Genomic DNA, 50873 nt, shown 5'->3' on the forward strand with positions numbered 1-50873 from the left:
ACCTCATCACACCCCCCCCCACCCAACCCTCATATATTTTTTTGTGTCGGGGGCCCCGGCGGGGGCGGGGGGGGGGGGGGGGGCCCCCCCCCCGCCGCCCCCCCACCCCGGCGCGTTCGGCTCAGCCGCCGATGAGGGCGGTGTACTCGTCGGCGCTGAGCAGCTCGTCGGTGGACTCCACCCGGACCTTGAACAGCCAGCCGCCCTCGAAGGGGGCGCTGTTGACGAGGGCGTTGTCGTCCAGGACGTCCTGGTTGACCTCGACGACCTCGCCGGTCACCGGGGAGTACAGGTCGCTCACCGACTTGGTGGACTCCAGCTCGCCGCAGGTCTCGCCGGCGGTCACGGTGTCGCCGACCTCGGGCAGCTGCACGTAGACGATGTCACCGAGCGCGTCGGCGGCGTGGGCGGTGATGCCGACCGTCGAGACACCGTCCTCGGCGGCGGTCAGCCACTCGTGCTCCTTGGTGTACTGCAGGTGCTGGGGGTTGCTCATGGCGTCATTCTCCAGGATGGGAAGCGGGTACGGCGAAGCGGGCCGCCGCGCGGACGGCTTCGTCGTGGATCTGTGGTGACAGGGGCCCGGGAAGATCCTCAGCGGGCGCGCTTGTAGAACGGCAGGGCGACGACCTCGACCGGCTCGTGCTTGCCGCGCACGTCCACCGCGACGGCGGTGCCGGGGGCGGCGTGGGCCGCGTCGACGTAGGCGATCGCGATCGGCTTGCCCAGCGTCGGGGACGGCGCGCCCGAGGTGATCCGGCCGATCGGCGCGCCGTCGGCGGAGACCACGGTGTACTCGGCGCGCGGCACGCGCTTGCCCTCGGAGACCAGTCCGACCAGGACGCGCGGCGGGTTCGCGGCGGCCTCGGCCGCGGCCTTCTCCAGCGCCTTGCGGCCGATGAAGGTGCCGTCGTTGGTGGTCTTGTCGAAGCGGACCACCCGGCCGAGGCCGGCGTCGAACGGGGTCAGGTCGGTGGAGAGCTCGTGCCCGTACAGCGGCATGCCCGCCTCCAGGCGCAGGGTGTCGCGGCAGGACAGGCCGCACGGCACCAGGCCATGGCCCTCGCCGGCGGCGGTCAGCGCCTGCCAGATCGCCTCGGCGGCGGCCGGGGCGCAGAAGATCTCGAAGCCGTCCTCGCCGGTGTAGCCGGTGCGGGCGAGCTGCACGTCGTGGCCGGCCACCCGGGCGGGGAGGATCGCGTAGTACTTCAGGCCGGGCAGGTCGGCGTCGGTGGTCTTCGCGAGGATCGCGGTGGACTCCGGGCCCTGGACGGCGATCAGCGCGTAGGTGTCGCGGTCGTCGGTGACGACGGCGTCGAAGCCCTTGGCGCGGGCGATCAGCTCGTCCAGCACCAGCTGGGCGTTGGAGGCGTTGGCGACGACCAGGAAGGCGTCCTCGCGCAGGCGGTAGACGATCAGGTCGTCCAGGATGCCGCCGTCCTCGGCGCAGATCATGGTGTAGCGGGCGCGCAGGACGTCCAGCGCGGAGACGAAGCCGACCAGCGCGTGGTCCAGCATCTCGCCGGCCTGCGGGCCGGTGACGGTGATCTCGCCCATGTGGGAGAGGTCGAACAGACCGGCCTTGGTGCGGACGGCGAGGTGCTCCTCGCGCTCGCTGCCGTAGCGCAGCGGCATGTCCCAGCCGGCGAAGTCGGTCATGGTCGCGCCGAGGGCGCGGTGCAGCGCGTCGAGCGCGGTGAGGCGGAGGGACGACATGGCCTGGAACTCCTCGGTCTGGGCACTCAGGGGTGCACGCGCCGGACCGGACCCGCTCGGGGGCCGACCCTGCGCGCGGGCATGCGGCGGCGTGGGTCTCCCCATCTGTCGTCGAACCTGAGAGCTTCACCGCGCAGTGGCCCGTCGCTGTTTCCAGCTTTCCGGACAGAATGGCGGCTTGCACCGTGGGTGGGCGCACGACCGGGCCGTGCGCCGCTTTCCAGATGTGCCTAACCCGTGCGGTAGGGGGGCCTGAGAGATTCCGGGGAGGACTTGCTCCTTCGGCGCCGGCCGTGCCGCCAGACGGGGCACTCCGGACTCTCCCGCGCGGGTTCGAGCGGCCGGTATGGAGTTGTGGGGCCGACTGCGCACGACGCCGCCGGACGCGCACATCATGGCACGTCCGCGGCGTCGACGGGAGGGGGGACCCGGTCACACGGCACAAGGACGAACACGGGGCCGGACGCGGCCCTAGACTGCTGCGCGTCGGCTCAGCAACGGGCGGCCGACCGGCAGAGGGCGGTACAGCGGCGCATGGGGTACCCGGTGGAGCAGCAGCAGGGGTGGGGCGGCCCGGACACGCCGCCGCCGGGCGGGGCCTGGCCGGCCAACGAGCTGGAGCAGGTGCTCACCGCCGCGCTGGGGGATCCGGGCGCGACGCCCCGGGTGATCGAGGTGCTGGCGCGCAGCCAGGTGTGGATCCCGCTGCCCGCCGGGGGCGACCCGCAGGGGCAGTCGCTGGACCTGCCGACCATCGAACTGGCCGGCGAACCGTACGTGCCGGTGTTCTCCTCGCAGGAGGTGTTCCTCCAGCAGGCGCCGGGGATGGCCTTCGCGATCGCGCCGGCCTGGGAGTTCGCCCGCGGACTGCCGCTGGGTGTCGGCATCGCCGTCAACCCCGAGGCCGCGGTGGGCATCCCGGTGCCGCCGCAGGGCGTGGCCGAGCTGCGCCGCGGGCCGCGCGAGGCCGTCCACTGGGGCCAGGCTGAGGACCCTGCCGCCCCGACCGGGGGCCGGGTCGCGCTGCGCGAGCCGGTGCCGGGCGAGGACCCGGAGCACTTCCTGGCCGCCTGCCGGAACGAACTCTCCGCCCTGCCCGGAGTGTTGACCGCGCGGCGGGCGCTCGCGAGCATCGAGGGCGAGCCCACCGTGATGTTCGTCGGCGTGCAGCTGGACCCGGCCGCCCCGGCCGATCCGGCGGCGGTGAACGAGGCACTGGGCCGCGCGCTGGGAACCGCGCCGCTGCCCGGCGGCGTCCACCTCGTGCTGCTCGACCTCGCGGACGATCCGGTGGTCGAGTGGCTGCTCACCCGGGTGCTGCCGTTCTACGCGCGGGTGTGACGGGGTTCGTTCGTAGGCACGTCGCCGTGGCGTCGACCGGTGCCGCGCCATAGGGTGCGTGCAGACGGCCGACGGGCCGACGGCAGGTGAGGAAAGAGGCGCGGCGAGGTGGGCGCATGAGTGCGGGAGCGGTAGCCGGCGGTGCACCGGGGCCCTGGGGCCAGGCACCGGCCGGGCGCCCCGGCGCGGATCCGGGGGCGCTGGAGCGCGCGCTGCGCGAGGTCGCGCCGGAGCGCTACGAGGCGTACGAGCGGCTGCTCCACGCGCTGGCCGAGGGCCAGGTCTGGATGCTGCTCTGGCACGGCAGCCCGGGCGGCCCGGACGCCCAGTACGGGAACATGGAGATCAGCGGCCACGGCTACGCGCCGGCCGTCACCTCGCCCGAGCAGCTGGCCGCCTCCGGCTGGGCGCGCGCCCACGAGGTCATCTCCGGGCGGGAGATCGCCGCGTCGCTCTACCGCACCCGCTGGGGCCTGTGGCTGAACCCGCACGCCCCGGGCGGCGGGGTGGGCGTGCCGTGGGCGGACCTGCGGCGGATCGCGGCGGGCCTGGACCGGCTGCCGGCCGGGCCGCTGAAGCTCAGCGAGCCGCAGCTGAACGCCCAGCAGTTCTTCGCGTTGCTGGAGCGCCAGGCGGGTGAGGTGCGGGCCGTCCGGGCGCTGCGCCGGGCCTGGGTGCAGCCGGCCGTGGGCGAACCGTACCTGGCCATCGGCCTGGACCTGTACGACAGTTCGCCGCCGTCGGTGGAGGCGGTGCGGGCGCTGATGCAGCGGGCGATCGCGGTGGCCCCGGAGGGGCTGGCGGTGTCCACGGTGGCGCTGGCGGACGAGTACGACCCGGTGGCGCTGTGGATGCGGGCCAACGCGCGGCCGTTCTACGACCGCGAGGCGGCCGGGCTCGGCCGGCCGACCGGCGCCTACCCGCCGGTGCCGCCGCCGGGCTACCAGCCCCAGCCGTACCACCCGCAGCCGACCGGGCCGGGCTGGCACGGGCAGCCGCAGCCGCAGCCGCCCCAGCGGCCGTGGCCCGGATACCCCGGGCGCTGAGCCGCAAAACCTGCCAAAACCCAATTCACGAAGCCGATTTGACGTTGCGTCAGATCGGCTTCGGTGCTTTCCGGGCGACTTTCCGGTCGGTGGTGTCATGAATCTTGACACGGTTGTCGCGCCCGTGTGAAGAGGGATATGCCGAAGATCGTGGAGGTGCATGCGCACAGATCACAGTTGGGCATCTGTCGCCTGGCAGGTCTGGCGCAAGCCAGTTCGGATGGCAGAGAGTTCTGCGCAACGCACCGCGCGTACTTGGAACCCCACAAAGGTGAACGCGCACGCCGACCGCTCGATCCACGCGACGCCCATCCCGCGTGGTGGCAGTGCCTGTGCACGTCGCGCTGCCGCGAACACCTTGCTCCTAGCACCTCCGCACGTCCGCATAGCCGTACCGCCGAAGCCGGCGACCGGCACCCGTGGGCCGGCCACCGTCGGCGAGGGGACCAACTGACATGACCGCATCCGTCACCACCGCCGGGAACGAACCGGAGGCACCCGCCCCCGCGAGCCCGGCCAAGAAGATCGAGGGCCGCTCGCTCGGCCAGATCGCCTGGACCCGTTTCAAACGGGACAAGTTGGCCGTCGTCGGCGGCATCGTCGTGATCCTGCTGATCCTGCTCGCCGTGCTGGCCAAGCCGATCGAAGGACTGTTCGGCCTCGATCCGGACGCCTTCAACCAGGACCTGCTGGACGCCGACCTCGGCGGCCTGCCGTTCGGGGACTGGGGCGGCATGAGCTGGGACCACCCGCTCGGCGTCGACCCCCTCACCGGCCGCGACCTGCTCGCCCGCGTCATCGAGGGCTCCTGGGTCTCCCTGCTGGTCGCCTTCGGCGCGACGCTGCTGTCCAACACCATCGGTACCGTGCTCGGCGTGATGGCCGGCTACTACGGCGGCTGGGTGGACACCGTGATCAGCCGCATCATGGACGTCTTCCTGGCGTTCCCGCTGCTGCTCTTCGCCATCGCGATCTCGACCTCGCTGCAGGGCGGCGCCTTCGGCCTGCACGGCCTCCCGCTGCACATCCTGGTGCTGATCTTCGTGATCGGGTTCTTCAACTGGCCCTACATGGGCCGGATCGTGCGTGGCCAGACGCTCTCGCTGCGCGAACGGGAGTTCGTCCACGCGGCCCGCAGCCTCGGAGCCCGCGGCCCGTTCATCCTGTTCAAGGAACTGCTGCCGAACCTGGTCGGTCCGATCCTGGTCTACTCGACCCTGCTGATCCCGACCAACATCCTCTTCGAGGCGGGCCTCAGCTTCCTCGGCGTCGGCATCCAGCCCCCGCAGGCCTCCTGGGGCGGCATGCTCAACGACGCGATCAAGTACTACCAGGTGGACCCCCAGTTCATGGTGGTCCCCGGTCTGGCGATCTTCCTCACCGTGCTCGCCTTCAACCTGCTCGGCGACGGGCTGCGTGACGCCCTCGATCCCAAGAGCAACTGACCCTGCGTCAGGAACCTTCACCGCCTCCACATCCTCAAGGGGTTGATCTCACCCATGCGTAGGTCCCGTACCGTCGCGCTGACCGCGGTGGCAGCTGCCGCAGTCCTCGTCGTGACCGGATGCACGTCCAGCAAGAGCGGCGGCTCCTCCTCCGCCAGCGGTTCCAGCGCCGCAGGCGGCGGTGGCGCCGACGCGGCAACCAAGGGGGTCGTCAACGCCTCGGACAAGAAGGGCGGGACGGTCACCTACGAGATGAAGGGCACCCCGGACTCCTTCGACCCGGGCAACACCTACTACGCCTACATCTACAACTTCTCGCGCCTGTACGGGCGTCCGCTGACCACCTTCGCCCCGGGCGCCGGCGCGCAGGGCAACAAGCTCGTCCCGGACCTCGCCGAGAGCATGGGCAAGCCCAGCGCGGACGGCCTGACCTGGACGTACAAGCTGCGCGCGGGCCTGAAGTACGACGACGGCACCCCGATCACCTCGAAGGACGTCAAGTACGCCGTCGAGCGCTCCAACTTCGCGCCGGACGTGAACTCCAACGGCCCGACCTACTTCCACGACCTGCTGGTCGACAACCCCACGCCGTACCAGGGCCCGTACAAGGACAAGACCGGCGGCCTGAACTCGATCGAGACGCCGGACGACCTGACCATCGTCTTCCACCTGAAGCAGCCGTTCGCGGACTTCGACTACCTGGTCAGCGCCCCGCAGACGGTCCCCGTCCCGCAGGCCAAGGACGATGGCGCCGGCTACGTGAAGCACGTGGTCTCCTCGGGCACCTACAAGTTCGAGTCTTACGAGGACGGCAAGCAGCTCACCCTGGTGCCGAACACCAACTGGGACCCGAGCACCGACCCGATCCGCAAGCAGCTCGCGGACAAGATCGTGGTCAAGATGGGCATGGAGCAGTCCACCATCGACAAGGACCTGATCGCGGGCAACGCCCAGGTGGACCTGGTCGGCAGCGGCGTCGACCCGCAGACCCAGGCGCAGATCCTGCAGAACCCGAAGCTCAAGGCCAACAGCGACAACGCCTACGGCGGCCGCCTGGTCTACACCGCGATCAACACCAAGGTCGCGCCGTTCGACAACATCGAGTGCCGCAAGGCCGTCCAGTACGCGATCGACAAGGTGTCGGTGCAGACCGTCGAGGGCGGCCCGATCCGCGGCCAGATCGCCAGCACCGTGCTCCCGCCGGACATCCCGGGCCACCAGGACTTCGACACCTGGGCGACCAACGGCAACAAGGGTGACGAGGGCAAGGCCAAGGACGCCCTCAAGGCCTGCGGCAAGCCGGACGGCTTCAGCACCGTGATCTCCGCCCGCACCGAGCGCGACACCGAGGTCCAGGCGGCGACCGCCATCCAGGCCGCGCTGAAGAAGATCGGCATCAACGTCGAGATCCAGAAGTACCCGCAGGGCAAGTACTTCTCGGACAACGCCGGCGCCCCGCAGTTCACGCAGGACCACGGCATCGGCCTCATGATGATGCAGTGGGGCGCCGACTGGCCGACCGGCTACGGCTTCCTGCAGCAGATCTCCGACGGCCGCGCCATCAAGGCCTCCGGCAACAGCAACCTGGCCCAGCTGAACGACCCCGAGATCAACAAGCTGCTCGACGACGCCATCGCCAGCAACGACCAGTCGGCCCGCGAGAAGATCTACGGCCAGATCGACAAGAAGATCATGGACCAGGCGGTCTACGTCCCGCTGACCGACTTCAAGGTCTTCCTGTACCACCCGGACAACGCCACCAACCTGGTCTCCACGTCGGCCTTCTCGGGTGAGTACGACTACCTGAACATCGGCACCAAGTAAAGAGCCTGGCTCCGCATCCCTGAAGGCAGGTGAAGGCAGCGGCGCCCGCCACCGTCCGGAAGATCCCGGACGGTGGCGGGCCGCCGGAGCCGCCCAACTGTGTTTGCCTACATCATCCGCAGGATCTTCGCGGCCGTCGTGCTGCTGCTGGTCGTCAGCGCGGTCACCTTCGCGATCTTCTTCCTGCTCCCGCGCATCGCCGGCGAGACCACCGACCAGCTGGCCGCCCAGTACGTCGGGAAGAACCCGTCGCCCGAAGCGATCGCGGCGGTCAAGCAGAACCTCGGGTTCGACCAGCCGCTGTACACCCAGTACTGGAACTTCCTGAAGGGCCTCGTCGGCGGCGCCGAGTACAAGTTCGGCCCGGACCCGGTCACCTGCCACGTTCCGTGCTTCGGCTACTCCTTCAAGAACCACCTGGAGGTCTGGCCCGAGCTCACCAAGCGCATCCCGATCACGCTCTCGCTGGCCATCGGCGCGGCCGTGCTCTGGCTGGTCTCCGGCGTCACCACCGGCGTCATCTCCGCCCTGCGGCCGCGCTCGATCTTCGACCGCATCGCCATGGGCATCTCCCTCGCCGGCGTCTCGCTGCCGGTCTTCTTCACCGGCGCGCTGCTGCTCACGCTCTTCAGCTACGAGTGGCCGATCCTGGACAACCTCCAGTACGTCGACTTCACCGACGACCCGATCATGTGGGCCCGCAACCTGATCCTCCCGTGGATCTCGCTGGCCTTCCTCTACTCGGCGCTCTACGCCCGGCTCACCCGCGCCGGGATGCTGGAGACGATGAGCGAGGACTACATCCGCACCGCCCGGGCCAAGGGCCTGGTCGAGAGCAAGGTCGTCACCCGGCACGGGCTGCGCGCCGCGCTCACCCCCGTCGTCACCATCTTCGGCATGGACCTCGGCCTGCTCCTCGGCGGTGCGCTCATCACCGAACAGGTCTTCTCGCTGCAGGGCGTCGGCGCCTTCGCCGTCCAGGCGATCGCCGACAACGACCTGCCGAAGATCCTCGGCGTCACCCTGCTCGCCGCCTTCTTCATCGTCGCCTGCAACCTCGTGGTCGACCTCCTGTACGCCCTCGTCGACCCCCGGGTGAGGCTCTCGTGACCGAGCTCCAGAAGACCACGGCGCCCGCCGCGCAGACCCCGGCCGGCGACCCGTTCCTCTCCGTCCGCGACCTGCGGATCCACTTCGACACCGACGACGGCCTGGTCCGCTCGGTGGACGGGGTCAGCTTCGACCTGCACAAGGGCCGCACCCTCGGCATCGTCGGCGAGTCCGGCTCCGGCAAGTCCGTCACCTCGCTCGGCATCATGGGCCTGCACCGCTCCAAGCGGGCCCGGATCAGCGGCGAGATCCGGCTGGGCGGCGAGGAGCTGATCGCCGCCGGCCCCGACCGGGTGCGCCAGCTGCGCGGCCGCGAGATGGCGATGATCTTCCAGGACCCGCTGACCGCGATGCACCCGTACTACTCGGTCGGCGCGCAGATCATCGAGGCCTACCGGGTGCACCACCCGCAGGCGAGCAAGCGCCAGGCCCGCGCCCGGGCCATCGAGATGCTCGACCGCGTGGGCATCCCGCAGCCCGACCGCCGCGTGGACGACTACCCGCACCAGTTCTCCGGCGGCATGCGCCAGCGCGCGATGATCGCCATGGCCCTGGTCAACGACCCCTCCCTGCTGATCGCCGACGAGCCCACCACGGCCCTGGACGTCACCGTCCAGGCACAGATCCTGGACCTCATCCGCGACCTCCAGGAGGAGTTCGGCTCGGCCGTCATCATCATCACCCACGACCTCGGGGTGGTCGCCGAGCTCGCCGACGACATCCTCGTTATGTACGGCGGCAAGTGCGTCGAGCGCGGCCCCGCCGAAACCCTCTTCGACTCGCCCGAACACCCCTACACCTGGGGCCTGCTGGGCTCCATGCCGCGCCTCGACCGGGAGCTCCAGGACCGGCTCGTCCCGGTCAAGGGCACCCCGCCCAGCCTGATCAACGTGCCGAGCGGCTGCGCCTTCCACCCGCGCTGCCCGTACGCCGAACTGACCGGCGGGCGCTCCACGAGCGAGGTCCCGGTGCTGGCCGAGGCCACGCCAGGGCACCACGCGGCCTGCCACCTCGCGGCCGCCGACCGGCACCGCATCTTCACCGAAGAGATCGCGCCCCGGCTGTGAGCCCGGCCTCGTACCACCTTTCTGGAGAGAACCGATGACGGACACTCAGGCGTCCCGGGCGGCGACGATCACCTCGCCCGCGCCCACCCGCGAGCCGCTGCTGAAGGTGACCGGCCTGACCCGGCACTTCCCGATCCGCAGCGGGCTGCTGCGGCGCCAGACCGGCGCGGTGCGGGCCGTCGACGGCATCGACTTCACCGTCAACGCCGGCGAGACGCTGGGCGTCGTCGGCGAGTCCGGCTGCGGCAAGTCGACCATGGGCCGGCTGGTCACCCGGCTCGACGAACCGACCGGCGGCACGATCGAGTTCGAGGGCACCGACATCACCCACCTGGGCGTCGGCGCGATGCGGCCGCTGCGCCGGGACATCCAGATGATCTTCCAGGACCCGTACTCCTCGCTGAACCCGCGGCACACCGTCGGCACCATCGTCGGGGCGCCGTTCAAGCTCCAGAACGCGGTGCCGCAGGGCGGGCTCAAGAAGGCCGTCCAGGAACTGCTGGAGCTGTGCGGGCTCAGCCCCGAGCACTACAACCGCTACCCGCACGAGTTCTCCGGGGGCCAGCGCCAGCGCATCGGCATCGCCCGGGCGCTCGCCCTGCGGCCGAAGATGATCGTCGCGGACGAGCCGGTCTCCGCCCTCGACGTCTCCATCCAGGCCCAGGTGGTCAACCTGCTGGACGACCTCCAGCGCGAGCTCGGCCTGACCTACCTGATCATCGCGCACGACCTCTCGGTGGTCCGCCACGTCTCGGACCGGGTCGCCGTGATGTACCTCGGCAAGGTCGTCGAGATCGCCGACCGGGACTCGCTCTACAGCAGCCCGATGCACCCCTACACCACCGCGCTGATGTCCGCGGTGCCGGTGCCCGACCCGCGCCGCCGCCAGCGCGCCGGCCGCGAGCGCATCCTGCTCAAGGGTGACGTCCCCTCGCCGATCAACCCGCCCAGCGGCTGCCGCTTCCGCACCCGCTGCTGGAAGGCGCAGGAGATCTGCGCCACGCAGGAGCCCCCGCTGGCCGCCATGCTGACCGGGCACCAGGTGGCGTGCCACTTCCCCGAGCAGGGGAGCCCCGAGCAGAGCGCTCCGGCGGACGCGACGCCGTAAGGCCCCTACGACAAAGGCCGCCCGCCCCGACTTCCCGGGGCGGGCGGCCTTTTCGGGTGGCCTTTCGGTCGGCCGGGACGTCAGTCCCGCGCGGACAGCACCGGCACCGGCGCCGTCTCGGCGTCCCCGGCCGGCCGGGTCCGGCCGACGACCACGGGCTGCGGCGCGACGGGCGCCGGGAAGCGGCGGTTGACGGCCTTCATGACCTTGCGGCCGAGGTTCTGGAACGGGATCTCGACCAGACGGTAGCTGGCGTAGCTCAGCACCAGCAGCGCCGCCGCGAACGCGGCGAACTGGATCCCCCGGTCCTTCCAGCTGACGATCGGCGCGTGGCCCTCCAGCAGCCAGTCCATGCTGTGGATCAGCGGGTTGTGCAACAGGTAGACCGAGTAGCTGATCGCGCCGAGCCAGCTGAGCCAGCGCGGGAAGCGGCGCTTGCGCAGCAGCATGCCGGCCGCGAACAGCACCCAGGCGGCCAGGTAGGCGAAGGAGAACGCCATCCAGGAGTCGCTCCACGTGCGCCCCAGCGCCGGGCCGCGGTTGTAGAGGTAGCCGACCGTGAAGCCGCAGACGGCGACGAACGCACAGCACAGGATCGCCGGGACGCGGTCGATCTGGCCGTGCTCCAGGCGGTACAGGACGGTGCCGGCGAACATCGTGGCGAAGATCATCATGCTCTCGAACGCGCTGGAGCGGCTGTTCAGCAGGACGAGCGTGAGGCCGAGGCCGCCGAGCAGCAGTCCGCCCCAGCGGACGAGGTCCGGGCGGGCGGTGGCGATGCACGCCATCGCCATGAGGACGACGATCAGGACCGCGGTGACCAGGTGCCGGGTCGCGGTGAGGTCGGTGGAGATGGTGCCCAGCGCCAGCCAGGAGCCGAGGACGAGGGCGAAGGCCGCGAAGCCGATCGCGATCGGTGCGCTCTTGCGGTGCCAGCCCATGACGAACAGGGCCGTCACGAGGTAGTAGAAGATCATCTCGTAGGTGAGCGTCCACATCACCCCGAGGGCGTTGGGCACGCCCATCATGTCCTGCAGCATCGTCCCGTTGGCGGCGAGCGACAGCAGCGGGTGGTCGAAGGCGAAGCCCTGCACCACGGAGTGGTTGCGCGGGAGGATCAGCACGCTCCCGACCACGGTGAGGATCACCACGGGGAAGATCCGGAAGAACCGCCCGGCCCAGAACCCGCGGACGTCACCGCGCCGTTCCAGCGAGGCCGGGATGATGTACCCGCTCACCAGGAAGAACAGCATCACGCCGAAGATGCCCGGGTCCAGGTAGTGCACCACCTTGGTGCCGTTCGGCACCCAGTAGAACGGCAGCGCGAGGTGGTACACCGCGACGGACAGGGCGGCTATGCCGCGCAGCGCGTCGAGCCAGCCGAGTCTCGACGAGGCGGGGGCGGCGGGGGCACCCTCGGCAACTCGGTTGCCCGTGCGTCGCAGGGATGCGCGTTCTATCGGATTCACAGGCGGAGGCTAGCGGAAGTCCGGGGGAGGAGGACCGTTCGGGGGAGGAGGGAACCGGTCCGGTGAGCGCTTCTTGTCCGGACCGTGACCGTTGCGCGGCCGGTGGTCAGCCGGTGCGGGACGCCGCGGGCTCCCGTTCGCGGCCTGCCACCGGGGCCGGGCCGGCGGGCGCGGGCGCCGGGAAGCGGCGGTCGACCGCCTTCACGACCCTGCGGCCGAGGTTCTGGAACGGGATCTCGACCAGGCGGTAGACGAGGTAGGAGAGCAGCACCAGCCCGGCCAGGAAAGCCACGGTCACGGCGGCCCGCCCCCTCCAGCCGAGCGGGCGGCCCGCCAGCTGCCAGCTGATGAAGAACATCAAGGGGTTGTGCAGCAGGTAGACCGAGAAGCTGATCGTTCCCAGCCCGCTCAGCCAGCGCGGGAACCGGCGCCGGCGCAGTGCCATGCCGCCCACGAACACGGCCCAGGCGGCCAGGTAGGCGAAGGAGAACGACATCCAGGACTCGGTCCACGTCCGCCACAGCGCCGTGCCGTGGTTGTAGAGGCGGCCGGACGCGAAGCCGCACACCACGACGAAGGCGCAGCACAGGACGGCCGGGAGCCGCTCGATCCCGCCGTGCTCCAGGCGGTACAGCACCGTCCCGGCGAACATGGTCGCGAAGATCATCATGGTCTCGAACCCGGCGGCCCGGCTGTTCAGCAGGATCAGGGCGAGGCCCAGGCCGCCGAGCAGCACGCCGCCCCAGCGGACCAGCTCCGGGCGCGCCGTCGCGATGCAGACCAGCGCCATGACGACGACGAGTGCGCAAGCGGCGACCAGGTGCCTGACCGAGGGGAGATCCACGGAGACGGTGCCCAGCGCCAGCCAGGAGCCGAGGACGAGGGCGAAGGCCGCGAAGCCGATCGCGACCGGCGCGCTGCGCCGGTGCCACCCCAGGACGAACAGGGCCGTCACGAAGTAGTAGAAGACCATCTCGTAGGTGAGCGACCACATCACGCCGAGCACGCTGGGCACGCCCGCCAGGTCCTGGAGCATCATCCCGTTGCCCGCGAGTGCCAGCACCGGGTGGGTGAACGCGAAGCCGTCCACGACCGTCAGCGAGCGGGGCAGGACCAGCAGGCTCGCCACCACCGTCAGGGCCACCGCCGGGTGGATCCGGAAGAACCGGCCGACCCAGAACGCCCGGACGTCGCCGCGCCGTTCCAGTGATGCGGGGACGATGTACCCGCTGACCAGGAAGAACAGCATCACGCCGAACAGGCCCAGGTCCAGGTAGTGCGGCTCCTTCGCGGCATGCGGGATCTGGTTGACCAGCCGGAAGTGGTGCATGGCGACGGAGAGTGCGGCGATGCCCCGCAGCGCGTCGAGCCAGCCGAGTCTCGACGGGGCGGGGGCGGCGGATTTGAGCTTCACAGGCGGAGGCTAGCCGAGCCGGACCGGGGCGACCGTACGAGAGCGTCCGGATCATCGGGTACAAAAGGGACGGTGACCTCGCAGATCTTCCCCTCCGACGTGCAGCAGTCGCTGGACCTCGTCGGCATCTTCGTCTTCGCCCTCTCCGGAGGGCTGCTCGCCGTCCGCAAGAACATGGACATCTTCGGGATCTGTGTGCTCGCCGAGGTCACCGCACTCGGCGGCGGCGTGATGCGCGACCTCGTGATCGGGGCGACCCCGGTCGCCGCGTTCACCAACCTCGGCTACTTCCTGACGCCGCTCGCGGCCGGGCTCGTCGTGTTCTTCCTGCACCCGGAGGTCGAGCGGATCAACCGCGCGGTGCAGACCCTCGACGCGCTCGGGCTCGGGCTGTTCTGCGTCACCGGCACCGCCAAGGCGCACGACTACGGGCTCGGCGCCGTCGCAGCCGTCGCGCTCGGCATGGTGACCGCGGCCGGCGGCGGCGTCGTCCGGGACGTCCTCGCCGGGGAGATCCCCTCGCTGCTGCGCTGGGACCGCGAAATCTACGCCGTGCCCGCGCTGGTCGGCGCCGGCCTGGTCGCCGCGCTGATCGGCGCCGACCGGCTCACCGGCGCCACCGGCACCGCCGCCGCGCTCACCGCCTTCATGCTGCGGATGCTCGCCCTCAAGTACGGCTGGCGCGCCCCGCGGGCCTGGCACCGCAACGGTTCTCGCACCAGCGAGGAGTAGGCGAGCCCCCGTACGCGAGCGAGATCGCCTCCACCGTGCAGAGCAGTTCCGGCACCATCCGGGCCAGCTCGCCCGGCGGCACCTCGCTCACCGGGGCGCTCACCGCGCAGGCCGCGACCGTCCGCCCGCCGCTGCCCGACACCGGCGCGGCCACGCAGGTGACCGGTTCCCGGTGTTCGGCCGACTCCGCCGCCCAGCCCCGGCGGCGCACCGCCACCAGCTCGGGCGGCAGGTCCTCCTCGCGGGTGCCGTCCTGCGGCAGTCCGGCCAGCAGCACCCGCCCGATCGCCGTCCCCGCGGTCGGCGCGCGGCGCCCGATCCGCGACGGCCGCCAGGCGCCGTGCCCGGCGACCTCGTCGACGTACAGCACCTCGCCGTCCTCCAGCACGGCCAGCTGGATGGTGAAACCGCAGCGCGCGTTCAGCGCGGCCAGGTACGGCGCGGCCACCTGCCGGACGTCGATCTCCTCCAGCGCCCGGTGGGCCAGCGACAGCAGCCGGCCGCCGAGGCGGTAGCGCCGGTCCGGCTGGCGCCGCGCGAAGCCGTGCTCCTCCAGCGTGCGCAGCAGGCGCAGCGCGGTGGACTTGTGGACGCCGATGCCGGTGGCAGCCTGTTCCAGGGTCACCGGCCCGTCGCCGAGCGAGCCGAGCAGGGTGAGGGCGCGGTCGACCGACTGCGACATGGCGTCCCCCGAGATCCGACGAGAAGTGTCCGTCAGGCTAACCGCTGGGTCGCCCAGTGGTACAAACCAGTGTCGGACGCCGTTGTCCGGATCCGTGCACAGGGCTGGAACAAGGCGGGGAAGCGCCCTCTACAATCGGGGGGTTATGCCATACCTGGACCATGCGGCGACCACGCCGATGCTGCCCGAGGCTTTCGAGGCGATGACGGCGCACCTCGGGGTCGTCGGCAACGCCTCCTCCCTGCACGCGGCCGGCCGCCGGGCCCGCCGCGTCGTCGAGGAGGCCCGCGAGTCGCTGGCCGAGTCGCTGGGCGCCCGGCCGAGTGAGATCGTCCTCACCGGCGGCGGCACCGAGTCCGACAACCTCGCCGTCAAGGGCCTGTACTGGGCCCGGCGGGACGCCGACCCGGCCCGCACCCGGGTGCTGTGCAGCCCGGTCGAGCACCACGCGGTGCTCGACGCGGTGCACTGGCTCTTCGAGCACGAGGGCGCCACCGTCGAGTACCTGCCGGTGGACGGGCTCGGGCGGGTCCACCCGCAGGCGCTGCGCGAGGCGATCGAGCGGGATCCGGGCTCGGTCGCGCTGGTCACCGTGATGTGGGCGAACAACGAGGTCGGCACCGTCCAGCCGGTGCGCGAACTCGCGGCCGTGGCGGCCGAGTTCGGCATCCCGATGCACGCCGACGCGGTGCAGGCGCTCGGTCAGGTGCCGGTGTCGTTCGCCGACTCCGGGCTCACCGCCGTCACCGTCACCGGGCACAAGATCGGCGGCCCGTTCGGCATCGGCGCGCTGCTGCTCTCGCGCGGTGCGACGCCCGTCCCGCTGCTGCACGGCGGCGGCCAGGAGCGCGACGTCCGCTCCGGCACCCTGGACGCGCCCGCCGCCGCCGGCTTCGCCGCCGCCGCGGCGATCGCGGTCGAACGGCGGGCCGAGCACGCGGTGGCGCTGGGCGCGCTGCGGGACGAACTGATCGCCTCCGTGCTGGCCGCCGTGCCGGACGCGGTGCTCAACGGCGACCCGGCCCCCGAGGGGCGGCTGCCCGCCAACGCGCACTTCTCCTTCCCCGGCTGCGAGGGGGACGCGCTGCTGATGCTGCTCGACGCCCAGGGCATCGAGTGCTCGACCGGCTCCGCGTGCTCGGCGGGCGTGCCGCAGCCGAGCCACGTGCTGCTGGCGATGGGGGCCGACCCGCTGCTGGCCCGCGCGTCGCTGCGCTTCTCCCTCGGCCACACCTCCACCCAGGACGACGTGTTGGCCCTGGCCGAGGTGATCGCCCCCGCCGTCCAACGTGCCCGCAACGCAGGGCCGATGGCGGTCCGGCGCTGATCGCTTCCGCGCAGGGGCGAACGCACACGGGCTGCCCCGCGCGCCCGGGTGGACGCCGGACACCGGCGCATGCCGTTGTCCGGCGGGCCCGGCTGTGCGGCGCCGGCATCGGCTCGGGGAACAGGTGCGGCAGCACGTAGGCTTGTTGCCATCATGACTGACTTCCCGGGTGCCCCGACCGCTCCGTCCACTGGCCGTCTGCGTGTGCTCGCGGCGATGTCCGGCGGGGTGGACTCCGCCGTCGCCGCCGCCCGTGCCGCCGAAGCGGGGCACGAGGTGACCGGCGTCCACCTGGCGCTGTCGTCGAACCCGCAGTCCTTCCGGACCGGCGCCCGCGGCTGCTGCACCATCGAGGACTCCCGGGACGCCCGCCGCGCCGCCGACGTCATCGGCATCCCCTTCTACGTGTGGGACCTCGCCGAGCGCTTCCGTGAGGACGTGATCGACGACTTCGTCGCCGAGTACGCCGCCGGCCGCACCCCCAACCCGTGCCTGCGCTGCAACGAGAAGATCAAGTTCGCCGCGCTGCTGGACAAGGCGATCGCGCTCGGCTTCGACGCCGTCTGCACCGGCCACTACGCCCGGATCGTCGACCTGCCGGACGGCCGCCGCGAGCTGCACCGCGCCGTGGACGCCGCCAAGGACCAGTCCTACGTGCTCGGCGTGCTCGACGCCGACCAACTCGCCCACTCCCTCTTCCCGCTCGGCGACACCACCAAGGACGTCATCCGCGAGGAGGCCGAGCGCCGGGGCCTGGCCGTCGCCAAGAAGCCGGACAGCCACGACATCTGCTTCATCGCGGACGGCGACACCCAGGGCTTCCTCGCCAGGCACCTCGGCACCGCGACCGGTGACATCCTCGACGTGGACGGCACCAAGCTCGGCGAGCACGACGGCGCGTACGGCTTCACCATCGGCCAGCGCAAGGGCCTGCGGATCGGCCGCCCGGCGCCGGACGGCAAGCCGCGCTACGTGCTCGACATCTCCCCGGTGAACAACACCGTCACCGTCGGCCCGGCCGAGGGCCTGGACGTGACCGGGCTGAGCGCGATCCGCCCGCGCTGGTGCGGCGGCGAGCCGGCCGCCGACGGCCGCTACACCGCCCAGCTGCGCGCGCACGGCGAGAAGGTGCCGGTCTTCGCCTCCGTCGTCGACGGCGAGCTCCGCGTCCGCCTGGACTCCCCGGCCCGCGGCATCGCCCCCGGCCAGGCCGTGGTGCTGTACGACGGCACCCGGGTGGTCGGCTCGGCCACCATCGCGACGACGGAGCGCCCGGCGGTCAAGGCCTGACCGACTGGGCGGGCCGGTCCAGCCGGGCCGACTGTCCGTGTCTGTTCTCGGTGGGTCCCCCGGGGCGCCGGCCGGGGAGCCCGGCACCCCGGGGGGCGGTTCGGCGCGGTGCGGTTACGGCGCGAGCCGCTCGGCCATGAGCTGAGGGAAGATGGGCCTCCCGGCGCTGTTGGTGAAGAGCACCGAGCTGGCGTTGTTTCCGGTGGTCTGGAAGGCGTCGAGCTCGATCACGTCACCGACTTTCAGGTCGACGATCGTCGAGGTGTCCTGCGACGTGTCGTGGGGGTTGTCGGCGCCCTTCTCGCCCTCGGAGACCCGCACGCCGTTGACCAGGACGGACAGGTCGCGCACGGCGCTCGCGTTCGGGAGGAAGTTCCAGAAGAGCTTCCCCTGGAGGTAGTAGCGCCCGGGCGTGTGGACCACGAGGGTCGAGTTCACCGGGTCGAACATCGCGTCCGTGTCGAACTCGGCCTGGGTGAAGGTGATCTTGGTTTGGGTGTTCGTCGGGATGACCTGCGGGCTGGTGGCGACGATCTTCGCGCCGACGTCGACCCGCTTGCAGTGCTCCTTCCCGTCCGGCCCGGCGGGGTCGTCGGCCGGACCGGGAACCGTCGCGCCCTGCTCGGTCGATCTGCAGGGCGATCCACCGGATACCGCATGGCCCACCGGGGCGCCCGCCTGAGCCGCGCCTGTGGTGACCAGTACGGCCAACCCGGTCGCCGCGAGAAGAGCGGGAATCCGCCGACGCATCGTGATGCCAGCCATGTCGTGCATGTCCTTTCAGTGAAACCGACAGGGGAAGCCCCGGGGCACCGTTTCCGCACGGCGACCCGACAGGGCGTCAAGGACATGACTAGCCCGCCGCGGGGGAGCCCGCCATCGAGCGTCCGCCGCTCCGCTCACCCGGCCGGAGGACTTCCCGGAGCCCGGCCCGGCACGTCTGACCTGGGGATCGAGCGACGGTGCGGTCCGGATGCCGCACCTGACAGGTACGCACGACGGGCGGCGGCCAAACCGGGTGAGTGAGGGCGGTGGGGCGTGATAGACCAATGAGCACTATGAATATCTGCGTCTTCTGCTCCGCGTACTCGCTCGACGACCGATACTCCGCCCCCGCCGCCGAGTTCGCCCGGCTGCTGGGGGAGGGCGGGCACACCCTGGTCTGGGGCGGCTCGAACGCCGGGCTCATGGGTCTGCTCGCCGATGAGGTGAGGGCGGCCGGCGGCAAGCTCGTGGGCGTGCTGGTCGAGATGCTGAAGCACAAGGGGTACGTCGGCGCCGACGAGCTCGTCATGACCCGAGACCTGGCCGAGCGCAAGGCGGAGTTGGCCGCCCGGGCGGACGCCATCGTCGTGCTGGTGGGCGGGCTGGGCACCCTGGACGAGGTCACCGAGGTGCTGGAGCTCAAGAAGCACGGGATGTTCGAGAAGCCGGTGGTGGTCCTCGACACCGAGGGGTTCTACTCGGGGATGCGCACCCAGCTGGAGCGGATGGACACCGAGGGGTTCCTGCCGCGGCCGCTCGGCGAGCTGATCACCTTCGCCGACACCCCGGCCGAGGTCTTCGAGCAGCTCAAGGCCTGAGAGGATCGGGGCCATGGCTGCACATCTGATCACCGGCGCGGGCTCGGGCATCGGCGCCGTCCTGGCCGGGCGCCTCGCCGAGCGCGGCGACGACCTCTGGCTGCTGGCCCGCGACGCCCGCCGGGCCGCCGAGCTGCGCGAGCGCTTCCCCGGCGCCCGCACCCTGGTCGGCGACCTGGGCGACCCGGCCAAGCTGTCCTGGGCCTTCGGGCACCAGCAGCTGCCCGTCGAACTGGACTCCCTGCTGCACGTCGCGGGCGTCGTCGAGCTGGGCCCGGTCGGTGACCTGCCGGTCAAGGCGTGGCAGGAGACGCTCAACGTCAACCTGGTCGCGCCCGCCGAGCTGACCCGGCTGCTGCTGCCCTCGCTGCGCCTGGCCAAGGGCCACGTCGTCTTCGTCAACTCCGGCGCAGGGCTGAGCGCCCACGCCGACTGGGCGGCGTACGCGGCGAGCAAGCACGGTCTCAAGGCGCTCGCCGACGCGCTGCGCCAGGAGGAGCACGCGAGCGGCGTCCGGGTCACCTCCGTCTACCCCGGCCGCACCGCGACGGCGATGCAGGTCAAGGTGCACCAGCAGGAGGGCAAGGAGTACGACGCCACCCGCTGGATCGAGCCGGAGTCGGTGGCGAGGGCGATCCTCGCCGCGCTCGACGCCTCCCGCGACGCGGAGATCACCGAGATCACCGTCCGCCCGGGGCGCTGAAACACGAACGGCGCCGCGCACTAGGCTCGGACGGGTGAGCACCCCACACCCCTTCCCCGACCTGCACGGCGCCGCCACCGGCGTCGGCTCGCTGCCCGGCACCGACGCGCGGGAGGCCGCCAGGACCTCCACGGGGGCCCTGGAACACCTGCCGTTCCTGCCCGAGCTGCCCGCGCGCGGGCCGGGCGCCGACATGATCGGCCGCAGCGCCGGCCTGCTGGTCGAGCTGTTCGCGCAGACCGAGCCGAGCGGCTGGCGCTTCGCCGACCGCCCCGGCCGGGACACCAGGCGGGCCCACTCGTGGCTCGGCGAGGACCTCGACGCGCTGGAGGAGTTCACCCAGGGCCACCGGGGCGCGCTCAAGGTCCAGGCCGTCGGGCCGTGGACGCTGGCCGCCTCCATCGAGCTGAAGCACGGTGAGAAGGCCCTCGCGGACCGCGGCGCCTGCCGGGACATCGCCGAGTCGCTCACCGAGGGCCTGCGCCGCCACCTCGCCGAGGTCCGCAAGCGGGTGCCCGGCGCGGAGGTGGTGCTCCAGCTCGACGAGCCCTCGCTGCCCGCCGTGCTGGCCGGCGCCGTGAAGACCGCCAGCGGCTTCCAGCGGCTGCGCGCGGTGGACCGGCAGGTCGCCGAGGAGCAGTTGCGCGAGCTGATCCGGGCCCTGGACGCGCCCGTGATCGTGCACTGCTGCGCGCCGGAGGTGCCGATCCCGCTGCTGCGCCGGGCGGGCGTGGCCGGCGTCTCGCTGGACTTCTCGCTGCTGACCGAGCGCGCGGACGACGACCTCGGCGAGGCCGTCGAGGCGGGCACGACGATCCTCGCGGGTGTCGTCCCCTCCGCTGACCAGGAGGTGTCGGACCCGGCCGGTAGTGTCCAGGGTGTCAGGACCTTGTGGCGCAGGCTCGGGTTCGCCCCGGAGCTGCTGGGCCGTCGTGTGCTGGTGACACCGACCTGTGGGCTGGCCGGGGCCTCCCCGGCGTACGCGCGCAAGGCGCTGTTGCTCGCGGCGCGGGCGGCGCAGAGCCTGGTGGACAACCCGGAATGAGAACGTAGGAGGGCTTGCGGTGGTGGCGGTCGAGGGCTGGGAGGACGTCCCGGCGGAGGTGCGCAGGCGGCACGCCGAGCTGGCACAGGAGATCACCGACCACCGCGCCCGGTACTACGAGCAGGACGCGCCGGTCGTCAGCGACGCCGAGTTCGACGCCCTGATGCGCGAGCTGGAGGCCATCGAGGCCGAGCACCCGGCCCTGGTCACCCCGGACTCGCCGACCCAGAAGGTCGGCGGCGCACCCACCGAACTGTTCGCCGAGGTCGAGCACCGCGAGCGGCTGCTCAGCCTCGACAACGCCATGGACGACGACGAGCTCGCCGCCTGGGCCGAGCGGGTCGCCACCGAGCTGCACGGCATCGACTACCACTTCCTGTGCGAGCTCAAGGTGGACGGCCTGGCCGTCAACCTCACCTACGAGAACGGCCAGTTGGTGCAGGCGGCGACCCGCGGCGACGGCCGGGTCGGCGAGGACATCACCGCCAACGTCCGCACCATCAAGGAGATCCCGCACCAGCTCAAGGGCGACGACATCCCCGAGCTGGTGGAGATCCGCGGCGAGGTCTACTTCCCGACCGAGGCCTTCGACGCGCTCAACGCCTCCTTCGCGGAGGAGAACGAGCGCCGTCGCCAGGAGAACGAGGAGCGCGCCAAGGAGGGCAAGCGGCCCCGGGCGATGATCCGGCTGTTCATGAACCCTCGTAACGCCGCCGCCGGTTCGCTGCGCCAGAAGGACCCGCGCGTCACCGCCTCCCGCCCGCTGCACATGGTGGTGCACGGCATCGGTGCCCGGGTCGGCTTCGACATCGACAACCAGTCGCACGCCTACGACCTGCTGTACGAGTGGGGCCTGCCCACCGCCCGGCACAACAAGGTGGTGAAGACCCTCACTGAGGTACGGGCGTTCATCAAGCACTACGGCGAGCAGCGGCACTCCGTCGAGCACGAGATCGACGGCGTCGTGGTCAAGGTGGACGAGATCGCCCTGCAGGGCCGGCTCGGCGCCACCTCCAAGTCCCCGCGCTGGGCGATCGCCTGGAAGTACCCGCCGGAGGAGGTCACCGGCAAGCTGGCCGAGATCAAGGTCGGCATCGGCCGCACCGGCCGGGCCACCCCGTACGCGGTGCTGGCCGAGCCGGTGAAGGTGGCCGGTTCGATGGTCCAGTACGCGACGCTGCACAACCAGGAGATCGTCAAGGCCAAGGACGTCCTGCTCGGCGACACCGTGGTGCTGCGCAAGGCCGGTGACGTCATCCCGGAGATCCTCGGCCCGGTCTACGACCTGCGGGACGGCACCGAGGAGGCCTTCGTGATGCCCTCGCACTGCCCGGAGTGCGGCAGCGAGCTGCGCCCGATGGCCGAGGGCGACATCGATCTGCGCTGCCCGAACGCCCGGTTCTGCCCGGCCCAGATCCGCGAGCGGATCGCCTTCCTCGGCGGGCGGTCGTGCCTGGACATCGAGGGTCTCGGCTACGTCGCCGCCACCGCGCTGACCCAGCCGCTGGAGCCGACCGAGGCGCCGGTGCGCAACGAGGGCGACATCTTCGGCCTGACCGAGGAGCGGTTGCTGCCGATCAGGGTGCTGGTCCGGGACCAGAAGACCGGTATGCCGAAGCTGGACGACGTCACGGGCGAGGAGAAGGAGGTGTTCTTCTTCGCCACCACCACGGGTGCGGCCAAGAAGACCACCGGCCTGCTGCTGGAGAATCTCAACAACGCCAAGGAGCGCCCGCTCTGGCGCTACCTCAACGGGCTGTCCATCCGTCACGTCGGCCCGGTGGCCGCCCAGGCGCTGGCGCGCGAGTTCCGCGACCTGGACGCGATCTTCGCGGCCGACGAGGAGCGGCTGGCCGCCACCGAGGGCGTCGGGACCGGCACCGCCCGCTCGATCATCGAGTGGTATCAGGAGGAGTGGCACCGGGAGATCCTGGAGAAGTGGCGCGCGGCCGGCGTCCGCTTCGTCGAGGAGCCCGCGGACGAGGGGGAGGCGGAGCGCCCGCTGGAGGGCCTGACCGTGGTGGTCACCGGCACGCTGGTCGGGCACACCCGGGACGGCGCCAAGGAGGCGCTGACCTCGCGCGGAGCGAAGGTGACCGGATCGGTGTCGAAGAAGACCGATTTCCTGGTCGCGGGTGACAATCCAGGGTCCAAGTACGACAAGGCCGTTCAGCTCGGCCTGCCGATCCTGGACGACGCCGGCTTCGCCGTCCTGCTCGCCGACGGCCCGGCCGCGGCCCGCGCCCACCTGGGACTCGACGAGCCCGAGGAGGCCCCCGCCGCGGGCTGACCCGAGCCGCGAGTGGCCGAATCCGCCTTGTTATCGTCCTGATGCAACGTCACCGGGTGCCGTTCAGTGAAAGCGGGCACAGTGTCACTGGGCGACACCCGGGCACGGTGGCGCGTTTCCGGTTGTCCGAAAGTCTGCCCACCGGGTGGGCCCCGGCATACCCTGGAGCGCAACAGAGTGTCAGCAGGGGTGGGGGCACCGGCTGAGCCGGTACTCCGCGGGGTCGCTCCATGCCCGCCAGCAGTCGGTACCGGCACGGTGCCTCACCGTAAGGCGGCCTGACGGGGCGGGCCCGACGGAGGACAGGGCTTATGGATCGTACGACCGGCGGCGCGCCCACACGCCCGCCGCAGGGGGTGGCGGGTGCGGTCCTGCTGCTCGGCGTGCTGCTGGCCGGTGCCGCGCCGCTCATCCCGCTGGCCGTCCTGGTCTACCGGTACGAACCCGAGCTGTTGCCGCTGTTCGCGGTGCCGCTGGCCGTCCTGGTCGCGGCGTGGCGGATCGCCCGGGACCGCGCCCGCGACCAGCTGACCGACCCGCTGACGGACCTGCCCAACCGTCAGGCCCTGCTGCTGGCCGCCCAGGAGGCGATAGCCGAGCACGAACAGGGCTACAGCGTCGGTCTCATACTGCTCGACCTCGATCGCTTCCGATCACTCAACGATACGCTCGGTCACACCGCCGGTGACCGGCTCCTCGTGCACATCGCCCGCCGGCTGCACCGCGCCCTGCGCTCCGGCGGTTCGGCCGGCAGCCCCACCCGGGAGTCCATCGACGACGTCTTCGCCGGCCTGCCCCGGCACTACCGCCGCGGCCGCCCGATGGTGGCCCGGATGGGCGGCGACGAGTTCGCCGTCCTGCTGCCCGGCATCAACTGCCCGGACTGCCTGGAGCGCGTCGCCAGGGCGCTGATCGCCGAACTCGCCGCCCCGATCCGGCTGGACGGGCTGCTGCTCGTCCTGGAGGCCAGCGCGGGCGTCTGCGTCTTCCCGCAGCACGCCCAGGACGCCGAGTCGCTGCTGCGCCGCGCCGACGTCGCGATGGGCCACGCCCAGCGCGGGCGCAGCGGCGTCGAGCAGTACGACGAGACGCAGGACGCCGACACGCCGTACCGGATCGGGCTCCTGGGGGACCTGCGCCGGGCCCTGGAGACCGGCGAGGTGCAGTTGCACTACCAGCCGAAGGTGGCCTTCGACGGCCGGGTGGTGGGTCTGGAGGCGCTGCTGCGCTGGGAGCGGCCGGGCCAGGGCCGGGTGTCGCCGGACGAGTTCGTCGGGCTCGCCGAGTCCAGCGGGCTGATGCCGCGGCTGACCGACTACGTGCTGGAGGCCGCGGTCGGCCAGCTCGCGTACTGGCGCGACCAGGGCCTGCAGGTGCAGGTCGCGGTGAACGTCTCGCCGCGCGACGTGCTCAACCCCGGCTTCGCGCAGCGCGTCGCCGGGCACCTGGTGCGCCACCAGGTGCCGGCCCACGCGCTCCAGCTGGAGATCACCGAGCGGCTCCTGCTGGACGACTCCCGGCGGGCCGCCGACACCCTGGCCGAGCTGCGCGGCTACGGCGTCGGAATGTCCCTGGACGACTTCGGCACCGGTCACTCCTCGCTGGTGCGGCTGCGCAGCCTGCCGGTCGGCGAGCTGAAGATCGACCGCTCGTTCGTCTCCCGGATGGTCGCCGACGACCACGACGCGGCGGTGGTCCGCTGCTCGGTGGAGCTGGCGCACTCGCTGGGGCTGACCGTGGTCGCCGAGGGCGTCGAGGACGACGAGACCTGGGAGCGGCTGCACTGCATGGGCGTGGACGCGGTGCAGGGCTGGCTGGTGTCGGCCGCGCTGCCGCCCGAGCAGGCCACCGCCTGGCTGCGGGTGCACCGCACCGGCACCCCGACCATGGAGCGGCTGGCCGCCACGCTGCCGCCCGTCATCAAGCCGGCCGTCCAGAAGATCCCCGGCGGCAAGCCCGCGATGCCGCCGGTCCTGCCGCCGACGCTCCCGCCCGTCCTGCCTCCCGTCGTGCAGGCCGTGCAGGCCGCGCAGATGGAGATCAAGGCGCCGGGGGCGCAGAGTTGGGCCCGGACCAGGCCGCAGTGACCGCGCCGCCGGTTACTCGTTGGCCGGTGGCCGGGCCGGGCCCCATAGGATGGGGTCCAAAGACCACGAGGACGGGAGCGCCGAGCCGGCTGCTCCTGCCCGGGCCCGGCACCGCTGAAGCAGCGCCGGGCCTCACCAGAACTCACCCTGAGGATCGCTGCATGCCTGGCATCACGCGCGAGGAGGTCGCCCACCTCGCCCGGCTGTCGCGTCTTGAGCTGAAGCCCGAAGAGCTGGACCACTTCGCCGAGCAGCTCGACGTGATCATCGGCGCGGTCGCCCGCGTTTCCGAAGTCGCCGGACAGGACGTCCCGCCGACCTCCCACCCGCTTCCGCTGACCAACGTCATGCGGGCGGACGAGGTGCGGCCGTCGCTCACCCCGGAGCAGGCGCTCGCGAGCGCGCCCGCCGCCGAGGAGCAGCGTTTCCGTGTGCCGCAGATCCTCGGGGAGGACTGACCGAGATGACCGAGCTGATCCGTTACACGGCCGCCGAGACCGCCGCCGCCATCGCCAAGGGCGAGGTGTCCGCCGTCGAGGTCGCGCAGGCGCACCTGGACCGCATCGACGCGGTCGACAAGAAGGTCAACGCCTTCCTGCACGTCGACACCGAGGGCGCGCTGGACGCCGCCAAGGCCGTCGACGAGAAGCGCGCCCGCGGCGAGGAGCTGGGCCCGCTGGCCGGCGTCCCGCTCGCGCTGAAGGACGTCTTCACCACCAAGGGCGTGCCGACCACCTGCGGCTCCAAGATCCTCGAAGGCTGGATCCCGCCGTACGACGCCACGCTGACCACGCGACTCAGGGACGCCGGCGTCGTCATCCTCGGCAAGACCAACATGGACGAGTTCGCGATGGGCTCCTCCACCGAGAACTCGGCCTACGGCCCGACCGGCAACCCGTGGGACCTCTCCCGCATCCCCGGCGGTTCCGGCGGCGGTTCGGCCGCGGCGCTGGCCGCCTTCGAGGCCCCGCTGGCGATCGGCACCGACACCGGCGGCTCGATCCGCCAGCCCGGCGCCGTCACCGGCACCGTCGGCGTCAAGCCGACCTACGGCGCGGTCTCCCGCTACGGCCTGATCGCGTTCTCCAGCAGCCTGGACCAGGGCGGCCCGTGCGCCCGCACCGTGCTGGACGCGGCGCTGCTGCACGAGGCCATCGCCGGGCACGACCCGCTGGACTCCACCTCGATCGACGCGCCCGTCCCGGCCGTCGTCGAGGCCGCGAAGCTGCGCGACGTGCGCGGCATGCGCATCGGTGTCGTCAAGGAGTTCGCCGGCGAGGGCTACCAGGCCGGCGTGATGCAGCGCTTCAACGAGTCGGTGGAGCTGCTGCGCGAGCTGGGCGCCGAGGTCGTCGAGGTGTCCTGCCCGTCCTTCACCCTGGCGCTGCCCGCGTACTACCTGATCGCGCCGTCGGAGTGCTCCTCCAACCTGGCCCGCTTCGACGCCATGCGCTACGGCCTGCGGGTCGGCGACGACGGCTCGCGCTCGGCCGAGGAGGTCACCGCCCTCACCCGCGAGGCCGGTTTCGGCCCCGAGGTGAAGCGCCGCATCATGCTCGGCACCTACGCCCTCTCCTCGGGCTACTACGACGCCTACTACGGCTCGGCCCAGAAGGTCCGCACGCTCATCTCGCGCGACTTCGACGCCGCTTTCGCCGGTGTGGACGTGCTGGTCTCGCCGACCACGCCGACCACCGCCTTCCCGATCGGCGAGCGCGCCGACGACCCGATGGCGATGTACCTGGCCGACCTGTGCACGATCCCGTCGAACCTGGCGGGCAACGCGGCCATGTCGCTGCCGGTCGGTCTGGCCCCGGAGGACAATCTCCCGGTCGGCCTGCAGATCATCGCACCCGCGATGGCGGACGACCGCCTGTACCGCGTGGGCGGCGCCGTCGAGGCCGCACTCAACGACAAGTGGGGGCACACCCTGCTGGAGGAGGCACCGGCACTGTGAGCAAGATCGAGAAGGCCAAGGGCTTCAAGCACACCAAGCCCGGCCTGTGGCTGTCCATCGGAACCAGCGCCTTCGGTGCGATCTCCGTCGTCAAGGACGTCCGCAAGGCCCGCGAGGAGAGCGACACCCTGAAGCTGGTCAACGCCCTGGTCGGCGCCGCCGCGCTGATCACCGGCACCGCCCTGCTGGTGCGCGAGCTGCGGCAGCTCGGCTCCGACGACGTGCTGCTGGGCTGAGCTGAGCGCCCTGGCCCGGCCCCGCGCGAGCGGCGGCCGGGCCCGTACCTCCCAAGTCTTATGAGTGAAGGGACGCTGTGAGCGTCATGAACCTGGTCTCCTACGAGGACGCTCTCGCGTCGTACGACCCGGTGATGGGCCTTGAGGTCCACGTCGAGCTGGGCACCAAGACCAAGATGTTCTGCGGTTGCTCGACCGAGCTGGGCGCCGAGCCGAACAGCCAGACCTGCCCGACCTGCCTGGGCCTGCCGGGCTCGCTGCCGGTGGTCAACGCGACCGGTGTGGAGTCGGCGGTCAAGATCGGCCTGGCGCTCAACTGCGAGATCGCCGAGTGGTGCCGGTTCGCGCGGAAGAACTACTTCTACCCGGACATGCCCAAGAACTTCCAGACCTCGCAGTACGACGAGCCGATCGCCTTCAACGGCTACCTCGACGTGCAGCTGGAGGACGGCTCGACCTTCCGCGTGGAGATCGAGCGCGCCCACATGGAGGAGGACACCGGCAAGTCCACCCACGTCGGCGGCGCCACCGGCCGCATCCACGGTGCCGAGTACTCGCTGCTCGACTACAACCGGGCCGGCATCCCGCTGATCGAGATCGTCACCAAGCCGATCGTCGGCGCCGGCGAGCGCGCCCCCGAGGTCGCCAAGGCCTACGTCACCGAACTGCGCGAGCTGATCCGGGCGCTCGGCGTGTCCGAGGCGCGCATGGACAAGGGCCAGATGCGCTGCGACGTCAACCTGTCGCTGCGCCCGAACGGCACCGAGAAGTTCGGCACCCGCTCGGAGACCAAGAACGTCAACTCGCTGCGCAGCGTGGAGCGGGCCGCCCGGTACGAGATCCAGCGCCACGCCACGGTGCTGACCGACGGCGGCACGATCATCCAGGAGACCCGCCACTTCCACGAGGACGACGGCTCCACCACCTCGGGCCGCGTCAAGGAGGAGGCGGAGGACTACCGCTACTTCCCGGAGCCGGACCTGGTGCCGATCGCCCCCTCGCGCGAGTGGGTCGAGGAGCTGCGCGCCGGGCTGCCCGAGCTGCCGCGCGTGCGCCGGGCCCGCCTCCAGGCCGAGTGGGGCCTGTCCGACAAGGACATGCAGTCCGTCCTCAACGCCGGTGCGGTCGAGCCGATCCAGGAGACCATCGCCGCCGGCGCCCCGGCCGACCAGGCCCGCAAGTGGTGGATGGGCGAGCTGGCCCGCCGCGCCAACGAGACCGGCACCGAGCTCACCGAGCAGCCGATCACCCCGGCGCAGGTCGCCCGGGTCGCCGCGCTGGTCGCCGAGGGCAAGCTGAACGACAAGCTGGCCCGCCAGGTCATCGAGGCCGTGCTGGCCGGCGAGGGCGAGCCGGACGAGGTCGTCGAGAAGCGCGGCCTGGCCGTCGTCTCGGACGACTCCGCGCTCGGCGCCGCCGTCGACCAGGCCATCGCCGAGAACGAGGCCGTCGCCGCCAAGATCCGCGACGGCAAGGTCGCGGCCGTGGGCGCGCTGGTCGGCGCGGTCATGAAGGCCACCCGCGGACAGGCGGACGCCGCCCGCGTGAAGGATCTGATCCTGGAGCGGCTTGCCGCGGAAGGACAGTAAGCACAGCCTGGAGCGGCTCGCCGCGGAAGGACAGTAAGCACAGTCTGGAGAAGCTGGGCGTCTGTGCCTGAGGTCCTAAGGCGTCTTAGGCGTCTAAGGCCATCTAAGTAAGGCCTAAGGCCCGGTTCCACCCCCACATTGGGAGGGAACCGGGCCTTTGCCGTGCCCGGGCGACCCCGCCTAAGGCATCCGGGCCCCCGAAGATCGGGAAGCCTGCCGATGTGCTGCACCCCTCTGGGAGAGGAGGGTCTTACCCGACAGAGAAGAAAGAGACCCACCACAGAAGGAACCACCGTGATCGAGTACGAGCTCATCCAGCAGCAGGTCCACGAGCTTCAGGCCCGCGCCGAGCACCAGCGCCTGGTCCGCGAGGCCAAGGCCGCCGGCCGCGCCAAGCGCCGTCCGGTCGTCGCCCGCTTCCAGCGCCGCCCCGTGCGGAAGACCGAATGCTGATCGACCGGCACCCGAGCAGTGCCGAGGGGACTTCGGAGGGGGAGGCGCGACAGGAAAGCGCCTCCCCCTCCGGGCGTTCGCCGGGCGAGATATCCCCTCGGCCCGGCGCGTCCGCCTATGGCATGCTCGCCTCCATGCAGCAGATGTCGGTGAGTCCCGTCTTCGTCGGCCGCGGCACCGAGATCACCGCCCTCGCGGACGCGCTGCGCCGGGCCGGCTCCGGCAGCCCGCAGACCGTCCTGATCGGCGGCGAGGCGGGCGTCGGCAAGACCCGCCTGCTGGAGGAGTTCCTGGACCGCGCCGGCCACGGCGGGGGAGTGGTCACCACCCTGGGCGGCTGTCTGGAGATCGGCGCCGAGGGCCTCCCGTACGCGCCGCTCGCGGGCGCGCTGCGCCGGCTGCACCGCACGCTCGGCGCCGAACTGGAGGCCGCCGCGGCCGGCAGCGAGGGCCATCTCGCTCGCCTGCTGCCCGAGTTCGGCGACGCCGACGGCGAACCGAACGACGAGTACGGCCGGGCCCGGCTGTTCGAGCACACCGCGAGGCTGTTCGAGCGGCTCGGCGCGGACCGTACCCTCGTCATCGCCGTCGAGGACCTGCACTGGTCCGACCGTTCCACCCGCGAACTCCTCGCCTACCTGGTCCGCACCCTGCACCGCGCCCGGGTGCTGCTGATCGCCACCTACCGCACCGACGACCTGCACCGCCGCCACCCGCTGCGCCCCTTCCTCGCCGAGCTCGAACGGCTGCGCACCGTCCAGCGGCTGGAGCTGGAGCGGTTCCGCCGCGGCGAGGTCGCCGCCCAGCTGGCCGGCATCCTCGGCACCGCCGCGCCCGACCGGCAGCTGGTGGACCGGATCCACCGCCGCTCCGAGGGCAACCCGTTCTTCGTCGAGGAGCTGGCCACCGCCTTCCAGGACGGCTGCGGGGCCGGCCTCACCGACTCGCTGCGCGACATCCTGCTGGTCCGGGTGGAGAGCCTGGACGAGGAGGCCCAGAAGGTGGTGCGGATCGCCGCCGAGGGCGGCTCGCACGTCGAACACGCCCTGCTCGCCGCCGTCCTGGAGGACCTGATGGCGGACGAGGAGGAGCTGATCGGGGCCCTGCGGACGGCCGTCGGCGCCAACATCCTGCGCCCGGACGGCGACGGCGAGGGCTACCGCTTCCGGCACGCGCTGGTCCGCGAGGCCGTCTCGGACGACCTGCTGCCCGGCGAACGGCACCGGATCAACCGCAAGTTCGCGCTCGCCGTCGAGGCGGAGCCGCACCTCGTGCCGAGCGACGCCCTGCCCGCCCGGCTCGCCAACTACTGGTACCACGCGCACGATCCGGCCCGCGCCCTGCCGACCGCCCTGGACGCCGCCCGGGCCGCCCGGCGCCGCAACGCCTTCGCCGAGCAGCTGCGCATGCTCGAACGCGCCCTCGAACTCTGGGACATGGTCTCCGAGGACGTCCTCGCGCACACCCTGCGCCCGTACGACTGGGCCGAGACCTACCCGCCCGGCTCCTGCGACGTCGGCCCCCAGGACGAGAACTGCGGCCGGATCCAGCTGATCGACGTGTTCGCCGAGGCCGTGGTCGCCGCCCGGCGCAGCGGCGACCGCGAGCGCGGGCTCAGCCTCGCCCGCCGCGCGCTCAAGCTGGTCGACGAGAGCGTGGACCCGCTGCGCGCGGCCTGGTTCCGGATCAACCGGGCCCGGATGCTCGGCCACCTGCGACGCTCGGGCGACGACGAGGAGATCGCGCGCGCGCACCGGCTGGTCGACCACCTGCCGCCGTCCGCGGTGCAGGCCGAGGTGTTCGCACTCGGGGCCGGGGTGGCGATGCTCAAGCACCCCGGGCGCGAGCACGTCGAGCTCGCCGAGCGGGCGATCCGGATCGCCCGCGAGGTCGGCGCGCACGCCGTCGAGCAGCACGCCCGGATGACGCTCGCCAGTCTGCGCTACGACCTGGAGGGCGACGCCGAGTCCGGGCTGGCCGAACTGCGGGCCGCCGTCGAGGCGTCCCGCCGCCTCGGCACGCCGGACGTGCTGCTGCGCGGCATCAACAACCTCGCGAGCGTGCTGCGCGGGCTCGGCCGTGCCGAGGAGGCGATGGCGATGGCCCGCGAGGGCCTGGAGCACGCGGCCGGCTACGGCCTGGTGCGCAACAGCGGCTCCATCCTGACCGGCAACCTGGCCGAGGCGCTGATCGACCTCGGGCGCCTCGCGGAGGCCGTCGAGGTGCTGGGCGACTGCGAGCCGGACGGCACGGCCCTCGCCCACACCGAGTTCCTCGAACGGATGCGCGGCGAGGTCGCCCTGCTGGAGGGGGACCTGGCCAAGGCTGCGGTCCTCGTGGGCCGGGCCCGGGAGGCCAACCGGGTCGGCCAGATCCAGCACTCGGCGCCGATCAGCCGGCTCGCGGTGCGGATCGCCGCGCTGAACGGCCGGCCGCTGGAGGCCCGCGCCGAGTTGCTCGACGCGCTCGCGGACGCCCAGTGGCTCGGCGACGAGGCCGACGTGTACCCGCTGCTGTTCGAGGGGGCCGCGGTGGAGGCGGACGCCCGGGGCCTGCCGGAGGCCGGGGCGGGGCGGGCCGAGGTGCTGGCCGGGATCGCCGCGACTGCGGCCGGGCTCACCCCCAAGGCGCCGCTGCACCACGGCTGGGCCCGGCTGCTGGAGGGCGAGCTCGCCCGCGCGGAGGGCGCCGACACCCCGGAGCAGTGGGCCGCCGCGGTCGTCGCACTGCGGCCGGTCGGCCTGCCGCATCCGCTGGCGCTCGCCCTGTTGCGGGCCGGCGAGGCCGAGGTGCGGGCCGGGCGGCGCGAGGCGGCCGCCGAACTGCTGCGCGAGGCGCGGGAACTGGTCGAGGCACGGGGCGACCGCCCGCTGCTCACGGAGATCACGGGCCTGGCCGACCGGGCCGGGCTGACGCTCGCTCCGGCCGCGCCCGCGGCGGTCCCCGCGGAGCGGACCGCGCCGGCGGGTGAGTCCTTCGGCCTCACCCCCCGTGAGCGGGACGTGCTTCGATTGCTCGCGCGCGGCTGGACGAACCGGCAGATCGCCGAGGAGCTGTACATCTCGCCGAAGACCGCGAGCGTGCACGTCTCCAACATCCTCGGCAAGCTCGCGGTCGGCGGCCGGGGCGAGGCGGCCGCGCTGGCCCACCGCTTCCGCCTGTTCCCGGACGACCTGGCCCCGGCTGCCGGCTGACCGGCCCACCCGCTCCGGACCGGCCGGCCCACCCCGCCGACCGGTCCCGGGCAGGTGGGCGCCGTCGCGTGCTCCCGTGCGCGCCGTGTGAGCCCCCATCCGCGCGCCGCTGCCAACTGGGCAGATCCGCCGGAATCAGGTGCATTTCCCTACCCTCCCACCATTACTCTAAGTTCAGTGTGTGTGTCATTGAGTGACGGAATTGGTGTAGGGTCCCGATCGGGAACATCGGTGCGGTGCGGCGGCCGGAAGGTCGCCCACCCCCTGGGCCGCCGTTCTGGCGGGGCGCCGGGCCACCGCGTACGGCCAAGCGGCGCGCGGCCGGTGGTCCGCGGCCGGGGCGCCGGGTCCCTCGCCGGAGGGGGAGAGGTCAAGTGAGCTCCACCGACACGGTGCTGCCCGCGGCCGAACGGCCGGGCGCGCCGGCCGCTGACACGCCCGCCGCGGGACGCGGCCCGCTGCGCCGCCTGCGGGAGAGCCGCGCGCTGCCCTGCCTTGCCCTCGGCGCCCTCTGCCTCGGCTACGCCTTCGGCGCCGCGACCGGCTGGGGATCGTGCCAACTCGCCACCTTCATGGGCGACTTCGGGCTCGCCGCGGCGGCCCTCGCGGCCGCGCTGTCCTGCCTGGTCTACGGCTGCACGGTCGGCGGCCACGCCCGCCCGGCCTGGCTGCTGTTCGGCTTCTCCTCGTTCATGGTGGCCTTCGGCAACGGCACCTGGGGCTGGTACGAGCTCGTCGTGCGCACCCCGCTGCCGCAGGACTCGCTCGCCGAGTACGCCTTCCTGCTGTTCGCCCCGCTCGCCATCACCGGCGTCCTGGTGCTCGCCCAGCGCCCGCGCTCCGCGGCCGGCTGGCTCTGCCTCCTGCTGGACGGCTGGCTGATCGCCGGCTCGCTGTTCACCCTCAGCTGGAGCCTTGCGCTCGGCCGGATCGCCGCAGGCGAGGGCGGCTCGCCGCTGCGCCTGGCCCTCAACCTGGCCTACCCGGTGCTGGACATCCTGCTGGTCAGCCTGGTGGTCGGGCTGCGCTTCGGCGGCCGGGACGGCAACCGGGCCGCCGTGCACACCGCGATGATGGCGCTCGCCGTCACCGTGCTCTGCGACGCCCTGTTCACCTCCCCGGAGCTGCGCAGCAGCTACCACTCCGGCGAACTCCTCGACGCCGGCTGGTTCGCAGGCAGCCTGCTGCTGGCCTGGGCGCCGTGGTCGCCGCGCTGGCGCCGCCCGCTGCGCGAGCACCCGTCGGCCGGCGGCATGCCGCGCCGCCGGGTGGCCACCACGTTCAGCGTGCTCACCCCGTACGCGGCGGCCGCGGTCTGCACCGCCGGGATCCTCTACAACGCGATCGGCGGGCGCCCGCTCGACCGGGTGGTGGCCGCGGCCGCCTGCACCGTCGGCCTCGCGCTCATCCTGCGCCAGGGCGTGATGCTGCTCGACAACCTCTCGCTCGCCCAGGAACTCGCCCACAAGGAGGCGCACTTCCGCTCCCTGGTGCAGGGCTCCAGCGACGTCATCATGATCGCCGGCGCCAGCGGCGTGCTCTCGTACGTCTCCCCGGCCGCGCTCGGCGTCTACGGGCGCGACCCGGAGGAGCTGGTCGGCGGCAACCTGCTGGACCTCGTCCACCCCGAGGACGTCGACCGGGTGCTCGGCGAGGTGCGCCGCTACCTCGCCCGCGTCCGCCTCACCGCGCACCGCTCGCCCGGCACGGCCGAGCCGTCCGCCCGGGTGGAGTGCCGGATCGGCTCCGGCGACGGCGAGTGGCTGCACGTCGAGTCCACCGTCAGCCGGCACCGCGACGGCCTGATCCTCAACAGCCGGGACGTCACCGAACGCGTGATGCTCCAGGCCCAGTTGCAGCACAACGCCTTCCACGACCCGCTCACCGACCTGCCCAACCGGGCGCTGTTCACCCAGCGGCTGCGGGCCGCCCTCGGCAGCCGTGACCGGCAGGGCGGCCAGGGCGGCCAGGGTGAGCAGGGCGGCGCCGGGGTCGCCGTGCTCTTCCTCGACCTGGACGGCTTCAAGGCGGTCAACGACAGCGCCGGCCACCAGGTCGGCGACGAGCTCCTGGTGCAGGCCGCCCGCCGCCTCCAGGGCGCCGTCCGCTGCGGGGACACCGTCGCCCGTTTCGGCGGCGACGAGTTCGCCGCGCTGGTCTGCGGCCCGCTCGGCCGGCTCCAGGTCCAGGAGCTGGCCGAGCGGCTGCGGGTCGCGGTGTCGGAGCCGTACTGGATCGGCGGCGCCGAACTCGGCGTCGCCGCCAGCATCGGCATCGCCTTCGGCGCCCCCGAGCGCGGCCCGGCGGCCGACCCGCGCACCGGCGCCGACGAGCTCATGCGCAACGCCGACCTCGCGATGTACCGGGCCAAGTCCGAGGGCAAGGGCCGGGTGGTGCTCTACAGCCCCGCCATGCGGGCCGACCTGGAGCGCCGCACCGAGCTGGAGGAGCGGCTGCTGGCCGCCGTCCGCGAGGGCGGCTTCACGCTGCTCCACCAGCCCGTGGTGGACCTCGCCAGCGGCGCGGTGACCGGCGTCGAGGCGCAGGCCCGCTGGCGTTCGGCGAAGGGCCTGCTGCTCACCCCCGCCGAGTTCCTGCGCTCGGCCGAACACGGCGACGCGGCCACCCGGTTCGCCCGCTGGCTGATCCAGGAGGCGGTGGCGGCCGCCGCCGCCCGGCGCGGCCTGCCCTCCCGCTCCCGCTCGGGGCCCGCACCGGTGTCCGTCGCGGTCCGGCTCTCCGCCGAGCGCCTGTGCTCGCCCGGACTGTACGAGACGGTCGCGGCCGCGCTGCGCGACAGCCGGCTGCCGGCCGGCGAGCTGGTGATCGAGGTGGCCCGGATGGGCCCGGACGCCCTCGCCGACGAACTCGGCCGCCGCCTGGCCGCGTTGCGCCGGCTCGGGGTCGCCACCGTGCTGGCCGGCTACGGCGCCGGCAGCGGCTCGCTGGGCGCCCTCGCCCGGCTCCCGCTCGACGGGCTCAAGCTGGACCGCACCCTCGTCCAGGACCTCGGCGAGTCCGCGCTCGGCCGCACCCTCGCCGGGCACGCGCTGCGCCTCGGCCGCGACCTCGGCCTCGTCACCGGCGCCGAGGGGGTGGACCTGCCCCGGCAGATCGCCGCCCTCCAGGAGCTCGGCTGCCGCCAGGGCCAGGGCTCGGCCTTCGCCCCGCCGCTCGACGAGACCCGGCTGCGCCGCGCCCTGGCGCGCCGCGGCTACCCGCTGCCGAGACCGCTCGGCTCGCTCTCGGCCCGCCGCGCGTACCTGGCCGCCGACACCCGGACGAGTGGCCGCGGGGAGCTCCCCGGCGGGCGTGTCGTAGATCACCACGGGGCCTGCGACCTGCCCGGACACCGGGCCGTGGCAGGTCCGGGAGGGGGTCCGCATGGCGAGACGGCCGTCCCACCTGCTTGACACGCGCCCCCGGACGGGAGGAAGGTCGATCCCATGCGCACCCGAATTCTCGTACTTGGCGGGCGCGTCGGCTGAGCGGGCACGCACGCCCCGCTTGTGACAGACCGACGCGCCACCCCTCGCATGCCCTGGGCACGAGGGGTTTTTTGTTGCACTGACGCTGTTCCACCACGCAAGACCCCTGGCCCCAACTGCTCCGCGAACCCCACCGAAACGGGGAAAAGCGGGACGATTGAGGCAGAGCCGGCGATCGGCCCGAAACGGGACCCCACCCTCGAAGCACCCGGGGCCCGCACCACCGGGCCGGCAAAACCCGAGAAGAGACAGGCAGATGACCGAGCACGCCGCATCCCCCCGCCGCGGGGACAACCCGGCCTCCCACGCTCCCGCTCCCCAGCACGTCGTCGAGACCATGACCGGCGCCCAGTCGCTCATCCGCTCGCTCGAAGCCGTGGGCGCGGACACCGTCTTCGGCATCCCGGGCGGGGCCATCCTTCCCGCGTACGACCCGCTGATGGACTCGGTCAAGGTGCGCCACATCCTGGTCCGCCACGAGCAGGGCGCCGGTCACGCCGCCACCGGATACGCCCAGGCCACCGGCAAGGTCGGGGTCTGCATGGCCACCTCGGGGCCGGGCGCGACCAACCTGGTCACCCCGATCGCCGACGCCTACATGGACTCCGTGCCGGTCGTCGCGATCACCGGCCAGGTCGCCTCCAAGGCGATCGGCACCGACGCCTTCCAGGAGGCGGACATCTGCGGCATCACGATGCCGATCACCAAGCACAACTACCTGGTCACCGATCCCGCCGAGATCCCTCGGGTGATCGCCGAGGCGTTCCACATCGCCGCCACCGGCCGCCCCGGCCCGGTCCTGGTCGACATCGCCAAGGACGCGCTCCAAGCCACCACCACCTTCCGCTGGCCGGTCGAGGCCTCGCTGCCCGGCTACCGCCCGGTCACCAAGCCGCACGCCAAGCAGATCCGCGAGGCCGCGAAGATGCTGGTGAGCGCCAAGCGCCCGGTGCTGTACGTCGGCGGCGGCGTGATCAAGGCGCAGGCCACCGCCGAGCTGCGGATCCTGGCCGAGCTGACCGGCGCCCCGGTCGTCACCACCCTGATGGCGCTCGGCGCCTTCCCCGACAGCCACCCGCAGCACCTGGGCATGCCCGGCATGCACGGCTCCGTCCCGGCCGTCACCGCGCTGCAGAAGGCGGACCTGCTGTTCACCCTCGGCGCCCGCTTCGACGACCGCGTCACCGGCAAGCTGGACGGCTTCGCCCCCTACGCCAAGATCGTCCACGCGGACATCGACCCGGCCGAGATCGGCAAGAACCGCCCGGCCGACGTGCCGATCGTCGGCGACGCCCGCGAGGTGCTGGCCGACCTGATCGTCGCCGTCCAGGCCGAGTTCGACGCCGGCCACAAGGGTGACTACACCGAGTGGTGGCAGAAGCTCGACGAGTGGAAGAAGACCTACCCGCTGGGCTACGAGCCCGCCCCGGCCGGGCAGCTCTCGCCGCAGCAGGTCATCGAGCGGATCGGCCGGCTCGTCGGCCCGGAGGCCATCTACGCCGCGGGCGTCGGCCAGCACCAGATGTGGAGCTCGCAGTTCATCCGCTTCGAGAAGCCGGGCACCTGGCTCAACTCGGGCGGCGCGGGCACCATGGGCTACGCGGTCCCGGCCGCGATGGGCGCCAAGGCGGGCCGCCCGGAGGCCGTGGTCTGGGCGATCGACGGCGACGGCTGCTTCCAGATGACCAACCAGGAGCTGGTCACCTGTGCCCTGAACGGCATCCCGATCAAGGTCGCGATCATCAACAACGGCTCGCTGGGCATGGTCCGGCAGTGGCAGACGCTGTTCTACAACCAGCGCTACTCCAACACCGTGCTGCACGCCGGCCCCGGCCACGACGGCGTCGAGCCGCCGGAGCAGGGCGGCACCCGGATCCCCGACTTCGTCAAGCTGTCCGAGGCGATGGGCTGCGTCGGCCTGCGCTGCGAGCGCCCCGAGGACCTGGACGCGGTCATCGAGCAGGCGATGGCGATCGACGACCGCCCGGTCGTCATCGACTTCATCGTCCACCAGGACGCCATGGTCTGGCCGATGGTCGCGGCCGGCACCAGCAACGACGAGATCCAGTTCGCCAAGGGCGTCCGTCCCGACTTCGGCGACGACCTCGACTGAAGCCCCCATCCAGAACGACTGAGGAACCACATGTCCAAGCACACCCTCTCCGTCCTGGTCGAGAACAAGCCCGGCGTGCTCGCCCGCATCGCCTCGCTCTTCTCCCGTCGGGGCTTCAACATCGACTCCCTCGCCGTCGGCCCGACCGAGCACCCGGACGTGTCCCGGATGACGATCGTGGTCAACGTCGAGGACCTCCCGCTGGAACAGGTCACCAAGCAGCTCAACAAGCTCGTGAACGTGATAAAGATCGTCGAACTCGACCAGGCCGCTGCGATCCAGCGGGAACTGGTCCTGGTGAAGGTCCGCGCCGACAACGAGACCCGGTCGCAGATCGTCGAGATCGTCCAGCTGTTCCGTGCCAAGACCGTCGACGTGTCGCCCGACGCGGTGACCATCGAGGCCACCGGCAGTTCGGACAAGCTGGAGGCCATGCTCCGGATGCTGGAGCCGTACGGCATCAAGGAACTGGTCCAGTCCGGCCTGGTCGCCATCGGGCGCGGCGCCCGTTCGATCACGGATCGTTCGCTCCGCGCCCTCGACCGCAGCGCTTGACCCAGCGCTTCTCAAACGCTGAACAAAGACCCCACACCCCGCCGGGTGCGAATACGGTAGGCACCGCGTACCCGGCACCCATCACGCAAGGAGATGTGCCCCCGTGGCCGAGCTGTTCTACGAAGACGACGCCGACCTGTCCATCATCCAGGGCCGCAAGGTCGCGGTCATCGGCTACGGCAGCCAGGGCCACGCCCACGCGCTGTCCCTGCGCGACTCCGGCGCCGACGTCCGCGTCGGCCTCAAGCCCGAGTCCACGTCCCGTGCCAAGGCCGAGGAGGCCGGCCTGCGCGTGGTCACCCCCGCCGAGGCCGCGGCCGAGGCCGACGTCATCATGATCCTGGTGCCGGACCCGATCCAGGCCGACGTCTACGAGGCGGACATCGCCCCGCACCTGAAGTCCGGCGACGCCCTGTTCTTCGGCCACGGCCTGAACATCCGCTTCGGCTTCATCAAGCCCCCGGCGGACGTCGACGTCTGCATGGTCGCCCCGAAGGGCCCGGGCCACCTGGTGCGCCGCCAGTACGAGGAGGGCCGCGGCGTCCCCGCGATCGTCGCGGTCGAGCAGGACGCCACCGGCAACGCCTTCGCCCTCGCGCTGTCCTACGCCAAGGGCCTGGGCGCCACCAAGGCCGGCGTCATCAAGACCACCTTCACCGAGGAGACCGAGACCGACCTGTTCGGCGAGCAGGCCGTCCTGTGCGGTGGCACCGCCGCCCTGGTGAAGGCCGGGTTCGAGACCCTGGTCGAGGCCGGCTACCAGCCGGAGATCGCCTACTTCGAGTGCCTGCACGAGCTGAAGCTCATCGTCGACCTGATGTACGAGGGCGGCCTGGAGAAGATGCGCTGGTCGGTCTCCGAGACTGCCGAGTGGGGCGACTACGTCACCGGTCCGCGCATCATCACCGACGCCACCAAGGCCGAGATGAAGAAGGTCCTCGCCGAGATCCAGGACGGCACCTTCGCCAACACCTGGATCGCCGAGTACAAGGCCGGTCTGCCCAAGTACAACGAGTACAAGAAGGCCGACGAGGACCACCTGCTGGAGACCACCGGCAAGAAGCTGCGCTCGCTGATGAGCTGGGTCGACGAGAAGGCCTGACCCTTCAGGACCCTGATTCCGTAGCTGGGTTGTACAAGTAGGCTGCTCCCGTCCGGGTGATTTCGCCGGACGGGAGCAGCCTCGTACCCTGCCCGTCGATACACTTCCGAGTGCGCGTCAGGCCCACAGCGTCGTGCGTCTACCTACGCGGCATGCCACCTTCCCCCGCCTTCCACGCCACCGCCGTGCCGGGGGAACCGGACAGTTAAGGACAACACTGTCGTGAGCACTGCTAACAACACTGTGAAAACGGGCGTTGTACTGATCGCCGAAGAGCTGTCGCCCGCCACCGTCGACGCCCTCGGTCCGGACTTCGAGATCCGCCACTGCAACGGCGCCGACCGCACCGAGCTGCTCACCGCGATCGCGGACGTCGACGCGATCCTGATCCGCTCCGCCACCAAGGTCGACGCCGAGGCGCTGGCCGTCGCCCGCAAGCTGAAGGTCGTCGCCCGGGCCGGCGTCGGTCTCGACAACGTGGACGTCGCCGCCGCCACCAAGGCCGGTGTCATGGTCGTCAACGCGCCGACCTCCAACATCGTCACCGCCGCCGAACTCGCCTGCGGCCTGCTGATCTCCGTCGCCCGCAACATCGCGCCGGCCAACGCCGCGCTCAAGGGCGGCGAGTGGAAGCGCAACAAGTACACCGGTGTCGAGCTGAGCGAGAAGGTCCTCGGCGTCGTCGGTCTCGGCCGGATCGGCGTCCTGGTCGCCCAGCGGATGTCCGCGTTCGGCATGAAGATCGTCGCGTACGACCCGTACATCCAGGCCGCCCGCGCCGCGCAGATGGGCGTCAAGCTGGTCTCGCTCGAAGAGCTGCTGGAGGTCTCGGACTTCATCACCGTCCACCTCCCCAAGACCCCCGAGACCATCGGCCTGATCGGCGACGAGGCGCTGCACAAGGTCAAGCCGAGCGTGCGCATCGTCAACGCCGCCCGCGGCGGCATCGTCGACGAGGAGGCGCTCGCCGGCGCCCTGCGCGACGGCCGGGTGGCCGGCGCCGGCCTCGACGTGTACGCCAAGGAGCCGTGCACCGACTCCCCGCTGTTCGCCTTCGACAACGTGGTCGCCACCCCGCACCTGGGTGCCTCCACCGACGAGGCGCAGGAGAAGGCCGGCATCGCCGTCGCCAGGTCGGTCCGCCTCGCGCTGGCCGGCGAGCTGGTGCCGGACGCCGTCAACGTCCAGGGCGGCGTGATCGCCGAGGACGTGCGCCCGGGCCTGCCGCTCGCCGAGAAGCTCGGCCGGATCTTCACCGCGCTGGCCGGCGAGGTCGCCGTCCGGCTCGACGTCGAGGTCCGCGGCGAGATCACCCAGCACGACGTCAAGGTGCTCGAACTGTCGGCGCTGAAGGGCGTGTTCGAGGACGTCGTGGCGGAGACGGTGTCCTACGTCAACGCCCCGCTGTTCGCCCAGGAGCGCGGTGTCGAGGTGCGCCTGACCACCTCCAGCGAGAGCCCCGAGCACCGCAACGTGATCACCGTCCGCGGCACGCTCGCGAACGGCGAGGAGATCGCCATCTCCGGCACGCTGGCCGGCCCGAAGCAGACCCAGAAGATCGTCGGCGTGGACGCCTTCGACGTGGACGTCGCGCTCACCGACCACATGGCCTTCTTCAAGTACGAGGACCGCCCGGGCGTCGTCGGCGTCCTCGGCAAGCACCTCGGCGACGCCGGCATCAACATCGCCGGCATGCAGGTCGCGCGGGACGGCGGCGGCGCGCTGGCCTCCATCACCGTGGACAGCGAGATCCCGCAGGACGTGCTGGCGGCGATCGCCGCCGAGATCGGCGCGCGCTTCGCGCGCTCGGTCGACCTGGGCTGAGTTTCCTTCCGGGCAGGGCCCGTACCGCCGTTCGGACGGCGGTACGGGCCCTGTTGCGTGCCTCCGGGTGGCTCCCGTCTCAGATACTAGGAAATCCAAGTATTCGTGCAGACACGGCCGCTCCGGGGTCGTACCGTGGAAGGGCCATACGGTGTGCCGCCCCTGTAGCCAGGGTGCGCGGCCCGTGTGTGCGTGCGCCTTCACGGGCAGGCGATCCCTGCTCCGCGCGCCCTCCCGTCGCCCGCCGCCACCCTTTGGGGCGCGCATCGCGCGACACCCCTTGGTTCCCCCGTCTCTTCCCCGCGCCTCCTCGCGCGCCGCTTCCAAGGAGTCCGGTATGCCCACCACCGTCGACCGCCGCGTCACTCCCGCCCCCGCCGCGACCCCCGTCCGCGCCCCGCGCCGCCGTCGGGCCGCCGAGCGGAGCCCCTTCGCCGCCGCCGCGCTGCAGCGCTCGCTGGACCGTCGCGACAACGGCGGCGTGACCGGCCACTTCTGAGGGGCGCCGCCGTCCGGACGTTCATCTGCCGAATAGGCCGAAAGGCCTGACGGGCGGTCACCCGGGAGAGTGCAACTGGACTCCGTCCGAGGGAAGTTGCTCGCACTCACCAGCGCGATCATCCTAATTTGGGACCCCCGGAAGGGTGATCGACGCCCGCGCGGGCGGGCGTCAGCGACCTCCTCGGTGTGCGGATCCGTCCCCCTTGCCGGGGGAGAGGGCCCACGTGCGTCTGCCATCCGTCCGCCGTTCGCTCGCCCGGATCGGTGTCACCCTGACCCTGCTGGCCGGCACGGCCGCGCTCGCCGCCGCCCCGGCGGGCGGCAGTCCGCCGACGGACCCGCCCGGGTCCGACCGCGCGACGTCCGTCCTGCTCGAACTCGGCACCGAGGCGGCCGGCCCCGCCTGGCGGCGTGCCGCCGACGGTGCCCGGCGGGCCCGGCGCTCCCCGGAGGACGTCCGCCGGGACGCCGCCCGGGCGGGCGCCGACGCGCGGACCAGGGCCGGCGACGCGCTGGACCGGGCCGCCGCGGCCTTGCACCGCGCGGCCCCCGGAGCCCGCGAGCTCTACCGCACCCGCACCCTGCTCACCGGCCTCGCCGTCACCGCGCCCGCCGACCGGCTGCCCGCACTGCGGGTGCTGCCCGGAGTCCGGGCCGTCCACCCGATCGTCCGCAAGCGGCGCGACAACGCGTACTCCATCCCGCTGACCGGCGCCCCGCAGGTGTGGGCGGGCACCGGCGGCGATACCGGGGAAGGCGGCACCACCGGGAAGGACGGCAACACCGGCAAGGGCGTGCGGATCGGCATCATCGACAGCGGCATCGACTACACCCACGCGGACTTCGGCGGCCCGGGCACCGAGGCCGCCTACCGGTCGGTCGAGCGCGGAAAGCCCGCTCCGGCCGCACTGTTCCCCAACGCCAAGGTGATCGGCGGCAAGGACCTGGTCGGCGACGACTACGACCCGGACCCGTCCTCCCCGCACCACCAGCCGGTGCCGCACCCCAGCGACAACCCCATCGACTGCGACCGCAACGGCCACGGCACCCACGTCGCCGGCACCGCGGCCGGCTTCGGCGTCACCGCCGACGGCCGCACCTACACCGGGCCCTACCGGGCCGGGCTCGACCCGGCCGGCTTCAAGGTCGGCCCCGGTGCGGCCCCCGGCGCCCAGCTGTACGCCATCCGGGTCTTCGGCTGCGACGGCTCCACCGACCGGCTCGCCCAGGCCCTCGACCTCGCCGCCGACCCGAACGGCGACGGCGACCTCGGCGACCGCCTCGACGTCGTCAACCTCTCGCTCGGCAGCCGCTTCGGCAGCCCCGACGACGCCGACGCGGTGGCCGTCGACCACCTCGCCGCGCTCGGCACCGTCGTGGTCGCCGCCGCCGGCAACGAGGGGGACGTCTACGGCATCGGCGGCAGCCCCGGCACCGCCGCCCGGGCCATCGCCGTCGCCGCGTCCGTGCACGGGCACGCCGACACCGACGGCATCGCCGTGCTCGCCCCGGCCGACCTCGCCGGGAACGTCCCCGTCCACTGGAGCGAGCGCTACCGGGGCTGGTCCACCGCCGACGTGCACGGCCGACTCGCCCTGCCCGCCGACCAGTCGGACGGCTGCACCGCGTTCAGCGCGGCCGACCGGCAGCGGCTCGCGGGCAAGGTCGCGGTGCTGACCTGGGCCACCCGCGAGTCCGAGCGGGCCTGCAACTCCGGCCCGCGCGCCGACCACGCCGCCGACGCGGGCGCGATCGGCGCGCTCTACGCCGCCGACACCGACCACCTCGCCGAGATCGCCGGCAACGACCGCATTCCCGTCGCCCTGCTGGCCCGCGCCGACGGCGAACGGCTCCGGCAGGCCGCCGCGGCCGGCGGGGCCGAGGTCCGGCTCGCCGCCCCCGGCAACCGGCTGCACGGCTCGGTCTCCCGCCTCCAGCCCGAACGGGCCGACACCCTCACCGACTTCACCTCGCGCGGCATCGGCCTGCCCGGTGTCGTCAAGCCCGACCTCGCCGCCCCCGGCGAGAGCATCTGGTCCGCGCTCGCCGGCAGCGGCAGCGGCGGCCGGCGCGAGGACGGCACCTCGATGGCCACCCCGCACGTCGCCGGCCTCGCGGCCCTCGTCCGCGCCGCCCACCCGGACTGGCCGGCCGGGGAGGTCAAGGCGGCGCTCATGAACACCGCCGTCGACACCCACCTCGGCGACGACCGCAGCGGCCCGGTCTACGGCCCCGAACGCACCGGTGCCGGACGGGCCGCGGTCGACCGGGCCGTCCGCACCCCGGCCGTCGCCTACGCCGCCGGGGAAGGGGCGGTCGAGGGCGCCGTCGGCGTCTCCTTCGGGCCGGTCGCGGTCGGCGGTGCGACGGCGCTGCGCCGCGAGATCGAGGTGCGCAACCACTCGGCGGCGCCGCTGAGTTACCGCACCGGGTACGCGGCCGCCACCGAACTGCCGGGCGCCCGCTTCGAGGTGACGCCGGAGCAGGTCGACGTTTCGGCGGGCGGCACCGCGCACGTGCAGGTGACGCTCACCGTCCCCGGGGAGCTGGGGCGCGCGCCCGACCCGACCATCGACACCGCCCAGGGCGGCAAGGCGCGCTCCTACCGGGGCGAGCTCTCCGGTCGGGTGCTGCTCAGCCCCGTCACCGACCCGTCCCTGCCCGAGATCCGCGTGCCGGTGTTCGCGGCCCCGCGGCCCGCCACCGGGCTCGCCGTCTCCGTCCCGGTGCGCACCGCCCGGGACGGCACCCTGCTGGTGCTCGGCGGCAGCGACGCCCCCGGGGGCCGGCCCGGACTCGTCAGCGCCTTCGCCCTCGGCGGGGAGGGCGCCCGCTGGGCCGACTGCCCGTCCGGCGGCGGCGCCGCGCCGCGGCCCGGCGCCGGGATCGTGCCCGAGACCGCGAACGGGGATCCTCTGCGGCCGGACGGCGTGTGCGTCGAACAGCCCGGCGACCGGGCGGCCAACCTGCGGGCCGTCGGCGCCGCCGCGGACTCCGGGATGCTCTACTTCGGTGCCCGGCTCTGGGCACCCGCCGCGACGCCGGCCGGGCTCTACGGGGTCCGGGTCTCGCTGGACACGGACGGGGACGGGGTCACCGACGTGATCGTGAAGGCCGACCGGCAGCGCGGCAGCGACGTGCTGGTCGCCCGGGCGGTCGACGCCCGCACCGGCGCCGAGCTGGACGTCCAGCCGCTCAACGCCCGCTGGGGCGACGTCGACACCGCCCTGCTGGACAGCGAGGTGCTGGTCCTGCCGGTGCGGGTGAGCGCCCTTCCGGGCGTGCGGGAGGGGCACGGCGTCGTGCGGTACGGCGTGTGGACCGGTCCGGCCGGCCAGGGCAAGCCGGACCCGGCCGACGCCTTCTCGGTGATCGGCCTGCGGGGCGTCCGGCCGACGGTCGCGATCGACGCCCTCCACCCGGCCCTCACGGTCCGGGCCGGCGTGGCCGGCCCGGCGGCGATCGTTGCGCCGGAGCGGCCCGGCACCGTCCTCGACGTCCACCGGGCGGCGGGTGACAAGTCCCAGGTGCTGCTGTTCCACCACTTCAACCCGGACGACCAGCGGGCGGAGGTGGCCAACATCCCTTGAGGTGAATGCAGTTGAGGGGCGGTCCAGCGGTGCCGGTGGGCCGCCCCTCCGGCGTTGCCGGGCGGGTACGCCGGCGAAGACGCCACGGCGCGCTCAGCCCTCCGCCGTACGGGCCTCGCGGCGGCGTGCGAGGCGGGTGAAGACGGCGGCCAGGGCCAGGGCCGCCGCGGTGGCGGACGTGACGGTCAGGCCCTCGGTGAGGCCGGGCGGGCGGAAGGCGCACGCGACGCGTCCCGCGCCCGCGCCCAGCGGAACGGTCGACCTGACCTGACTCGTCCGAATAGTGGACGCCAGGTGTCAGCCCCTGGGACACCGGAGTAGGGTCCGAGCATGTCTCGCACGATTCGTCTCGCAGTTGTCCCCGGTGACGGCATCGGCCAGGAAGTCGTGGCCGAAGGGCTCAAGGTCCTCAGGGCCGCGCTTCCCGCCGAGGTGAAGCTGGAGACCACCGAGTACGACCTCGGGGCCCGGCGCTACCACCGGACCGGGGAGACGCTGCCGGACGAGGTGCTCGCGGAGCTGAAGGCCCACGACGCGATCCTGCTGGGCGCCATCGGGGATCCGAGCGTGCCGTCGGGCGTGCTGGAGCGGGGGCTGCTGCTGAAGCTGCGGTTCGCCTTCGACCACCACATCAACCTGCGGCCGGGCCGGCTGTTCCCCGGCGTGCGGTCGCCGCTGGCCGGTCAGCCGGAGATCGACTTCGTGGTCGTCCGCGAGGGCACCGAGGGCCCGTACGTCGGCAACGGCGGCTCGCTGCGCACCGGCACCGAGCACGAGGTGGCCACCGAGGTCAGCCTGAACACCGCGTACGGCATCGAGCGGGTGGTGCGCGACGCCTACCGCCGGGCGCAGGCGCGGCCGCGCAGGAAGCTGACCCTGGTCCACAAGAACAACGTGCTGGTGCACGCCGGCCACCTGTGGACGCGGATCTTCTCCGAGGTCGGCAAGGAGTTCCCCGAGGTCACCACCGACTACCTGCACGTCGACGCGGCGACCATCTTCTTCGTCACCCAGCCGGAGCGCTTCGACGTCATCGTCACCGACAACCTGTTCGGCGACATCCTGACCGACCTGGCCGCCGCCGTGACCGGCGGGATCGGCCTGGCCGCGAGCGGCAACATCAACCCGGGCGGGGAGTTCCCGTCGATGTTCGAGCCGGTGCACGGCTCCGCGCCGGACATCGCGGGCCAGGGCAAGGCCGACCCGACGGCCACCGTGCTGTCGGTCGCCATGCTGCTGGACCACCTGGGCCTCGCCGCCGAGGCGGCCAGGGTCGAGGCCGCGGTCGCCGCGGACCTGGCCGAGCGCTCCGGCACCCGCAGCACCTCCGAGGTCGGCGACGCGCTCGCCGCCCGAGTATCCGGCTGAGGGGGCCGGATCCGACGAGCGGAGTTCCGGCCGGGAAAGGGCCGGAACCGTGACAAAGGGTTCCGGCCGACGGGCCGGACCGCATAACCGCGGCTTGCAGCTCCCCAAGCGGCAGGCGACTGTTCGGCACGGCCCTCTGGATGCGAGTATCGACAGTGGGCCGTGCTGTTGTGCGTGCGTTCGGGCGTTCATCCGTCCGTCGTCGCGTTCACTCGGCGGTGGCGGCCCGAACCAACCCCACGGTGAAGGACACAGTCATGAGCACGCCCACCCAGGCGCCCATCACGTTCGACCTCAAGCCCTCCGCCCACCCGCTGTCCGACGCGGAGCGTGCGGCCCGGCTGACCAACCCCGGCTTCGGTCGCGTCTTCACCGACCACATGGTCACCGTCCGCTGGACCGAGGGCCGGGGCTGGCACGACGCCCAGCTGACGCCGTACGCGCCGCTGGAGATCGACCCGGCGAACATGACCCTGCACTACGGCCAGGCGATCTTCGAGGGCCTGAAGGCCTACCGCCAGGCCGACGGCTCCATCTCCACCTTCCGCCCGGAGGCCAACGCCGCCCGCTTCCAGGCCTCGGCCCGCCGCCTCGCGATGCCGGAGCTGCCGGTCGAGACCTTCGTCGAGGCCGTCGAACTGCTCGTCCAGCAGGAGCAGGCCTGGGTGCCGAACGAGCCGGAGCAGAGCCTGTACCTGCGGCCGTTCATGTTCGCCACCGAGGTCGGCCTGGGCGTCCGCCCGGCCAACTCCTACCTGTTCATGATCATCGCCTCGCCGGCCGGCGCCTACTTCCCCGGCGGCGTCAAGCCGGTCTCGGTCTGGCTCTCCGAGGACTACGTCCGGGCCGCGCCGGGCGGCACCGGCGCCGCCAAGTGCGCGGGCAACTACGCCGCCTCGCTGGTCGCCCAGGCCGAGGCCGCCGCCAAGGGCTGCGACCAGGTGGTGTGGCTCGACGCCGCCGAGCACCGGTGGATCGAGGAGATGGGCGGCATGAACCTGTACTTCGTCCTCGGCGAGGGCAAGGACGCGAAGGTCGTCACCCCCGAGCTCTCCGGCGCGCTGCTGCCGGGCATCACCCGCGACTCGCTGCTGCGCCTGGCCTCCGACCTCGGCTACGCCGTCGAGGAACGGAAGATCTCCACCGACGAGTGGAAGCAGGGCAACGCCGACGGCACCCTGACCGAGGTCTTCGCGTGCGGCACCGCCGCCGTCATCACCCCGGTCGGCTCGGTCAAGTCCCGCGGCGGTGACTGGACGGTCGGCACCGGCGAGCCCGGTCCGATCACCATGGAGCTGCGCAAGGCCCTGCTCGCCATCCAGGGTGGCCAGGCCCCCGACACCCACGGCTGGCTGCACAAGATCGTCTGATCGCGCCGTGCGTACGTCCGGGCGCCCCGACACCGGGGCGCCCGCGCCGTGACCGTCCCGATCGGCAGCCCGCTCGGTCTGCCGGAGCCGTTCGGCTTCACCCCCGGCACCGCCGACCCCGTCTAGCGGACATCCCGCATCGCGAGACGAGCGGGTCGGATCGCGGAGGGTGTGCCAGACTGCCGGCGTGTCCTCGCTGTCGCTGATTATTAGCAGCAGGCGCGCCGGTCCGCAGTGACCGCTCCCGCAGGACCCGATGCGGAGCGACCACCAGCGTCCAGACCCGCGCGCAGACCTCTCGCACCCGCGAGGGGTCTTTTCGCTTTTTGGGCAACGCCCCACTGAGCACAGCCCTCGGACCGGCCGAGAGCCCCCACGAAGGGCTCGGGGACACCGGGGCGGCGCGCGGGATGCTGGACAGTGGAGCCGGAACAGCAAACCGGCAGAGCAGTACGAAACCTCCCCGAACGGAGAACCAGAGGTCATGACCGAGGTCAGCCGTACCGACGACAGCTTCCACGTGTTCGACACCACCCTGCGCGACGGCGCGCAGCGGGAGGGCATCAACCTCACGGTGGCCGACAAGCTGGCCATTGCCCGGCACCTGGACGACTTCGGGGTGGGGTTCATCGAGGGCGGCTGGCCCGGGGCCAACCCGCGCGACACCGAGTTCTTCGCCCGCGCCGCCGCCGAACTCGACCTTCGGCACGCGCAGCTGGTCGCCTTCGGCGCCACCCGCCGCGCGGGCGGCCGGGCCGCCGACGACCCGCAGCTGGCCGCGCTCGTCACCTCCGGCGCCCCGGTCGTCACCCTCGTCGCGAAGGCGCACGACCGCCACGTCGAGCTGGCGCTGCGCACCACCCTGGACGAGAACCTGGAGATGATCCGGGACAGCGTCGAGTACCTGCGGGCCGCGGGCCGGCGGGTGTTCATCGACTGCGAGCACTTCTTCGACGGCTACCGGGCCAACCGCGACTACGCGCTCGACGTCGTCCGAGCCGCGCACCGCGCCGGGGCGGACGTGGTCGTGCTGTGCGACACCAACGGCGGGATGCTGCCGGCGGGCGTGCGCGACATCGTCACCGACGTGATCGCCGCGACCGGCGCCCGGATCGGCATGCACGCCCAGGACGACACCGGCTGCGCCGTCGCCAACACCCTGGCCGCGGTGGACGTCGGCGCCACCCACGTGCAGTGCACGGCGAACGGCTACGGCGAGCGGGTCGGCAACGCCAACCTGTTCCCGGTGGTCGCCGCGCTGGAGATCAAGTACGACCGCCGGGTGCTGCCCGCGGGCCGGCTCGCCGAGATGACCCGGATCTCGCACGCCATCGCCGAGTTGGTCAACCTGACCCCCTCGACCCACCAGCCGTACGTCGGCTACTCCGCCTTCGCGCACAAGGCCGGCCTGCACGCCTCCGCGATCAAGGTGGACCCGGACCTGTACCAGCACATCGACCCCGAGCTGGTCGGCAACACCATGCGGATGCTGGTCTCCGACATGGCCGGCCGGGCCTCCGTCGAGCTGAAGGGCAAGGAGCTCGGCTACGACCTCTCCACCGACCGCGACCTGGCCGGCCGGGTGGTCGCCAAGGTCAAGGAGCAGGAGAACCTCGGCTACACCTACGAGTCCGCCGACGCCTCCTTCGAGCTGCTGCTCCGCGACGAGGTGCGCGGCAGCCGGGACCGCTTCTACACGCTGGAGTCCTGGCGGACCATCAGCGAGCAGGGCCCGAACGGCTTCACGGGCAACGAGGCGACGGTCAAGCTGTGGGCCAAGGGCGAGCGCCGGATCGCCACCGGTGAGGGCAACGGCCCGGTCGACGCGCTGGACAAGGCCCTGCGCACGGCGCTGGAGGGGATCCACCCGCAGCTGGCCAAGCTGGAGCTGGTGGACTACAAGGTCCGCATCCTGGAGGGCCAGCACGGCACCGGTTCGAAGACCCGGGTGCTGATCGAGTCCACCGACGGCACGTCCACCTGGTCCACCGTCGGCGTGGCCGACAACGTGGTCGCCGCCTCCTGGCTGGCCCTGGAGGACGCGTACACCTACGGCCTGATCCGGTCGGGCGTGGAGCCCACCGAGTAGCGGGGCCTCAACACGTCCGTGGCCCACGGGGGTTCGGTCCGTGGGCCACAGACGCGTCCATCACCGCAGTCGGGCGAGGAGGGCGTGTTCGACGAGGGTGATGAGGGCGCTCTTGGCGCTGTCCCGGCGGCGGGCGTCGAGGGTGACGACGGGGGTGTCGGCGCC

At 72.5% G+C, this 50873-nt stretch carries 36 protein-coding genes, 2 pseudogenes and 1 riboswitch; of the genes and pseudogenes, 31 read left to right on the forward strand and 7 right to left on the reverse strand.

The annotated features are described in order from the left end of the window. Nucleotides 1-121: 121 nt before the first annotated feature. Together gcvH and gcvT are read right to left on the reverse strand one after the other, a co-directional pair. Nucleotides 122-496 carry a glycine cleavage system protein GcvH gene (gene gcvH, locus ACWCXH_RS33415; protein ID WP_449805261.1) on the reverse strand — a complete coding sequence of 125 codons (375 nt, stop codon included), beginning with the start codon at nt 494-496 and terminating at the stop codon, nt 122-124. Between the two features lie 98 nt (nt 497-594). Continuing rightward, the gene (gcvT, locus tag ACWCXH_RS33420) at nt 595-1716 is read right to left on the reverse strand and encodes a glycine cleavage system aminomethyltransferase GcvT (protein ID WP_449805262.1); all 1122 of its coding nucleotides are present in this window, start codon (nt 1714-1716) and stop codon (nt 595-597) included. A 230-nt stretch (nt 1717-1946) separates the two neighbouring features. Then, nucleotides 1947-2052: riboswitch (glycine riboswitch) on the reverse strand. A gap of 198 nt (nt 2053-2250) precedes the next feature. On the opposite strand from gcvT, the gene ACWCXH_RS33425 reads away from it, so the two are divergent. The 7 genes from ACWCXH_RS33425 (at nt 2251) to ACWCXH_RS33455 (ending at nt 10657) form a co-directional block, all read left to right on the forward strand. Then, nucleotides 2251-3057, forward strand: a complete 807-nt coding sequence (locus tag ACWCXH_RS33425; RefSeq protein ID WP_449805263.1) for an enhanced serine sensitivity protein SseB C-terminal domain-containing protein — start codon at nt 2251-2253, stop codon at nt 3055-3057. A 116-nt stretch (nt 3058-3173) separates the two neighbouring features. Beyond that, entirely contained in the window at nt 3174-4103 is a 930-nt protein-coding gene (locus tag ACWCXH_RS33430) for an enhanced serine sensitivity protein SseB C-terminal domain-containing protein (RefSeq protein ID WP_449805264.1), read from the forward strand. 455 nt (nt 4104-4558) lie between these two features. Continuing rightward, nucleotides 4559-5548 (forward strand): ABC transporter permease, encoded by a 990-nt coding sequence (locus ACWCXH_RS33435; protein WP_449805265.1) that lies wholly within the window; start codon nt 4559-4561, stop codon nt 5546-5548. A 54-nt stretch (nt 5549-5602) separates the two neighbouring features. Beyond that, nucleotides 5603-7372: an ABC transporter substrate-binding protein gene (locus tag ACWCXH_RS33440; RefSeq protein WP_449805266.1), complete on the forward strand. Its 1770-nt coding sequence runs from the start codon at nt 5603-5605 to the stop codon at nt 7370-7372. Between the two features lie 99 nt (nt 7373-7471). Continuing rightward, nucleotides 7472-8482, forward strand: coding sequence for an ABC transporter permease (locus ACWCXH_RS33445; RefSeq protein ID WP_449805267.1), 1011 nt, complete (start codon nt 7472-7474; stop codon nt 8480-8482). Beyond that, a complete protein-coding gene (locus tag ACWCXH_RS33450) occupies nt 8479-9549 on the forward strand; it encodes an ABC transporter ATP-binding protein (RefSeq protein ID WP_449805268.1) in 1071 nt (356 codons plus the stop codon). Before ACWCXH_RS33445 ends, ACWCXH_RS33450 begins: the two co-directional genes overlap by 4 nt. Before the next feature lie 34 nt (nt 9550-9583). Further along, entirely contained in the window at nt 9584-10657 is a 1074-nt protein-coding gene (locus ACWCXH_RS33455) for an ABC transporter ATP-binding protein (RefSeq protein ID WP_449805269.1), read from the forward strand. An 80-nt stretch (nt 10658-10737) separates the two neighbouring features. On the opposite strand, the gene ACWCXH_RS33460 is transcribed toward ACWCXH_RS33455, so the two are convergent. Both ACWCXH_RS33460 and ACWCXH_RS33465 read right to left on the reverse strand, forming a co-directional pair. Beyond that, nucleotides 10738-12126, reverse strand: coding sequence for an acyltransferase family protein (locus tag ACWCXH_RS33460; RefSeq protein WP_449805270.1), 1389 nt, complete (start codon nt 12124-12126; stop codon nt 10738-10740). Nucleotides 12127-12232: 106 nt separating this feature from the next. Beyond that, on the reverse strand, nt 12233-13540 hold the full coding sequence (locus ACWCXH_RS33465; protein ID WP_449805271.1) for an acyltransferase family protein: 1308 nt from the start codon (nt 13538-13540) through the stop codon (nt 12233-12235). A 72-nt stretch (nt 13541-13612) separates the two neighbouring features. On the opposite strand from ACWCXH_RS33465, the gene ACWCXH_RS33470 reads away from it, so the two are divergent. Next, nucleotides 13613-14272: a trimeric intracellular cation channel family protein gene (locus tag ACWCXH_RS33470; protein WP_449805272.1), complete on the forward strand. Its 660-nt coding sequence runs from the start codon at nt 13613-13615 to the stop codon at nt 14270-14272. Here the strand turns inward: ACWCXH_RS33470 and ACWCXH_RS33475 are convergent. Next, a complete protein-coding gene (locus ACWCXH_RS33475; RefSeq protein ID WP_449805273.1) occupies nt 14208-14954 on the reverse strand; it encodes an IclR family transcriptional regulator in 747 nt (248 codons plus the stop codon). The genes ACWCXH_RS33470 and ACWCXH_RS33475 overlap by 65 nt on opposite strands. 145 nt (nt 14955-15099) lie before the next feature. Between ACWCXH_RS33475 and ACWCXH_RS33480 the strand changes: the two genes are divergently transcribed. Further along, the gene (locus ACWCXH_RS33480) at nt 15100-16281 is read left to right on the forward strand and encodes a cysteine desulfurase family protein (RefSeq protein WP_449805274.1); all 1182 of its coding nucleotides are present in this window, start codon (nt 15100-15102) and stop codon (nt 16279-16281) included. A 153-nt stretch (nt 16282-16434) separates the two neighbouring features. Next, nucleotides 16435-17571: a tRNA 2-thiouridine(34) synthase MnmA gene (mnmA, locus tag ACWCXH_RS33485; protein ID WP_449805275.1), complete on the forward strand. Its 1137-nt coding sequence runs from the start codon at nt 16435-16437 to the stop codon at nt 17569-17571. Nucleotides 17572-17685: 114 nt separating this feature from the next. On the opposite strand, the gene ACWCXH_RS33490 is transcribed toward mnmA, so the two are convergent. Continuing rightward, nucleotides 17686-18336 carry a hypothetical protein gene (locus ACWCXH_RS33490; protein ID WP_449805276.1) on the reverse strand — a complete coding sequence of 217 codons (651 nt, stop codon included), beginning with the start codon at nt 18334-18336 and terminating at the stop codon, nt 17686-17688. Nucleotides 18337-18629: 293 nt separating this feature from the next. On the opposite strand from ACWCXH_RS33490, the gene ACWCXH_RS33495 reads away from it, so the two are divergent. The 21 genes and pseudogenes from ACWCXH_RS33495 to cimA all read left to right on the forward strand — a co-directional run bounded on the left by ACWCXH_RS33495 (nt 18630) and on the right by cimA (nt 50708). Beyond that, nucleotides 18630-19154 (forward strand): LOG family protein, encoded by a 525-nt coding sequence (locus ACWCXH_RS33495; RefSeq protein WP_449805292.1) that lies wholly within the window; start codon nt 18630-18632, stop codon nt 19152-19154. A gap of 13 nt (nt 19155-19167) precedes the next feature. Then, nucleotides 19168-19857, forward strand: a complete 690-nt coding sequence (locus ACWCXH_RS33500; RefSeq protein ID WP_449805277.1) for an SDR family oxidoreductase — start codon at nt 19168-19170, stop codon at nt 19855-19857. Nucleotides 19858-19891: 34 nt separating this feature from the next. Next, the gene (locus ACWCXH_RS33505) at nt 19892-20902 is read left to right on the forward strand and encodes a methionine synthase (RefSeq protein WP_449805278.1); all 1011 of its coding nucleotides are present in this window, start codon (nt 19892-19894) and stop codon (nt 20900-20902) included. Between the two features lie 19 nt (nt 20903-20921). Then, a complete protein-coding gene (ligA, locus tag ACWCXH_RS33510; RefSeq protein ID WP_449805279.1) occupies nt 20922-23192 on the forward strand; it encodes an NAD-dependent DNA ligase LigA in 2271 nt (756 codons plus the stop codon). A gap of 374 nt (nt 23193-23566) precedes the next feature. Then, nucleotides 23567-25279 (forward strand): annotated as a pseudogene (locus tag ACWCXH_RS33515) (putative bifunctional diguanylate cyclase/phosphodiesterase); the annotation flags it as partial. Nucleotides 25280-25440: 161 nt separating this feature from the next. Continuing rightward, a complete protein-coding gene (gene gatC / locus ACWCXH_RS33520; protein WP_329927886.1) occupies nt 25441-25737 on the forward strand; it encodes an Asp-tRNA(Asn)/Glu-tRNA(Gln) amidotransferase subunit GatC in 297 nt (98 codons plus the stop codon). 5 nt (nt 25738-25742) lie between these two features. Then, nucleotides 25743-27236, forward strand: a complete 1494-nt coding sequence (gene gatA, locus ACWCXH_RS33525; RefSeq protein ID WP_449805280.1) for an Asp-tRNA(Asn)/Glu-tRNA(Gln) amidotransferase subunit GatA — start codon at nt 25743-25745, stop codon at nt 27234-27236. Then, the gene (locus ACWCXH_RS33530) at nt 27233-27472 is read left to right on the forward strand and encodes a hypothetical protein (protein WP_393029426.1); all 240 of its coding nucleotides are present in this window, start codon (nt 27233-27235) and stop codon (nt 27470-27472) included. Before gatA ends, ACWCXH_RS33530 begins: the two co-directional genes overlap by 4 nt. 77 nt (nt 27473-27549) lie before the next feature. After that, nucleotides 27550-29061, forward strand: a complete 1512-nt coding sequence (gatB, locus tag ACWCXH_RS33535; RefSeq protein WP_449805281.1) for an Asp-tRNA(Asn)/Glu-tRNA(Gln) amidotransferase subunit GatB — start codon at nt 27550-27552, stop codon at nt 29059-29061. 294 nt (nt 29062-29355) lie between these two features. After that, nucleotides 29356-29514, forward strand: a complete 159-nt coding sequence (locus ACWCXH_RS33540; protein WP_449805282.1) for a hypothetical protein — start codon at nt 29356-29358, stop codon at nt 29512-29514. A gap of 134 nt (nt 29515-29648) precedes the next feature. After that, nucleotides 29649-32708: a helix-turn-helix transcriptional regulator gene (locus tag ACWCXH_RS33545; RefSeq protein WP_449805283.1), complete on the forward strand. Its 3060-nt coding sequence runs from the start codon at nt 29649-29651 to the stop codon at nt 32706-32708. A 374-nt stretch (nt 32709-33082) separates the two neighbouring features. Then, entirely contained in the window at nt 33083-36121 is a 3039-nt protein-coding gene (locus tag ACWCXH_RS33550; protein WP_449805284.1) for a putative bifunctional diguanylate cyclase/phosphodiesterase, read from the forward strand. Between the two features lie 331 nt (nt 36122-36452). Next, complete coding sequence (locus tag ACWCXH_RS33555; protein WP_449805285.1) at nt 36453-38309, forward strand: acetolactate synthase large subunit; 1857 nt, start codon at nt 36453-36455, stop codon at nt 38307-38309. 30 nt (nt 38310-38339) lie between these two features. Next, entirely contained in the window at nt 38340-38864 is a 525-nt protein-coding gene (ilvN, locus tag ACWCXH_RS33560; protein WP_238951331.1) for an acetolactate synthase small subunit, read from the forward strand. Between the two features lie 103 nt (nt 38865-38967). Then, on the forward strand, nt 38968-39966 hold the full coding sequence (gene ilvC / locus ACWCXH_RS33565; RefSeq protein ID WP_449805286.1) for a ketol-acid reductoisomerase: 999 nt from the start codon (nt 38968-38970) through the stop codon (nt 39964-39966). 243 nt (nt 39967-40209) lie between these two features. Next, entirely contained in the window at nt 40210-41790 is a 1581-nt protein-coding gene (gene serA / locus ACWCXH_RS33570; RefSeq protein WP_449805293.1) for a phosphoglycerate dehydrogenase, read from the forward strand. 337 nt (nt 41791-42127) lie between these two features. Continuing rightward, nucleotides 42128-42289 carry a hypothetical protein gene (locus tag ACWCXH_RS33575; protein ID WP_449805287.1) on the forward strand — a complete coding sequence of 54 codons (162 nt, stop codon included), beginning with the start codon at nt 42128-42130 and terminating at the stop codon, nt 42287-42289. Between the two features lie 226 nt (nt 42290-42515). Next, entirely contained in the window at nt 42516-45881 is a 3366-nt protein-coding gene (locus ACWCXH_RS33580; protein WP_449805288.1) for a S8 family serine peptidase, read from the forward strand. A gap of 330 nt (nt 45882-46211) precedes the next feature. Next, complete coding sequence (locus tag ACWCXH_RS33585; RefSeq protein WP_449805289.1) at nt 46212-47249, forward strand: 3-isopropylmalate dehydrogenase; 1038 nt, start codon at nt 46212-46214, stop codon at nt 47247-47249. 257 nt (nt 47250-47506) lie between these two features. Further along, the gene (locus ACWCXH_RS33590; RefSeq protein ID WP_449805290.1) at nt 47507-48619 is read left to right on the forward strand and encodes a branched-chain amino acid aminotransferase; all 1113 of its coding nucleotides are present in this window, start codon (nt 47507-47509) and stop codon (nt 48617-48619) included. Nucleotides 48620-49103: 484 nt separating this feature from the next. Further along, nucleotides 49104-50708, forward strand: a complete 1605-nt coding sequence (gene cimA, locus ACWCXH_RS33595; RefSeq protein WP_449805291.1) for a citramalate synthase — start codon at nt 49104-49106, stop codon at nt 50706-50708. Nucleotides 50709-50768: 60 nt separating this feature from the next. Here the strand turns inward: cimA and ACWCXH_RS33600 are convergent. Then, nucleotides 50769-50873, reverse strand: a pseudogene (locus ACWCXH_RS33600) (ATP-binding protein); the annotation flags it as partial.

The sequence above is a fragment of the Kitasatospora sp. NPDC001660 genome (genome assembly GCF_053596725.1).

What these genes read in the sequence shown, in the direction of transcription:
- cimA (WP_449805291.1), top strand. Translation starts at nt 49,104, where the DNA reads ATGACCGAGGTCAGCCGTACCGACGACAGCTTCCACGTGTTCGACACC.
- ACWCXH_RS33435 (WP_449805265.1), top strand. Translation starts at nt 4,559, where the DNA reads ATGACCGCATCCGTCACCACCGCCGGGAACGAACCGGAGGCACCCGCC.
- ACWCXH_RS33545 (WP_449805283.1), top strand. Translation starts at nt 29,649, where the DNA reads ATGCAGCAGATGTCGGTGAGTCCCGTCTTCGTCGGCCGCGGCACCGAG.
- gcvT (WP_449805262.1), bottom strand. Translation starts at nt 1,716, where the DNA reads ATGTCGTCCCTCCGCCTCACCGCGCTCGACGCGCTGCACCGCGCCCTC.
- ACWCXH_RS33590 (WP_449805290.1), top strand. Translation starts at nt 47,507, where the DNA reads ATGAGCACGCCCACCCAGGCGCCCATCACGTTCGACCTCAAGCCCTCC.
- ACWCXH_RS33555 (WP_449805285.1), top strand. Translation starts at nt 36,453, where the DNA reads ATGACCGAGCACGCCGCATCCCCCCGCCGCGGGGACAACCCGGCCTCC.
- gcvH (WP_449805261.1), bottom strand. Translation starts at nt 496, where the DNA reads ATGAGCAACCCCCAGCACCTGCAGTACACCAAGGAGCACGAGTGGCTG.
- ACWCXH_RS33495 (WP_449805292.1), top strand. Translation starts at nt 18,630, where the DNA reads ATGAATATCTGCGTCTTCTGCTCCGCGTACTCGCTCGACGACCGATAC.
- ACWCXH_RS33500 (WP_449805277.1), top strand. Translation starts at nt 19,168, where the DNA reads ATGGCTGCACATCTGATCACCGGCGCGGGCTCGGGCATCGGCGCCGTC.
- ACWCXH_RS33455 (WP_449805269.1), top strand. Translation starts at nt 9,584, where the DNA reads ATGACGGACACTCAGGCGTCCCGGGCGGCGACGATCACCTCGCCCGCG.
- gatA (WP_449805280.1), top strand. Translation starts at nt 25,743, where the DNA reads ATGACCGAGCTGATCCGTTACACGGCCGCCGAGACCGCCGCCGCCATC.
- gatC (WP_329927886.1), top strand. Translation starts at nt 25,441, where the DNA reads ATGCCTGGCATCACGCGCGAGGAGGTCGCCCACCTCGCCCGGCTGTCG.
- ACWCXH_RS33430 (WP_449805264.1), top strand. Translation starts at nt 3,174, where the DNA reads ATGAGTGCGGGAGCGGTAGCCGGCGGTGCACCGGGGCCCTGGGGCCAG.
- ACWCXH_RS33425 (WP_449805263.1), top strand. Translation starts at nt 2,251, where the DNA reads ATGGGGTACCCGGTGGAGCAGCAGCAGGGGTGGGGCGGCCCGGACACG.
- ACWCXH_RS33480 (WP_449805274.1), top strand. Translation starts at nt 15,100, where the DNA reads ATGCCATACCTGGACCATGCGGCGACCACGCCGATGCTGCCCGAGGCT.
- ACWCXH_RS33490 (WP_449805276.1), bottom strand. Translation starts at nt 18,336, where the DNA reads ATGGCTGGCATCACGATGCGTCGGCGGATTCCCGCTCTTCTCGCGGCG.
- ACWCXH_RS33575 (WP_449805287.1), top strand. Translation starts at nt 42,128, where the DNA reads ATGCCCACCACCGTCGACCGCCGCGTCACTCCCGCCCCCGCCGCGACC.
- ilvN (WP_238951331.1), top strand. Translation starts at nt 38,340, where the DNA reads ATGTCCAAGCACACCCTCTCCGTCCTGGTCGAGAACAAGCCCGGCGTG.
- ACWCXH_RS33585 (WP_449805289.1), top strand. Translation starts at nt 46,212, where the DNA reads ATGTCTCGCACGATTCGTCTCGCAGTTGTCCCCGGTGACGGCATCGGC.
- ACWCXH_RS33440 (WP_449805266.1), top strand. Translation starts at nt 5,603, where the DNA reads ATGCGTAGGTCCCGTACCGTCGCGCTGACCGCGGTGGCAGCTGCCGCA.
- mnmA (WP_449805275.1), top strand. Translation starts at nt 16,435, where the DNA reads ATGACTGACTTCCCGGGTGCCCCGACCGCTCCGTCCACTGGCCGTCTG.
- ACWCXH_RS33475 (WP_449805273.1), bottom strand. Translation starts at nt 14,954, where the DNA reads ATGTCGCAGTCGGTCGACCGCGCCCTCACCCTGCTCGGCTCGCTCGGC.